This window comes from Streptomyces zingiberis (assembly GCF_012034935.1).
Classification (GTDB): domain Bacteria; phylum Actinomycetota; class Actinomycetes; order Streptomycetales; family Streptomycetaceae; genus Streptomyces; species Streptomyces zingiberis.
In genome coordinates, this window is the sequence record NZ_JAATEN010000015.1 from 115343 (window position 1) to 156856 (window position 41514).

Annotated in this window: 29 protein-coding genes (1 of these 29 running past the window's edge); 17 read left to right on the forward strand and 12 right to left on the reverse strand. The window is 76.5% G+C overall.

Annotated elements, in window-relative coordinates:
* On the forward strand, positions 1 to 129 hold the final stretch of the coding sequence (locus tag HCK00_RS18930; protein WP_168103184.1) for a serine protease. 1395 nt of this gene lie to the left of the window's left edge; the window shows 129 of its 1524 coding nt (coding positions 1396-1524); its start codon lies off the left edge, out of view; it ends in the stop codon at positions 127 to 129.
* A 250-nt stretch (positions 130 to 379) separates the two neighbouring features.
* Here the strand turns inward: HCK00_RS18930 and HCK00_RS27770 are convergent, their stop codons facing one another.
* Both HCK00_RS27770 and HCK00_RS18940 read right to left on the reverse strand, forming a co-directional pair.
* A complete protein-coding gene (locus tag HCK00_RS27770) occupies positions 380 to 778 on the reverse strand; it encodes a hypothetical protein (protein ID WP_240965679.1) in 399 nt (132 codons plus the stop codon).
* A 524-nt stretch (positions 779 to 1302) separates the two neighbouring features.
* Entirely contained in the window at positions 1303 to 3225 is a 1923-nt protein-coding gene (locus HCK00_RS18940) for a glycoside hydrolase family 3 protein (RefSeq protein ID WP_168103185.1), read from the reverse strand.
* 699 nt (positions 3226 to 3924) lie between these two features.
* Here HCK00_RS18940 and HCK00_RS18945 point away from each other — a divergent pair.
* Positions 3925 to 5283 carry an MFS transporter gene (locus HCK00_RS18945; RefSeq protein ID WP_168103186.1) on the forward strand — a complete coding sequence of 453 codons (1359 nt, stop codon included), beginning with the start codon at positions 3925 to 3927 and terminating at the stop codon, positions 5281 to 5283.
* 133 nt (positions 5284 to 5416) lie between these two features.
* Here HCK00_RS18945 and HCK00_RS18950 read toward each other — a convergent pair whose 3' ends face one another.
* Both HCK00_RS18950 and HCK00_RS18955 read right to left on the reverse strand, forming a co-directional pair.
* Complete coding sequence (locus HCK00_RS18950; RefSeq protein WP_168103187.1) at positions 5417 to 6241, reverse strand: sugar phosphate isomerase/epimerase family protein; 825 nt, start codon at positions 6239 to 6241, stop codon at positions 5417 to 5419.
* A gap of 588 nt (positions 6242 to 6829) precedes the next feature.
* A complete protein-coding gene (locus tag HCK00_RS18955; protein WP_168103188.1) occupies positions 6830 to 7924 on the reverse strand; it encodes a LacI family DNA-binding transcriptional regulator in 1095 nt (364 codons plus the stop codon).
* 224 nt (positions 7925 to 8148) lie between these two features.
* Between HCK00_RS18955 and HCK00_RS18960 the strand changes: the two genes are divergently transcribed.
* The 5 genes from HCK00_RS18960 (at position 8149) to HCK00_RS18980 (ending at position 13827) form a co-directional block, all read left to right on the forward strand.
* On the forward strand, positions 8149 to 9084 hold the full coding sequence (locus tag HCK00_RS18960) for a DUF6807 domain-containing protein (protein ID WP_168103189.1): 936 nt from the start codon (positions 8149 to 8151) through the stop codon (positions 9082 to 9084).
* Between the two features lie 352 nt (positions 9085 to 9436).
* On the forward strand, positions 9437 to 10588 hold the full coding sequence (locus tag HCK00_RS18965) for a Gfo/Idh/MocA family protein (RefSeq protein ID WP_168103190.1): 1152 nt from the start codon (positions 9437 to 9439) through the stop codon (positions 10586 to 10588).
* Positions 10585 to 11772, forward strand: a complete 1188-nt coding sequence (locus tag HCK00_RS18970) for a dihydrodipicolinate synthase family protein (RefSeq protein ID WP_168103191.1) — start codon at positions 10585 to 10587, stop codon at positions 11770 to 11772. The genes HCK00_RS18965 and HCK00_RS18970 overlap by 4 nt, the downstream gene beginning before the upstream one ends.
* A 119-nt stretch (positions 11773 to 11891) precedes the next feature.
* Positions 11892 to 12722 carry a sugar phosphate isomerase/epimerase family protein gene (locus HCK00_RS18975; RefSeq protein ID WP_168103192.1) on the forward strand — a complete coding sequence of 277 codons (831 nt, stop codon included), beginning with the start codon at positions 11892 to 11894 and terminating at the stop codon, positions 12720 to 12722.
* A gap of 436 nt (positions 12723 to 13158) precedes the next feature.
* Positions 13159 to 13827, forward strand: a complete 669-nt coding sequence (locus HCK00_RS18980) for an ATP-binding protein (protein WP_168103193.1) — start codon at positions 13159 to 13161, stop codon at positions 13825 to 13827.
* Positions 13828 to 13848: 21 nt separating this feature from the next.
* On the opposite strand, the gene HCK00_RS18985 is transcribed toward HCK00_RS18980, so the two are convergent.
* Together HCK00_RS18985 and HCK00_RS18990 are read right to left on the reverse strand one after the other, a co-directional pair.
* Complete coding sequence (locus HCK00_RS18985; RefSeq protein ID WP_168103194.1) at positions 13849 to 13998, reverse strand: hypothetical protein; 150 nt, start codon at positions 13996 to 13998, stop codon at positions 13849 to 13851.
* 677 nt (positions 13999 to 14675) lie between these two features.
* The gene (locus tag HCK00_RS18990) at positions 14676 to 15596 is read right to left on the reverse strand and encodes a ribokinase (RefSeq protein WP_168103195.1); all 921 of its coding nucleotides are present in this window, start codon (positions 15594 to 15596) and stop codon (positions 14676 to 14678) included.
* A gap of 353 nt (positions 15597 to 15949) precedes the next feature.
* On the opposite strand from HCK00_RS18990, the gene recD2 reads away from it, so the two are divergent.
* Positions 15950 to 18166: an SF1B family DNA helicase RecD2 gene (gene recD2 / locus HCK00_RS18995; RefSeq protein WP_168103196.1), complete on the forward strand. Its 2217-nt coding sequence runs from the start codon at positions 15950 to 15952 to the stop codon at positions 18164 to 18166.
* Positions 18167 to 18494: 328 nt separating this feature from the next.
* On the forward strand, positions 18495 to 19784 hold the full coding sequence (locus tag HCK00_RS19000; RefSeq protein ID WP_168103197.1) for a citrate synthase: 1290 nt from the start codon (positions 18495 to 18497) through the stop codon (positions 19782 to 19784).
* A 648-nt stretch (positions 19785 to 20432) separates the two neighbouring features.
* Here the strand turns inward: HCK00_RS19000 and HCK00_RS19005 are convergent.
* From HCK00_RS19005 to HCK00_RS19020, 4 genes are all read right to left on the reverse strand, one after another.
* A complete protein-coding gene (locus HCK00_RS19005; RefSeq protein WP_168103198.1) occupies positions 20433 to 22931 on the reverse strand; it encodes a heavy metal translocating P-type ATPase in 2499 nt (832 codons plus the stop codon).
* 83 nt (positions 22932 to 23014) lie between these two features.
* The gene (locus HCK00_RS19010) at positions 23015 to 23230 is read right to left on the reverse strand and encodes a heavy-metal-associated domain-containing protein (RefSeq protein WP_168103199.1); all 216 of its coding nucleotides are present in this window, start codon (positions 23228 to 23230) and stop codon (positions 23015 to 23017) included.
* Positions 23231 to 23789: 559 nt separating this feature from the next.
* Entirely contained in the window at positions 23790 to 24887 is a 1098-nt protein-coding gene (locus HCK00_RS19015; RefSeq protein WP_168103200.1) for a Gfo/Idh/MocA family protein, read from the reverse strand.
* A 188-nt stretch (positions 24888 to 25075) separates the two neighbouring features.
* Entirely contained in the window at positions 25076 to 26044 is a 969-nt protein-coding gene (locus tag HCK00_RS19020) for a sugar phosphate isomerase/epimerase family protein (protein ID WP_168103201.1), read from the reverse strand.
* Between the two features lie 541 nt (positions 26045 to 26585).
* Between HCK00_RS19020 and HCK00_RS19025 the strand changes: the two genes are divergently transcribed.
* The 6 genes from HCK00_RS19025 (at position 26586) to HCK00_RS27775 (ending at position 35030) form a co-directional block, all read left to right on the forward strand.
* Entirely contained in the window at positions 26586 to 27824 is a 1239-nt protein-coding gene (locus HCK00_RS19025) for a PfkB family carbohydrate kinase (RefSeq protein ID WP_168103220.1), read from the forward strand.
* 250 nt (positions 27825 to 28074) lie between these two features.
* Complete coding sequence (locus HCK00_RS19030; RefSeq protein WP_168103202.1) at positions 28075 to 29019, forward strand: Cgl0159 family (beta/alpha)8-fold protein; 945 nt, start codon at positions 28075 to 28077, stop codon at positions 29017 to 29019.
* 14 nt (positions 29020 to 29033) lie between these two features.
* Positions 29034 to 30395: a 5-deoxy-glucuronate isomerase gene (gene iolB / locus HCK00_RS19040; RefSeq protein WP_375781981.1), complete on the forward strand. Its 1362-nt coding sequence runs from the start codon at positions 29034 to 29036 to the stop codon at positions 30393 to 30395.
* Positions 30392 to 32371, forward strand: coding sequence for a 3D-(3,5/4)-trihydroxycyclohexane-1,2-dione acylhydrolase (decyclizing) (gene iolD, locus HCK00_RS19045; protein WP_168103203.1), 1980 nt, complete (start codon positions 30392 to 30394; stop codon positions 32369 to 32371). Before iolB ends, iolD begins: the two co-directional genes overlap by 4 nt.
* 276 nt (positions 32372 to 32647) lie before the next feature.
* Entirely contained in the window at positions 32648 to 34147 is a 1500-nt protein-coding gene (locus tag HCK00_RS19050; protein WP_168103204.1) for a CoA-acylating methylmalonate-semialdehyde dehydrogenase, read from the forward strand.
* 307 nt (positions 34148 to 34454) lie between these two features.
* A complete protein-coding gene (locus HCK00_RS27775; RefSeq protein ID WP_240965680.1) occupies positions 34455 to 35030 on the forward strand; it encodes a helix-turn-helix domain-containing protein in 576 nt (191 codons plus the stop codon).
* Here the strand turns inward: HCK00_RS27775 and HCK00_RS19060 are convergent.
* On the reverse strand, positions 34992 to 35981 hold the full coding sequence (locus HCK00_RS19060; RefSeq protein WP_168103205.1) for a hypothetical protein: 990 nt from the start codon (positions 35979 to 35981) through the stop codon (positions 34992 to 34994). The genes HCK00_RS27775 and HCK00_RS19060 overlap by 39 nt on opposite strands.
* Positions 35982 to 36446: 465 nt before the next feature.
* Here HCK00_RS19060 and HCK00_RS19065 point away from each other — a divergent pair, with 465 nt between their 5' ends.
* Together HCK00_RS19065 and HCK00_RS19070 are read left to right on the forward strand one after the other, a co-directional pair.
* The gene (locus HCK00_RS19065; RefSeq protein WP_168103206.1) at positions 36447 to 39431 is read left to right on the forward strand and encodes an alpha/beta fold hydrolase; all 2985 of its coding nucleotides are present in this window, start codon (positions 36447 to 36449) and stop codon (positions 39429 to 39431) included.
* 329 nt (positions 39432 to 39760) lie between these two features.
* Positions 39761 to 40558, forward strand: a complete 798-nt coding sequence (locus HCK00_RS19070; RefSeq protein ID WP_311765385.1) for an ABC transporter permease — start codon at positions 39761 to 39763, stop codon at positions 40556 to 40558.
* A gap of 346 nt (positions 40559 to 40904) precedes the next feature.
* On the opposite strand, the gene HCK00_RS19075 is transcribed toward HCK00_RS19070, so the two are convergent.
* Positions 40905 to 41327, reverse strand: coding sequence for an arsenate reductase ArsC (locus tag HCK00_RS19075; protein ID WP_168103207.1), 423 nt, complete (start codon positions 41325 to 41327; stop codon positions 40905 to 40907).
* Positions 41328 to 41514 lie beyond the last annotated feature (187 nt).

The window sequence follows — 41514 nt, forward strand, 5'->3', positions numbered from 1 at the left end:
CTGAGGTGGGCGGACGTCGCCCCCGCCGCCGTACGGGAGGGCGCGGCGGCGGCCGGGCCCCTGGCCCGGCGCGACGCGCTGCTGGACGGGCGCGCCGAGGCCGAACGGCTGCGCGCCCCGCGCCGGTGACGAGCCCCGCCCGGGGGCGCCGGCCGGTACCCCCGGACCGGGGACGGAGGCATCGCCCGGCCCCGGGGCGGGGCACCGGGAGCGCGCCGTCGCCCGCTTGACCCCACCCCGCCTGATCCCGCCCCGCCTGACCCCGCCCCGCCGTCCGGCCGGTCGTCCCGGCGCGACGCGTGGCGGCGGTGCGGGCGCGTGGCGGCGCGGGCGCGCGGCGGCCCGCCGTTCCGCCCGCCGCCGGCGCTCCCGGCGGTGATCAGAGGCGGCGGGCGCAGCCGACGGGCTTCCCGCCGCCCAGTTCGACGTAGAGATCGGTGCCGGCGGGGCAGTCGTCACGGTCGCGTACCGCCTTCACCACCGTGAACTCCGGGGCCGGGTCGGCCGAGGGCTCGCAGGAGGTCTCCCGTACCTCGTTCGCGCGGGTCAGGTGGACGCAGTCGCCGGTGATCACGCGCGGGCCGCCCCCGCCGCCCGGGTCGCCGGGGTGCGGCGGCTCCAGGTTGCGCAGGCAGGCGTAGCCCCGCCGGCGGTCCGGACCGTCACCGGCCCCGTCACCGGGGCCCCCGGTGCCGGGAACCGTGGTGGCGCCGGCGGTCCCGGAGCCGTCGGCGGGTTCGGTGACGTGCAGCAGGACGTCGGTGCGGGCCGGGCACACCGGGCCGGTGGGTGGCGGTGCCGCCCCGGTAGCGGAGCAGCACCCGGGCGACGGCCCGCTCGCTCGTGCAGGACACCTCCTCGAAGGACGCGCGCCCGCGGGCAGCGCACTCGCCCTCGGCGAGGAACACCCCGCCGGAATCCGCGGGGCCGGGGCCCTGGCCGGGCCCGGAAGCCGGAGGGCCGGACTCCGGCGGCCCGTCGTCGCGGGCTCCGGAGGTGCCCGGGCCCGGGCCGCCGGTACCGCCGGAGTCCTCGGAGCCACCGGTTCCGCAGCCGGCGCCCAGCAGCAGCAGAACGGTGAGCAGCCCGGCCGGCACGGCGCGGCGGGCCCGGCGGGCGGGGTGGTCCGCGGCGGCCGTCCCGCGTTCCCCGCGCGCACGGCGGTGGGGGTGTCTCGGTGCGCACATGGCGCTCATCATCCCCCCTCCGCCCGGTGCGGCCCGCCGGGGCGGGCGCGCACCGGGCGGCGACGAGGGCCCACGGCCCGTTCCGTCCGGTGCCCCTGAAGCCGGGGAGCGGGGCTCAGTACGACAGGCCGTGGCCGATCGGGTACAGCACCTGCGCCGGGTCGTCCGCGCGGGGCACGGGCACGGGCAGGCGGCCGGTGGGGTCGGTCCGGCCCGCGACGACCCGGGCGGCGGCGCGGATGTCGGTGTCGGTCCAGGAGTAGCCGGCCAGTGAGGCCGCCACCCCCTCCAGCCGGGCGATGTCGTACGGGTTGCGGAGCGCGAGCTGGACGACGGGCACGCCGGTGGCGGCCAGCTCGGCGACGAGGGTGATCTGCGGGGAGCCGGCCGCCACGTTGTAGGTGGTGACGACCACCGCGTCCTGCCCGGCGGCCCCGGCCACGGCCCGGTCGATCGCCTCCCGGGTGGGGGAGGTGCCGGTGGACACCGCGGAGGCGGCGAAGCCCAGCTCGGTGAGGGCGCGGGCGAGCACGGCGGTCGGCGGGCCACCGGTGCCGGAGGGCGCCGCCGGATCGGCGCCGGTCACGAGCACCCGGGGCTGCCGGCGCGGGTGGAGGGGCAGCGCCCGCCGCCCTCCGGCTCCGGAGCGCCGGTTGACGAGCAGGGTGACGGCCCGGTCCGCGATCCGGTCGGCGGCCCTCAGGTGACGGCGGACGCCGACGGTGCGGTCCACGTCCGCGCGGGTCACCAGCGGCTCGTCGAACAGGCCGCGCCGCGCTTTGAGTTCGAGGATGCGCAGCAGCGAGGCGTCGACGCGCTCCTCGCCGATCTCGCCGTCCTCCACGGCCCGTTTGACGGCGTTCCAGGCCAGCGGCAGGTCCGGGGCGTTGAGCAGCTGGTCCACCCCGGCCTTGAGCGCCAGTACCGGCACCCGTTCGTCGCCGTACTTCTGCCGGACGCCGGCCATGTCCAGCGCGTCCGTGACGATGACACCCTCGAACCCGAGTTCCTCCCGGAGGACGCCGGTGAGGATGGGCTTCGAGAGGGTCGCCGGGTCCTCGTTCGGGTCGAGCGCGGGGAAGAGCAGGTGCGCCGTCATGATCGAGTCGATGCCGGCGGCGATGGCCGCGCGGAAGGGGGGCGCGTCCAGCCGCTCCCACTCCTCGCGGGTGTGGGTGATGACCGGCAGGCCCGTGTGGCTGTCGGTGGAGGTGTCGCCGTGGCCGGGGAAGTGCTTGGCGGTGGCCGCGACCCCCACGCCCTGGTACCCCGCCACCTGCGCGGTGACCAGCCGGGCGGCGGCCGCCGGGTCCGCCCCGAAGGAGCGGACGCCGATGACCGGGTTGGCCGGGTTGACGTTGACGTCGGCGACCGGCGCGTAGTCCTGCCGGATGCCCATGGCGGCCAGCTCCGCGCCGGCGACCCGGGCGGCGGTCCGGGCGTCCGCGCGGGAGCCGCCGGCGCCGAGCGCCATCGCACCGGGCAGCAGCGTGGCCGGGGCCCCGATCCGGGCGACCACGCCGTGCTCCTGGTCGGTGGAGACCAGCAGCGGCACGGGTACCGGCTGCGCGAGCCCGGCGCGCTGGATCCCGTTCGAGAGGTCCGCGATCTGGTGCGGGTCGCGGACGTTGTGCGCCCAGGCGAAGTAGATGATGCCGCCGACGTGGTACTCCGCGATCAGCTCGGCGGCGGTGGAGACCCCGAACTCCTTGCGGTTGGTCTCGGCGTCGGCCGGGTCCGGGTCGGTCGCGGAGTGCCCGTACACGCGGGTGACGAAGAGCTGGCCGACCTTCTCCTCCAGGCTCATCCGGGAGATGAGCCGGCGCAGTGCCGCCGGGCCGGGCCGGCGCGCCGGGGGAGCGGCGAGGGCGGCCCCCGGCCCGGTGGCGGCGAGGGCGGCGGCACCGGCGACGGTGGCCGTCACGGTCAGCAGACCGCGGCGGGAGGGGGCCGGGGCCGCCCGGTGCGTGGGGGCGGGCCGGGCGCGGTCGGGTGAGGGTCCGGGTGAGCGGTCCGGTGACGGGTCCGGGTGGTGCACGGTGCGCTCCTTCCGTACGGAGGTGCCGGGCGCCGGGCCGGCCCCGGCCGGGGCACCCGCCCCGCCGGTGCCGGGCCCCGCGCGGCGGCCGGGGGCACGGCGGGCGGTGACCGCCCCGGCCGGCGGGGGCCGGGACGGCGGGGCCGGCGGCCGGTGCCGGCCGGTGCCGAGCGGGGACGGGCCGGGAGGGCGCGGTGGGGGCGGGCCCCTTCGGCGCGGTGCGAAGGGGCGGGAACGGCGGGGACGAGTGAGCCGGCGGGCGGGTGCGGACTGCTGCGGATATGAAGAAAATTTCCAGCGCTCAACGGATATCCGGAAAGTTTCCGCCAGTCAATGGGGGGCGCGCGCGTCCGCCGCGCCCGGCGGAGACGGAGCGGCGGGCTCCGCGGCGGGCGCCGGCCGGGGGGTGTGGCCGCGGGGTCCCGTCGTGGCGTTCCGGGCCGGCCGCCGGTTCAGCCGTCGGGGGCGGGGCTTCCCTGGGGCGCCGTTGGTCCGGGTGGGGGGGGCCGGCGGGCCGGCCGGAGGGGCGGTCGGCGTCGGCCGGCGGGTCAGGGGCCGCCGGGTACGGGGCCGGGCGGCGGGCCCGTCAGGAGCGGTGCGGGATGGCGTGGCCCGAATTTTAGGTGTAGAAACCACTGATATATTGGATGCCTTCGGCAACCATCTGACCACCGCTCCGGAGGGAGCCGAGAACGCTGTATGTCCCACACCCCCGCCTCACCGTCCCCCTCGCCCGGCTCGTCGGTGTCCCCGCCGTCCCCGCCGTCGCCGTCCCCGCAGTCCTCGCCGTCCCCGGCCTCCCGGGAGGTCGCCCGGGCCGCCGCGGCCGTCGCGGGCCCGGTTCCGGAGGGCGCCCCCGCGGCAGTCGCGGGTCCCGTGCCCGCCGGGCCGCCGGCGAGCCCCTTCCGCCAGCCCAGGGCGGTCTGGGCCGTCGCCTTCGCGTGCGTGATCTCGTTCATGGGCATCGGGCTCGTCGACCCGATCCTCCCCGCGATCGCGGGTGACCTCGACGCCTCGCCGAGCCAGGTGACCCTCCTCTTCACCAGCTACCTGGTGATGACGGCGGTCGCCATGCTGATCACCGGCTGGGTCTCCAGCCGGCTCGGCGCGAAGCGCACCCTGATCCTCGGCCTGGCCCTGATCGTCGTCTTCGCGGCGCTCGCCGGTACGAGCGACAGCGTCGGGGGCGTCATCGGCTTCCGCGCCGGCTGGGGCCTGGGCAACGCCCTCTTCATCGCCACCTCGCTGGCCGTGATCGTCGGCTCCGCCAGCGGGGGCTTCGCGGGCGCCATCGTGCTCTACGAGTCGGCGCTCGGCGTGGGCATCGCCACCGGGCCGCTGCTCGGCGGGGTGCTCGGGGACATCAGCTGGCGCGGCCCGTTCCTCGGGGTCTCGGTGCTGATGCTGATCGCCCTGGTGGCCACGGCCGTCCTGCTGCCGCCCGCCCCGCGGAGCGAGCGCCCCGAACGGCTGCGCGAACCCTTGCTGGCGCTCCGTCACCGGGCCCTGGCCGCGACGAGCGTCACCGGGCTCCTCTACAACTGGGGCTTCTTCACGATGCTCGGCTACGCGCCGTTCCTCATGGACCTGGAGGCCATGGAGCTCGGCTGGGTCTTCTTCGGCTGGGGGCTGCTCGTGGCGGTCTTCGCCGTGTTCGGCGCGCCGCTGCTGCGCCGCGCCCTGGGCACGCCCCGCACGCTGTACGGCAACCTCGTGCTGATGGGGGCGGACCTCGCCGTCATCGGGTTCTTCCACGACCGGCCCGCGGTGGTCGCCGGCGCCGTGATCGTCTCCGGTGTCTTCATCGGCGTCAGCAACACCCTGGTGACCACGGCGGTGATGAGCGTCGCCCCGGTGCCGCGGCCGGTCGCCTCCGCGACCTACGGCTTCGTGCGCTTCATCGGCGGCGGGCTCGCCCCGTTCGCGGCCGGCAAGCTCGCGGAACACAGCGGCGCCCGGCTGCCGTTCCTGCTGGGCGCGGTGGCCGTCGCGGCCGGCGCGGTGGTGCTGTCCACGGTGCACCGCACGCTGTCGGAGGCCGACACCGGCCACGGCTGAGGCGCCCACGGGGGCCGGGCCGGCGGCCCCGGGGAGGGGTTGCCGGCCTGCCCGGGGCCCGCGCGGCCCGGCCGCCGGGCCGCGCGGGCCCCGGGCGGTCGCCGGGCCGCGCGAGGCCGGGGCAGCGGCGGGCTCAGGCCGACTGCGTCAGCAGCCCCATCAGGTGGTCGTGGCCGGGACGCAGCACCTCCGGCAGCTCCGGGACCTCCGGGTACCAGCGCTTCTCGTACTCCCAGCACAGCCACTCCGTGCCCGCCGCCGGACGGGTCTGGGCCGGGTCCTGCCGGGTGAGCAGGTCCACGCACTCGGTGAGCGGCAGCACGCCCGCGCCGAGCGGCAGCGGAGTGGTGTCCTCCACCGAGGTGATGTCCTTGACCTGGACGTACGCGAGGTAGGGGGCGAGTACGGCGTACGAGGTCTCCGGGTCCTCACCGGCCAGCCAGGGGTGCATCACATCCCAGATCGCGCCGACGGAAGGGTGGCCCACCAGACCGAGCACCCGGGCGGTGTCGGTGCCCGTGCGGTGCGAGTCGTGGGTCTCCAGGCAGAGGGTGACACCCAGGTCGGCGGCGTACGGCGCGGCGGCGGCCAGCCGGCGGGCGGCGGCCGCGTCGGCGTCCTCGGTGGCCGGCTGGTCCACACCGCCGGGGAAGACCCGCACGTAGGGGGCGTTGAGATCACTCGCGAGGGTGAGCAGCTCATGCAACTCGTCGACGACCGTCTCGTCGGCGCCCGGGGCGGCCACCCGGGTGTAACCGGCGGCGCTGAGGACGCGCAGTCCGGCGTCCTGGAAGCGGCGCGCGGTCTCCTTGCGCACCTCGCCGCCGACCCCGGGGTGCACCGGCTCGTCCCCGTGCACGCGCAGCTCCACGCCGTGGAAACCGCCCTCCGTCGCGAGCCGCACCACCTCGGGAATCTCCATGCCGGGGACGCCGAGGGTCGAGAAGGCGAGTTGCACGGTTGCTCCTGGTGGTCGGGCCGGAAGGGTGGGGGTCCGGCGGGAGGGCCGGCGGTCCGCCGGGGCGGGGCCGGGACCGGTCGCGTCCGCCCCTCCCGGCGTCCGGGCGGACACAGGCCGGGTTCCCGCAGCGGGCACGGACATGCCGGACGCGGCCCGGACGGCGGACGCGGCGGGCGGCGCGGGGAGGGGGTCGTGGGGCGAACGGGGCGGGGCGGACGGGGGCGGGCGGCGCGGGACGGAGGGGACGGGCCGGGCCGGGCGAGGGGACCGGACCGGGACGGAAGGCGGACGGGGCGAGCCCCCGGCCCCCGGGCCTGGGAGAGCCGGGGGCCGGGAAGACCCCGAACCGCGGAGAGCCCCTGTCCCCGGGAGGCCGGGGACTTCGGGGGCGGCGCTTCCGGTGCGGCGGTACCGGGCGGCGGAGAGCCCGACGTCCGCCGGTCCGCCGGGCGGCTCCCGTCGCCGGGGAGGCCGGGACTCCGGGGGCAGGGAGCCCGGAGGGCGGGGCGCCCCGAGGGAACCCCGAGCGCCCCGGCTGCCGCCCCCGTCGGGCTCTGCTGCCCCCGTCGGCCCCCGTCGCCCCTGTCAGCCCCGGTCGCGGGGTGGCGCCGTCGACGCCCGGACCATCAGCTCGGCCCGGATCGTGGCCACCCCGCCGGGCGGGGCCGGCTCCCGGTTCGTGGCGAGCCGGCCCGCGCGGGCCCCGGCCTCGTGCAGCGGCAGCCGGACGGTGGTCAGGGCGGGCACGGCGTCGGCGCTGAACGGCAGGTCGTCGAAGCCGGCCACGGAGACGTCCGCCGGGATGCGCAGCCCCTGGTCGCGCAGGGCGGCGCAGGCGCCGAGGGCGATGGTGTCGTTGGCCGCGACCACCGCCGTCAGCTCCGGTTCCCTGCGCAGCAGTTCGAGGGTGGCGTCGTAGCCGGAGGCGCGGTCGAAGCGGCCGTGCACGGTCAGCCGTTCGGCCGCGGAGGTACCGGCCGCCGCCGGCGCCCCGGCGCCGGGGACGCCCGCGGCGGCCAGGGCGGCCCGGTGCCCCTCCAGCCGGTGACGGGTGGTGGTGCGGTCCGGAGGCCCGGTGACGTAACCGATGCGGCGGTGGCCCAGCGTGAGCAGGTGCTCGGTGAGCCGCCGCGCGCCGCCGCGGTTGTCGAACGCCAGGGTGGTGACGGCCGGTTCGCCGTCGCCCCGCGGGGGCAGCGGCGGGCGGCCGCACAGGACGACGCGGGTGCCGGCGTCGGTGAGCCGGCCCAGCTTGGCGGCGACGGCGGCCGCGTGGTCGGCGCCCTCGGCGGCCCCGCCGGTGACGACCACGGCCGCGGCCCGCTGCCGCTGGAGCAGGGTGAGGTAGGTGAGTTCCCGCTCGGGGGAGCCGCCGGTGTTGCAGACGACGGCGAGCTTCGCACCCGTGCCGTGCAGTTCGGCGATCTCCGACTGCACGGCCCCGGCCATGATGCCGAAGAACGGGTCGGCGATGTCGTTGACGAGGATGCCGACCAGGTCGGAGGTGGCCGCGGCGAGCGCGCTGGCCGGCCCGTTGACGACGTAGTCCAGCTCGCCGACCGCGCGCAGCACCCGCGCCCGGGTCGCCTCGGAGACCGGGTAGTTGCCGCTGAGGACCCGGGAGACCGTGGCCGAGGAGACCTGGGCGTGGGCCGCCACATCCGCCAGGGTCACTGCCATGTGTACCTCCGTGTGCGCGCCGGCCGGGGCCGCCCCTCCGGTCCCCGGGGAGTGCATCGTCTCACCCCGCCGTGGGCGGGACGGGCCGGGCGGAGGGGTACGTCTTGTCCCCGGCGGCGCCCTCTGCCTAGGGTCCGGGGGGAAAGCGCTTTCCCGCGCCGCCGTCCCGGGCCGGGACGGCCCGCCCCCGCGGCCACCCCCGGCCCCCGCACCCCCGGAGAGCCATGAGCGCGCCCGTCACCCTCACCCACGTCCACGGCGAACGGATCTCCGTCACCTCCGGTGGCGTCGAACTGATGGCCTACGTCTACCGGCCGGATCCCGAGCCGTACGAGGCGCCCAAGCCCTACGCCCACCCGCTGCGCACCCTCGCCGGGCACACCGTCACCGGCTACCGGCCCAACGACCACCGCCACCACAAGGGGCTCCAGATGACCGCCAGTCATCTCTCCGGCCAGAATCTGTGGGGCGGCAACTCCTATCTCCACGGCCAGGGGTACCGGCGCGTCCCCGAACGGGTCGGCTCGATGCGCCACGACGGTTTCGGCCACGTCACGGCGGAGCGCGACCGTGTCTCGTTCACCGAGCGGCTGACCTGGCGGGCGCACTCGGGCGAGGAGTGGGCCCACGAGCGGCGCGACCTCGCGGTCCACTCCGCCGACGCCGGCGCGGGCTGCTGGACCCTGGAGTGGGCCACCGAGCTGACCAACCTCCGCGCCGAACCCCTGAGGTTCGGTTCCCCCACCACGGCCGGCCGGGAGATGGCCGGCTACACGGGGCTGCACTGGCGCGGCCCGCGCGACCTCACCGGCGGGGACGTGCTCGGCCCCGAGGGGCGCGGCGGGGACGGGGAGGCGGGGGCCGTGGCCATGATGGGCACCCACGCGCCCTGGCTGGCCTTCACCGGCGTCCACGACGAGGTGGACGCGCGCTCCACGCTCGTCTTCCTGCACGATCCGGCCAACGAGCGGGCGATCCACGCCTCCCACTGGTTCGTCCGCTCCGAGCCGGCGCCCAGCGTCGCCTTCTCCTGGGCGTTCTTCGAGGAGTTCGCGCTGGCCCCGGGGGAGAGCTTCGCCTACCGCTACCGGGTGCTGATCGCCGACGGCGCGTGGGACCGGGAGCGGATCGCGGAGCGGGTCGCGGCGCAGCGCTGGTGAGCTGACCGCCCCGTCCGCGAGGTGGTGGCGGGTGGCACCGGGCCCGGCGGGCGATCGCGGGGACGGGCGCCCTCCGGGCGGCGCGGAGCTGTGCGGGGGGTGCGACGCGGCGCGCGGAGACGCCACGAGGCGCGCGGAGACGCGGAGGGCGCCCCGGGTCGGTGGCCGGCGGCGCCTTGTGGTGACGGGCGTGGGGGGATAGCGTCGTAGAAAGCGCTTGCTCCGCCCGCGCCCACCTTCCCCCACCCCGCCGTGCTCCGGTCTGTCCGGAGGCGGCGCGGCAGGCGACGGCGGCGCGGAGAGGGCCGAAGGGGCCGGGAAGGCGCGGCAGAGCGGGAGAAGGGACGGCCGAGTGACACGCACGACGCTACGCATCGCCATGAACGGGGTGACCGGCCGCATGGGCTACCGGCAGCACCTGCTGCGCTCCCTGCTCGCCATCCGCGAGCAGGGCGGCGTGGACGCGGGGGACGGCACGGTGCTCTGGCCCGAGCCGGTGCTCGTCGGCCGCCGCGAGCACGCCCTGCGGGCCATCGCGGACCGGCACGGCCTGGAACACTGGACCACCGACCTCGACGCGGTGCTCGCCGACCCGGCCACCGACATCTACTTCGACGCCCAGATCACCTCGGCCCGCGAACCCGCGCTGCGCAAGGCGATCGCCGCCGGCAAGCACATCTACTGCGAGAAGCCCACCGCCTCCGGGCTCGCCGGCGCGCTGGAGCTGGCCCGGCTCGCCGAGCGGGCCGGTGTCCGCCACGGCGTGGTGCAGGACAAGCTCTTCCTGCCGGGGCTGCGCAAGCTCAAGCGGCTGATCGACGGCGGCTTCTTCGGCGAGATCCTCTCCGTGCGCGGCGAGTTCGGCTACTGGGTCTTCGAGGGTGACTGGCAGCCCGCGCAGCGGCCGTCCTGGAACTACCGCGCGCAGGACGGCGGCGGCATCGTCGCGGACATGTTCCCGCACTGGGAGTACGTGCTGCACGGCCTGTTCGGCCGGGTGCGCAGCGTGCAGGCCGAGGTCGTCACGCACGTCCCGCGCCGCTGGGACGAGCGCGGCAAGCCGTACGAGGCGACGGCCGACGACGCCGCCTACGGCGTCTTCCGCCTGGAGGGCGGCGCGGTGGCGCAGATCAACTCCTCCTGGGCGGTCCGCGTCCACCGCGACGAGCTGGTGGAGTTCCAGGTGGACGGCGTCGAGGGCTCGGCCGTCGCCGGGCTCCGCCGCTGCCGCGTCCAGCACCGCTCGGCCACCCCCAAGCCGGTGTGGAACCCGGACCTGCCGCTCACCGAGTCCTTCCGCGACCAGTGGCAGGAGGTCCCGGACAACGAGGAGTTCGACAACGGCTTCAAGGCGCAGTGGGAGCTGTTCCTGCGCCATGTGGCGCTGGGTGAGCCCTGGGGCTGGGACCTGCTGGCCGGGGCGCGCGGGGTGCAACTCGCCGAGCTGGGGCTGCGGTCGGCGGCGGAGGGCCGCCGGCTGGACGTGCCGGAGCTGACGCTGTGACGCTCCGGCTGCCCACCCCCGGGGGAGGGCTGCGCGGGTACGAGCCGCGCCGCGAGCCCGCCCCCGCCGTCCTCGCGCCGGCGGGGGGAGGTGCGGCCGGGGCGCCGCGCTCCCGTACCGTCCACGCCGCCGCGCACGTCGTCGTCGACCCGTTCGCCGACACCACGCCGGACGGCCCGGCGGCCGTCGACTGGGAGGCGACCCTCGCCTTCCGGCGCCACCTCTGGTCCCACGGCCTGGGCGTCGCCGAGGCCATGGACACCGCGCAGCGCGGCATGGGGCTGGACTGGAAGGGCGCCGCCGAGCTGATCCGCCGCTCGGCCGCCGAGGCGCGCGCCGAGGGCGGTCTCCTCGTCTGCGGCGCCGGCACCGACCAGCTCGCCGCGGACCCGGCGCGCCCCGCGTCCCTCGCCGAGGTGCGCTCCGCCTACGAGGAGCAGCTCGCCCTGGTCGAGGACGCGGGCGCGCGGGCCGTGCTGATGGCGTCCCGGGCCCTCGCGGCCGCCGCCCGGGGACCGGAGGACTACCTGGAGGTCTACGGTCATCTGCTGCGCCAGGCCCGGGAGCCGGTGATCCTCCACTGGCTCGGCCCCATGTTCGACCCCGCGCTGGAGGGCTACTGGGGCGGCGCCGACCTCGACCGGGCGACGGAGACCTTCCTGGAGGTGATCGCCGCCCACCCGGACAAGGTGGACGGCGTGAAGGTCTCCCTGCTGGACGCCGGCCGGGAGACGGACCTGCGCCGCCGGCTGCCGGACGGCGTGCGCTGCTACACCGGCGACGACTTCCACTACCCGGAACTGATCGCGGGCGACGGCCGCCACTTCAGCCACGCCCTGCTCGGGATCTTCGACCCGCTGGCCCCGCTCGCCGCCGAGGCCGTGCGGGTGCTCGACACCGGCGACGAGGCGGGCTTCCGCGCCGTCCTCGACCCCACGGTGGCGCTCTCCCGCCATCTCTTCGCCCCGCCCACCCGCTACTACAAGACCGGGGTGGTGCTGCTGGCCTGGCTCGCCGGGCACCAGGAGCACTTCACGATGGCCGGCGGCCTCCAGTCGGCCCGTTCCCTGCCCCATCTGGCCCGCGCCTACGAACTGGCCGACGGGCTCGGCCTGTTCCCCGACCCCGGGCTCGCGGAGGACCGCATGCGCCACCTGCTCGCCGTCCACGGGGTCGCCCCGTGAACGAGCCGGTGAACAGCGGCCCGGTGGGCGGGGACCCCGTGAACGGAAACCCGGTGGGCGGGGGTCCGGTGGGCGCGGGCCAGGTGAACGGCTGTCTCGTGGACGGGGAAGGGGATGTCATGGCCGGACTCGACCGCTTCAGCCTCAACCAGGAGACGATCCGGCAGTGGTCCCTCCCGGAGCTGGCGGACGGATGCGTGGCGGCGGGCGTGCGCCACGTCGGCCTGTGGCGCGCGCCGGTGCAGGAGTACGGGGTGGAGCGCGCGGCGAAACTGATGCGCTCCGCGGGGCTGTCCGTCAGCAGCCTCTGCCGGGGCGGCTTCCTCACCGCCGCCGCCCCGGCGGAGCGGGCCGCCGCCCTCGACGACAACCGGGCCGCGCTGGACGAGGCCGCCGCGCTGGGCACCGGCACCCTCGTCCTGGTCTGCGGCGGGCTGCCGGAGGGCGACCGTGACCCGGCCGGCGCGCGCGAACGGATCGCCGACGCCGTGGCCGAACTCCTCCCGCACGCCGAGGAGCGCGGGGTACGGATGGCCGTCGAGCCGCTGCACCCGATGTTCGCCTCGGACCGCTGCGTCGTCTCCACCCTCGGGCAGGCGCTCGGCATCGCCGAGCGGTTCCCCGCCGAACGGGTCGGCGTGGTCGTGGACACGTACCACCTGTGGTGGGACGACACCGTGCCCGCGCTGATCGACCGCGCGGGCGCCGCCGGGCGGATCGCCGCCTTCCAGCTCGCCGACTGGATCACCCCGCTCCCCGAGGGCGTGCTGCTCGGCCGCGGACAGCTCGGCGACGGCTGCGTCGACCTGCGTGGCTTCCGGGAGCGGGTGGACGCCGCGGGTTACCGGGGCCCGGTGGAGGTGGAGATCTTCAACCCCGCGCTGTGGTCCCGGGACGGCGCCGAGGTGCTGGCGGAGACCCGGGAGCGCTACCGGCGGCTGGTGCTCTGAGGCCCCGGCGGGCGCGCCCGTGGCCCGGGGCCGGTTCCGCGGCCCCGCCCGGGGCCCGGAACACCGCCGCGCCGGTGCCCGCGCCACCCGGGCCCCGCCTGACCACCGCCCGCGCCGGGCACCACCCTCCACGAGGGCGGTGCCCGGCGCGGCGTCCGTCCGACGCGGGCACCGCCACCCTCCACCGGGAAGCCGGGAAGCCGGGAAGCCGGGGCCCGCGAGCGGGCCCACGTGACCGGGCGTCGGCGGTGGCCGGTCACGTGGTGGCGGCCGTTGACGGGACGGGCCTTCCGGAGAACCCGCCACCCTGTGACGTTTCGTCAACCAGAAGGACGGCGGACCCCATCAACGGGAGGGATCTTCCGGCGCGTGAATGGGTACAGCAGGTAGCGAAACGATCGCACAGCGCGACGGAGTTCCGAAAGGTGCCACCTCGATGACGGAGACAAGCGACCGGACGGGCGGGCCGGAGAGCCGTTTCCCACGTCACCCCCGCAGCGTCGGCCGGGCCCGCGCGGCCCTGCGGGCCCAGCTCTCGGCCTGGGGGGTGGCGGGTGACGCGGCGGACAACGCCGAACTGCTGATCTCCGAGCTGATGACGAACGCCGTCCGGCACGCCCAGGCGCCGCCGGGCCGGGAGATCGCGGCCCGCTTCGCGCTGACGGAGGGGCGGCTGCTGCTGGAGGTGTCGGACGCGGGGGAGCGGCTGCCGGTGCCGACGCAGGCGCCGCCGGACGCGGAGAACGGGCGCGGGCTGGCCCTCGTCGCGGCGCTCGCCCACGACTGGGGCGTGCGGCCGCGGGACGGCGTGGGCAAGTGCGTCTGGGCGCTGCTCGACCTGGCACCCGGCCTCGTCCCGGTGCCGCCCGCCGGTCCCGCGCCGGACGCGGGCGGCTGTCCGGGGCCGGTGCCCCCGGGCGGGGCGGGGATCGCGGGGCCGGGCGCGGGCGCGACCGGCCCCGTGGCGTGTGAGCCGGTGCCGTCCGGCGTCACCGTGGTGGCACGCTCCGCGCCTCCGCCCCCGCCTGTGTCATCCCCTTCGCGTTCCGCGGCCCCGTGTGCCGTACCGGCCGCGGAGGGCGGCGTGGGCGAGCGGAGCGGCTGACCGGCCCGGCCGCGGGGCGCGTCAGCGCTTCTTCCCCCGGCGCTTGGCGAGGGCGGCGGCCGCGATCGGAAGGCCGGCGTTGAGCACGCGGGTGACCTTGGCGACGGGCAGGCCGGTCCGCCGTGACACGGTCCGGGCGAGCGGGTCGACGATCTTGTTGAGGAACATCATGCCTTCACCGTACGTCCGTTCCGGGGGGAATGGCCGGGACCGGTTCGCGGCGGGTTCCGGGGGCGGGGCGCCGGCGGAAGCGGTCCGGCCCCGCCGGGAGGGCGGTCCGGGCGGGGTTCCGGAAGCGGTCCGAAGCTGCCTGAGGCCGTCCGGAGCTGCGCGATGCCACCCCGAAGTCACTCGAAGTCACTCGAAATCACTCGAAGTCACCCGGAGCGGTCCACCGCCGGTGCCCGAAGCGGCTGGTCCCGGGGCCGGTGACGGCGGGCGCGGACGTCCGGTGAAGAAAACCCGGAATATCTATGAGCATCCGTGCAACCGTTTCCGGGGCAGGCGAGTCGTACTGGGTGTCGGACTTCCCGGGGAAAATCTGGGGGGATTTCAGGGGGGCCGATCGTTTGGGGGGATCCGAGGGCGCCCGGCCGGTCAGGCAGGGCGCCCTCGGTGGTTTCCGCCCGGATCGCGGCGACCGGGCCCGTGGTGCCGTCGTCGGGCACGGTCAGGAGGCCCTCCGCCCGGCCTGGGGCCCGTGGCTTCCTTCGGTGCCCGCCGGGGCCCTCGTCCGCACGCACCTCGGGCCCCCGGGGCTCCGGCGGTCCACCGGCTGCCGCCCGCCACCCCGAGGTCGGCCGGTCCGGCCCCGTGGCCCACCGCCGTCCACGGCCGCCCACTTCCGTCTACGGCCCTTCACCGAGCCCTTCGGCGTCCCCCGCGCGCGGAAAGGAACTCTGCGCCCCCGCCCCGGCGCAGGCAGCCGCGCCCACGCGTACCGCGTACCGCACCGCCGCCTCCAGCCCGTCCCCGGTGCTCAGCCGCCAGGCCAGGGCGCCGGTGAAGGCGTCGCCGGCGCCGGTGGTGTCCACCACCGTCACCCGGGGGGCGGGCACCGTGAACGTCCCGTGCCGGCCGGCGGCCAGCGCGCCGGCGGCCCCGAGGGTGACCACGACCGACCGCGGCCCCCGGGAGAGCAGCGCCGAGGCCCAGGTCCCGGGGTCGGTGGAGTCCCCGGCCGGGTGGCCGCCGAGCAGGGCCAGCGCCTCGTGCTCGTTGACCACGAGCGGGTCGCAGGCGGCGAGGACCTCGGGCGCGAGGGCGGCGGGCGGTGAGGCGTTGAGCACCAGCCGGGCGCCCGGCGCCAGCGACCGGGTGACCTCCGCGACCGTCTCCGCCGGGATCTCCAGCTGCACCGAGACGACCCGCGCGGCGGCCAGCAGGCTCCCGGCGGCCCTGATGTCCTGCGGGGCGAGGCGGGCGTTGGCGCCGGGGGAGACGACGATGCTGTTGTCACCGGCCCCGTCCACGGTGATGACGGCCACCCCGGTGGGCCCGTCGCCGACGAGGACCCCGACGGTGTCCACCCCGGCCGCGCGCTGCGACTCCAGCAGCAGCTCCCCGTGGGCGTCGGCGCCGACCCGGGCCAGCAGCGCGACGCGCGCCCCGAGGCGGGCCGCCGCGACGGCCTGGTTCGCGCCCTTGCCGCCGGGATGGACGGACAGGCCGGAGCCGAGCACGGTCTCACCGGCCCCGGGGCGCCGATCGACCCCGATGACGAGGTCGGCGTTGGCCGAGCCCACGACCAGCAGGTCGTAGCCGTGCATGTGCGGTCTCCCTTCGTCCGGGACATCCCGGGGTCTCCCGGACGCTCCCGAGCGGAACGCGCGTCCGCCCGGGCGGTGGACGGCGCTGTCCCGGTGCTGTCGCCGGGCCCAGCTTGACCCATCGCGGGGCCCGTTGGGGGCGGGTCACCGCCGATCGGCCGTTCCGGGACGCCCCCGGAACCCCAGGGGGACCACACGGGGACGACTCCACGCGGCTTCGTGGGCGGTCCGGGTACGGATCCGGCCGCGTCCGCCGCCGGGCCGAACCCGCCGCCACGCGCCCCGCCTGCCCCCGCCCTCCTGCCCCGGCCCGGCGCGGGAGGGCTGTCCGCGCCTGCGGGTACCGTCCCCCCATGGCACAACTGGCGGTTGTCGAGGGAGTCCTGGAGCGGATCACCTACGCGAACGAGGACAACGGCTACACGGTGGCCCGGGTCGACACCGGCCGCGGCGCGGGCGATCTGCTGACGGTCGTGGGCTCGCTGCTCGGCGCCCAGCCGGGCGAGTCGCTGCGGATGGAGGGCCGCTGGGGCTCCCACCCGCAGTACGGCCGGCAGTTCACGGTCGAGAACTACACCACCGTGCTCCCCGCCACCGTCCAGGGCATCCGCCGCTATCTGGGCTCCGGGCTGATCAAGGGCATCGGCCCGCGGATCGCGGAGCGGATCGTCGACCACTTCGGCACGGACACCCTCGATGTCATCGAGGGGAGCCCGGAGCGGCTGATCGAGGTCCCCGGGCTGGGGCCGAAGCGGACCAGGCTGATCGGCGCCGCCTGGGAGGAGCAGAAGGCGATCAAGGAGGTGATGATCTTCCTCCAGGGGGTCGGGGTCTCCACCTCCATCGCCGTGCGCATCTACAAGAAGTACGGTGACGCCTCCATCTCCGTCGTCCGGAACGAGCCCTACCGGCTGGCGGCGGACGTCTGGGGCATCGGCTTCCTCACCGCCGACCGCATCGCGCAGTCCGTCGGGATACCGCACGACAGCCCCGAGCGCGTCAAGGCCGGGCTGCGGTACGCGCTGTCGCAATCCTCCGACCAGGGGCACTGCTACCTCCCCGAGGAGCGGCTGATCTCCGACGCGGTGAAGCTGCTCCAGGTGGACACCGGCCTGGTCATCGACTGCCTGGGGGAGCTGGCGGCGGACGAGGAGGCCGGGGGCGTCGTCCGGCAGTCCGTGCCCGGCGAGGAGGACGGCAGCCCGGTCTCCGCGGTCTACCTGCTGCCGTTCCACCGGGCCGAGATCTCCCTCGCCGGGCAGGTGCTGCGGCTGCTCCGCACGGAGGAGGACCGGATGCCCGCCTTCGCCTCGGTGGACTGGGCCAAGGCGCTCGGCTGGCTGGGCCGGCGCACGGGCGCGGAGCTGGCGCCGGAGCAGGAGCAGGCGGTGCGGCTGGCGCTCACGGAGAAGGTCGCCGTGCTCACCGGCGGTCCCGGCTGCGGCAAGTCCTTCACCGTCCGGTCCGTGGTGGAGCTGGCCCGGGCCAAGCGGGCCAAGGTGGTGCTCGCGGCGCCGACCGGCCGGGCCGCCAAGCGGCTGGCGGAGCTGACGGGCGCCGAGGCGTCCACGGTCCACCGGCTGCTGGAGCTCAGGCCCGGCGGGGACGCGGCATACGACCGGGAGCGCCCCCTGGACGCCGATCTGGTGGTGGTCGACGAGGCGTCGATGCTCGATCTGCTGCTCGCGAACAAGCTGGTCAAGGCCGTGCCACCGGGCGCGCACCTGCTGCTGGTGGGGGATGTGGACCAGCTCCCCTCGGTCGGGGCGGGGGAGGTGCTGCGCGATCTGCTCGCCCCCGGCTCCCCGGTGCCGGCCGTCCGGCTCACCCGGATCTTCCGCCAGGCCCAGCAGTCGGGGGTGGTCACCAACGCCCACCGCATCAACTCCGGCGTCCCCCCGATCACCCACGGCCTGCCCGATTTCTTCCTCTTCCCGGAGGAGGACACCGAGGAGGCCGGGCGGCTCACCGTGGACGTGGTGGCGCGCCGCATCCCCGCCCGGTTCGGGCTGGACCCCCGGCGGGACGTGCAGGTACTGGCCCCCATGCACCGCGGCCCGGCCGGGGCCGGCGCGCTCAACGGACTGCTCCAGCAGGCGGTCACCCCGGCCCGCCCCGACCTGCCGGAGCGGCGCTTCGGCGGCCGGGTCTTCCGCGTCGGCGACAAGGTCACCCAGATCCGCAACAACTACGAGAAGGGCGCCAACGGCGTCTTCAACGGCACGGTCGGCGTGGTCACCGCGCTCAGCCCGGACGACCAGCGGCTCACCGTCCGCACCGACGAGGACGAGGAGGTCCCCTACGACTTCGACGAGCTGGACGAGCTGGCGCACGCCTACGCGGTGACGATCCACCGTTCCCAGGGCAGCGAGTACCCGGCCGTGGTGGTGCCCGTCACCACCGGCGCCTGGATGATGCTCCAGCGGAATCTGCTCTACACGGCGGTCACCCGGGCCCGGAAGCTGGTGGTGCTGGTCGGCTCCCGCCGGGCGCTCGGGCAGGCGGTCCGCACCGTCTCGGCGGGGCGGCGGTGCACCGCGCTGGACCACCGGCTGCGCGGTGCGATCTGAGCCGGCGGCGCCCGCCCCGCCCCGCCGGCCCGCCGTCTCTCCCGGCCCCGCCGCAGCCCCGTCCCGGCCCGGGCACTGCCCTGTCACCGCCCGGTCACTGCTCCGGCGGCGCCGTTTCCTGCCGGTTTCCGGCGTTTTCCGTCCGCCGGTGACCGGCGTCGCCTTTCACGATCGCGCGACGTGCAGCAGGATGGACGGACAAGCGGCACGCCGTGCCATCCATAGACCTCTCGGCCGACCCCGAGTGCACTGCTGCACGCCATATGGGGGAAGGTAGAGGCAGTCAGGGCACCTCGAAGAAGAGGCACAACCGTCGGTGAGGGACCACGTGAGCGACAACTCAGTAGTACTGCGGTACGGGGACGGCGAGTACACCTTCCCCATCGTCGACAGCACGGTCGGCGACAAGGGCTTCGACGTCTCGAAGCTGCGTAACCAGACCGGTCTGGTGACCCTGGACAGCGGTTACGGCAACACCGCGGCGTACAAATCGGCGATCACCTATCTCGACGGTGAGGAGGGCATCCTCCGCTACCGCGGCTACCCCATCGAGCAGCTCGCCGAGGGCAGCAGCTTCCTCGAGACCGCCTACCTGCTGATCAACGGCGAGCTCCCCACCGGCGACGAGCTCTCCGCCTTCCAGAACGAGATCACCCAGCACACCCTGCTGCACGAGGACGTCAAGCGCTTCTACGACGGCTTCCCGCGTGACGCGCACCCGATGGCGATGCTGTCCTCGGTGGTCAGCGCGCTGTCCACGTTCTACCAGGACAGCCACAACCCGTTCCACGAGAACCAGCGCCACCTCTCGACGATCCGGCTGCTCGCCAAGGTGCCGACGATCGCCGCGTACGCGTACAAGAAGTCCATCGGCCACCCGGTGGTCTACCCGCGCAACGACCTCGGGTACGTCGAGAACTTCCTGCGGATGACCTTCTCGGTGCCCGCCGCCGAGTACGAGCTGAACCCGGTCGTCGTCGACGCGCTGGACAAGCTGCTGATCCTCCACGCCGACCACGAGCAGAACTGCTCCACCTCCACGGTGCGCCTGGTCGGCTCCTCGCAGGCGAACATGTTCGCCTCCATCTCGGCCGGGATCAGCGCCCTGTGGGGCCCGCTGCACGGCGGCGCCAACCAGTCGGTGCTGGAGATGCTGGAGGGCATCCGCAACTCCGGCGGCGACGTCGACACCTTCATCCGCAAGGTGAAGAACAAGGAAGACGGCGTGAAGCTCATGGGCTTCGGGCACCGCGTCTACAAGAACTTCGACCCCCGGGCGAAGATCATCAAGGCGCACGCGCACGAGGTGCTGGCGGCCCTGGGCAAGTCCGACGAGCTGCTCGACATCGCGCTCAAGCTGGAGGAGCACGCGCTGGCCGACGACTACTTCGTCGAGCGCAAGCTCTACCCCAACGTGGACTTCTACACCGGTCTGATCTACCGGGCGATGGGCTTCCCCACCGAGATGTTCACCGTGCTCTTCGCCCTCGGCCGGCTCCCCGGCTGGATCGCCCAGTGGCACGAGATGATCAAGGAGCCCGGTTCCCGTATCGGCCGCCCGCGCCAGATCTACACGGGCGTGGTCCAGCGCGACTTCGTGGAGCTGGAGAAGCGCTGACGCTCCGCACCACCGCCGGGGCCTGACCGCCCCGGCGCGCGCCGCCCACTCCGAGAGGCCGCCCCCACCGCCCGGTGACACCACCGGCCGCACGGGCGGCCTTTCGCACGCCCCGGCCGCCCGGCTTCTGTGCCGCGGGGCCGCGACGGTTCGTGAGTAGCCGGGTGGCCGATTCGTTGAAGTGGCCGCGCGGAGGGGCCGGGGCGGAAAAGGTGGAGAGCGCTTCCCGCGGTCGATCCCCCCACGGGTCGACCGGTGAAGCGCTCTCCAATCCCGGATCGGATTCCCCCCACGGGATCCGGCCGGGGGCCTTTCGTCCGCCGCGGAGGTCCGCGGGCGGGAAACGGTGAAGCCCACTGCTGTTCGGTTGTCCGGGCGTGCCGGGTGCTGTCTGCCGGGACGGCGCGTACGGGAGGGCCGCTCAAAGCTCCCCGGGCACGCGCCCCGGCCGCGCCGGCCGGGATCCGTCCCCCAAGACGGTCCGTCCGGCGGATGCCGCACCCCGCCGGAGGTGTTGCATCGCAGGGTTAGACACACGACCACCCCGGATGGTTACCCCCCGATGAGTGTGACCTGCGTCTCATGCCATACGGGGGCAGGCCGGGGCAAGGGGCCCGAAGGGGAGGTCCGGCCGCCGGGGTGAGGGTGTCATGGGGTGTCCGGTGACGGTGTGAAGGACCGCAGCCGGAGGCTGTTGGTGACCACGAAGACGGACGAGAACGCCATCGCGGCCCCGGCGAGCATCGGGCTGAGCAGTCCGGCCGCGGCGAGCGGCAGCGCCGCCACGTTGTAGCCGAACGCCCAGAACAGATTGCCCTTGATGATGCGGAGGGTCCGGCGGGAGAGCCGGATCGCGTCCGCCGCCACCCGCGGGTCACCGCGGACCAGGGTCAGGTCGGCGGCCTCGATGGCCGCGTCCGTGCCGGTCCCCATCGCCAGGCCCAGGTCCGCCGCGGCCAGCGCCGCCGCGTCGTTGACCCCGTCGCCGACCATGGCGACCGTCCGGCCCTCCGCGTGGAGCCGGCGGACGACCGCCACCTTCTCCTCGGGGAGCACCCCGGCGATCACCTCGTCGATCCCCACGGCGCGGGCCACCGACCCGGCCACGGCCTGGTGGTCACCGGTGAGCAGGACGGGGGTGAGGCCCAGCTCCCGCAGCGCCGCCACGGCCGCCGCGCTCGTTTCCTTCACGGTGTCCGCCACCGTCAGCAGGCCCAGCGGCCGGCCGTCCACGACGACCGTCATCGCCGTGCGGCCGGCGGCCTCGGCGGCCTCCTTGGCGGTGGCGAGACGCGCGGGGAGGTCACCGGGGCCCACCGCGTCCCGGGCTCCGTCCCGGCCGGCGGCGCCCCGCCGGCTGTCCGGACCCTCCGGACCCCCCGGACGGTCCGGACCCCCCGGACGGTCCGGGCCGTCCGGGCCGGTCCGGCCGGCCGCCTGCCGTTCGCCGCCGGAGGGTGTCTCCCGGCCGACGAAGACCTCGCGGCCGTCCACCCGGCCCCGCACGCCCCGGCCCGGGACGTTCTCGAAGCGCTCCACGGCGGGCGGCGTGCCCGTGCGCTCCGCGGCCCCCGCGGCCACCGCGCGGGCGATCGGGTGTTCGGAGGCGTTCTCCACGGCCCCGGCCAGCCGGAGCAGCTCGTCCTCCGTCACCCCGTCCGCCGGGACCACCTCGTGCAGGGTCATCCGCCCCGTGGTGACGGTGCCGGTCTTGTCCAGGACGACGGTGTCCACCCGGCGGGTCGACTCCAGCACCTCCGGGCCCTTGATCAGGATGCCGAGCTGGGCGCCGCGGCCCGTGCCGACCAGCAGCGCGGTGGGGGTCGCCAGGCCGAGGGCGCACGGGCAGGCGATGATCAGCACCGCCACGGCGGCGGTGAAGGCGGCGGTGGCGCCCGCGCCGGAGACCAGCCAGCCGGCCAGCGTCGCCAGGGCGAGCACGATCACCACGGGAACGAAGATCCCGGAGATCCGGTCGGCGAGCCGCTGCACCGCGGCCTTGCCGCTCTGGGCCTCCTCGACGAGCGTGGCCATCCGCGCGAGCTGGGTGTCGGCGCCGACCCGGGTGGCCTCCACCACCAGCCGGCCGCTGACGTTGACCGTCGCGCCGGTCACGGTGTCCCCGGCCGCCACGTCCACCGGGACGGACTCGCCGGTCAGCATCGCGGCGTCGACCGCCGAACCGCCCTCCACCACCCGCCCGTCGGTGGCGATCTTCTCGCCGGGGCGGACGACGAAGCGGTCGCCCACCGCCAGCCGGTCCACCGGGACGCGCTCCTCCCGGCCGTCCGGCCCGAGGACGGTCACGTCCCGGGCGCCGAGCTCCAGCAGCGCCCGCAGCGCCGCGCCCGCGCGCCGCTTCGCACGCGCCTCCAGCCAGCGGCCGAGCAGGATGAACGTGGTGACCCCGGCCGCGACCTCCAGGTAGATCGCGGAGGAGGCGGCCTCGCGGGAGAGGGTGAGGCTGAACCCGTGGCGCATGCCGGGCATCCCGGCGTGGCCGAGGAAGAGCGCCCACAGCGACCAGCCGAAGGCGGCCAGGGTGCCCATGGAGATCAGCGTGTCCATGGTGGCGGCGCCGTGCCGGAGGTTGGTCCAGGTGGCGCGGTGGAAGGGGAGGCCGCCCCAGACGACGACGGGCGCGGCCAGGGTCAGCGAGAGCCACTGCCAGTTGTCGAACTGGAGGACGGGCACCATCGCGAGCAGCACCACGGGGACGGAGAGGGCGAGCGAGACGAGGAACCGCTGCCGCAGGGCGGCCAGTTCCGCGCCCTGGCCGGTGGAGCGGCCGGTATCGCGTTCCGCACCGGGGCCGGTGCCTGGGCCGTCCCCGCCGGCCGGGGGCGCGTCCCCGCCGGGGACGGCGGGGGTGGCGGGGGGCTGCGGGCGTGGCGCGGGCGGGAGTTCGGCGGTGTAGCCGGTCCGTTCCACGGTCGCCACGAGGTCGTCGACGCGGACGCCGTCCGCCGCCTCGATCCGCGCCTTGCCGGTGGCGAAGTTCACCGCGGCCGAGACGCCCTCCATCCGGTTGAGTTTCCTCTCGACGCGGGCCGCGCAGGACGCGCAGGTCATACCGCCGATGGCGAGGTCGACCCGGTGCCGGCCGGAGGAGTCCGGCGGGGTCCCGGGTGTCGTGCCGATGCTCATGGGGCCTCTCCTGGGAGGGCCGCGCCGCGCGGGCCGCCGTGCGGGACGGCCGGTCGGCAACGGCGCGGCGTGCGGGGCGCGGGTCAGGCCCGGCCGGCCAGCTCGTATCCGGCCTCGTCGACGGCGGCGCGGACGTCCTCGTCGGACAGCGGGGCCGCGGAGGTGACGGTCACCAGGCCGCTGTCCGCGGTGGCCCGCACGGAGTCGACGCCGTCCAGCGCGGACAGTTCCTCGGTGACCGCCTTCTCGCAGTGGCCGCAGGTCATTCCGGTCACCCGGTAGGTGGCGGTGGCGCTCATGCTCTCTCCTCGGTCCTCGGTTTCCGGTGCGTGCGGAGCGCACGACGGCGGATCGCCGGGCGGGCGCCCCGGGGAGGGGCGCCGGACGCTCCCACACGGGGACTGTACCCCATACCCCTAGGGGGTAAGAACGTGTGGGTGTGGGCACGGAGGAGTGCCGGAGTGTTGCGGTGCGGGTGTGGGAGGGATGGTGGGGCGCCTTGCACACCGCCGCGCGTGATGTGCGCAGGTGTGGGGCGCGGTGGTGCGCCGGGTCGGCGGGGCGCCCTCGTGCGGGAGAGCCAGGTCCTGCATGGCGGAGTCCGGGCCTGCGCGGCGGAGCCCGGGCCTGTGCGGGGGAGCCCGGGTCCTCGTCGTGGCGCCGGTGCCGGCCGGTGCCGGCGCCGGTGAGCCGGTGAGGGGGGCCGCGCCCGCGCTTCCACCCCCGGCTACTCCGGCGGGAACGGAGGTGCCCCGGGGGCCGGCCCGGCCGAGCCGGGCCGCGAGTGCCGCCCGGCGGGCCGGTTCGGCCGGGGCGGGACGATGCCGGGACGGCCCGGCAGGGATCACGCGCGGGGGATCAGCCGTACAGTTCCGGCCGCCCGATCAGGGGAACCGGCACCCGCTCGCCGGTCGCCTGGGCGCGTACCCCGGCCTCGCAGACCGCGGCGGCGGCGTAACCGTCCCACACGTCCGGGCCCGTCACCTCGTCACGCCGGGCGGCCTCCACCCACTCCCGCACCTCGCGGTCGTAGGCGTCCTCGAACCGGGCGGACCAGTCCTGGACGATCTCCCCGCCCCAGCGGCCCGCGCTGTGGGTGACCATCGCGTGCCCGTCGCCGATCCGCGCGCTGCCGGTGGCGCACACGGCCTCGCACTGCACCTGGTAGCCGAAGCCGCAGTTGACGAAGATCTCCACGTCGACGACGGCACCGCCGTCCGTCTCGAAGAGCACGAGCTGTGGTTCGTCCACCCCGCCGGTGCCGGGGCGGAGCACCGTCACCGCCGTGATCTCCTGGCGCAGCAGCCAGCGGACGGTGTCCACCTCGTGGGCCACCGAGTCGGTGATCATCATGGCCTCGGTGAAGCCCGGCGCCGGGGTGACGTTGCGGTGGCGGCAGTGGAGCAGCCGCGGGCGCCCCAGCTCGCCCTCGTCCAGCAGCCGCTTGAGGCGTCGGAACTCGGCGTCGTAACGGCGCATGAAGCCGACCTGCACCCGCCGCCGGCCGAGCGCGCTCTCGGCGCGCAGCACGCGCAGCGCGGAGGCGGTGTCCGGGGTCAGCGGCTTCTCGCAGAGCACCGGCAGCCCGCGTTCCAGCGCCGCCAGGATCTGCTCCTCGTGGACGGGCCCGGGGGAGGCGATCAGCACCGCGTCGACCCCGGCGGAGGACAGCGCCGCCTCCGGGTCGGAGTGGGCGGCGCAACCGGGGACGGTGTCGGCGAGCCGCTTGGCGCGCTCGGCGTCCACATCGGCCACGGCGGCCACCCGGGCGCCGCGGATGGTCCGGTGCAGCCGCCGGACGTGGTCGGCGCCCATCCGGCCCGCGCCGATGACGGCGACGCCGAGGACGTCCGTGAGGGGGGCGGCGGCCGCGGGGGAGGCCGGGGTGGTGGCCGGGCTGCCCGCGGGGGTGTCCGCGGTGGCTGCCGGGAGGACGAGGGGGGCCTGGTCGGTCATCGTCGTGCCTTTCGCCTCTGATGTCGCCTCTGGTGTCGCCTCTGCTGTCACCGCTGCGGCTGTTCTGTTCTGCTCTGTGGCGTGTGGCGTGTGGCGCGGTCCCGGCCGGGGCGGTGTGACGCCGGTGCGCCGGGCGGCCGGTGGGGACGGGGCCGGTGCGCGGCCGGGGGACGGGACCGGTGGGCGCGTCAGGCGCCGCAGCCGCGCAGATACCGCCGGGTCCGCCGGGCGACGGGGAGGGGCCGGTCCGGGTCGCAGGGGTACATGTCCTGCTCGACGATGGCGAAGAGGTCCACCCCCAGGCCCTGGGCGGAGTGCAGCACGGGCTCCAGCGCCGGCAGGCCGCCGGGAGGTTCGCGCATCACCCCGCGGGCCACGGCCGGCCCGAACGGCAGGCCCTCGGCGACCACGCCGGCCAGGACCTCCGGGTCCACCTGCTTGAGGTGGAGGTAGCCGATCCGCTCGCCGTAGGTTTCGATCAGCCGCACGCTGTCGCCACCGCAGTAGGCGTAGTGGCCGGTGTCCAGGCAGAGTCCCACCAGGGCGGGGTCGGTGGCGTCGAGGAAGCGGGCGACGTTCTCCTCGCCGTCGATGTGGGTGTCGGCGTGCGGATGGACGGCGATCTCCAGCCCGTACCGCTCGCGCACCTCCCGGGCCAGCCGCTCCGTGCCGGTGGTGAGGTGGCGCCACTGCTCCGGCGTGAGGACCGGGTCCTCGATGATCTCGGCCGTCCTGTCGTCGCGCCAGAACGACGGGATGACGACGAGGTGGCGGGCGCCCATGGCCCGGGTGAGCCCGGCCACCCGTGAGACCTGCGCCCAGGTCTCGTCCCAGACCGCCGGGCCGCGGTGGAGCGCGGTGAAGACGGTGCCCGCCGAGACCCGCAGGCCGCGCCGGCCGGTCTCGTCCCGGAGGCGCGCGGGGTCGGTGGGGAGATAGCCGTAGGGGCCGAGTTCGATCCAGTCGTAGCCCGCGTCCGCGACCTCGTCGAGGAAGCGCCGCCAGGGCACCTGCCGTTCGTCGTCGGGGAACCACACGCCCCAGGAATCGGGGGCGGAGCCGATCCGGAGCCGGTCGAGCACGGCGTTTCCGGTGGGGACGGCCTGAACGGTGCGGTCGGGGGAGCCGGGGGCCGGGGCGGAGGGTCCTGCGGTCATCGGTCGGGCTCTCCTCTCGTCGGTCGCCGGCGCCGGAGGGGTGTTCCGGGGACCGGCCGGTACGGGTTCCGGGAGAAGGCGGTGACCGCCGTGTCGGCGGGACGGTGACGGGGGAGGGATTGCCGGTAGCTTCCTGCGCCGCACGGGAGGGTGTCAAGGGAACGTCCGGACATTCGGACGTCAGCTCAACTCGCCTGTCCGTGGATGCTGATGTCAGGACATGCCGTTGACAGTGCCCGCCGTACGCGGCTAGACCTGGGAGGGCAGCCACGACCGGATCTGACGGACACGAGGAGCCGACGGGGCCTCAGGGACCCGACGGAGCGCCGCACGCCGCGCCGAGCCGAGGGGATGCGAGGCCATGCCGGAGAGCGCACAGCCACCCGACGGAGCGGCGCCCCGCCCTCCGCACGTCCCGGCCGTTCCCTCCGGCCCCGCCGTCCCGCCCGGAGCGGCCCTTCCCGCGGCCCGCGGCAGGCCCGAAGACACGGCCGCCCGTGACGGAACGGGCGGGCCCGACGTGCCCTTCGAGGTCATCACCATGGGGCGGATCGGCGTGGATCTCTATCCGCTGCGGACGGGCGTGGGGCTGGCCGAGGTGGAGACCTTCGGCAAGTTCCTCGGTGGTTCGGCGGCCAACGTCGCCGTCGCCGCCGCGCGGCTGGGACGGCGCACGGCGCTGCTCACCCGCACCGGGCGCGACCCCTTCGGGGAGTATCTCCGGGGCGCGCTGCGGGGGTTCGGGGTGGACGACCGCTGGGTGACGGAGGTCCCCGGGCTGCCCACCCCGGTGACGTTCTGTGAGGTCTTCCCGCCCGACCACTTCCCGCTCTACTTCTACCGGCGGCCCTCCGCCCCCGATCTCCAGATCACCGCCGGTGAACTGGACCTCGACGCGATCCGGGCCGCACAGGTGTTCTGGGTGACCGGGACCGGACTGTGCGAGGAACCGAGCCGTTCGGCGACCCTGGCGGCCCTGGAGGCCCGCGCGGCGGGGCCACCGCCTGCCACCCGGGCGGGCACGGCGGCGGGAACGGGGGCCGGGGCGGGAACGGGGGCGGGGACCGGGGCGGACGAAGGTGTGGCGGGCGCCGGCGGGGCGGAGCCGCCGGGGACCGGTTCCGGCCGTGGCCGTGACGGTGCGCCGGTGGCGGGCGCCTCCCCGGCCCGTGACCGGGTGACCGTCTTCGACCTGGACTGGCGCCCCATGTTCTGGCCCGAGCCCGGCGGCTCGCCGAACCCCGGCGGCACTGCCGGTCCTGAAGGCCCCGGCGGCCCCGGCGGCCCCGTCGCCCCCGGGACTTCGTCCGCCGCCCCGGGCGCAGCTTCGGGCGCAGCCGCGGGCGGTGGGGACGTGGCGCGCGCCGCCGCGGCCCGGCCGTATTACGTGCGGGCCCTGGCGCACGCCACCGTCGCCGTGGGCAACCTGGAGGAGTGCGAGGTCGCCACCGGGCGCCGCGAGCCGGTGGGGTGCGCCCGCGCTCTCCTCGACGCGGGCGTGGAACTCGCCGTCGTCAAACTGGGCCCGCGCGGGGTGCTGGCGATGCACCGTGACGGCACCACGGCCGAGGTGCCCCCGCTGCCGGTCGAGGTGGTCAACGGGCTCGGCGCCGGGGATGCCTTCGGCGGCGCCCTCTGCCACGGTCTCCTCGCCGGCTGGGACCTGGAACGCACCATGCGCCACGCCAACGCCGCGGGCGCGCTCGTCGCCGCCCGGCTGGCCTGTTCCGCCGCGATGCCGACCGCCGCGGAGGTCGAAGCGGCCCTGGCCGGCTCATGACGGCCGCCACGGCGCGGGCCGTGCCGGGCGCCCGCGGGACGGCGGGCGCGGCCTCTCGCGCCCGTCCCACGGGGATGGGGGCCGCCCCGGGCGCGGTCGCCGATACGGCGGCGGGTCCCGCCCGGCCACCGGCGGGCCCGGGGCGCCGGGGGCACGCGCGCCGATCGCGGCGACGGCGGGGGCGGACCGGGCGCGGCCGGTGCCACGGACGCCGCGCCGTCACCGCTCCGAGCCGCCCGGAGGCCGCCCCGTGAACCTCTCCCTCGCCGAACTCGCCCGGGTGCGGGCCCGCCACCCCGAGGCCGTCGCCGAGGCCGCCGCCCGGCGCCCGCGCCGCCCGCTGCTGGGGCGGAGCGGCCGGCTGCTGATCGTCGCCGCCGACCACCCGGCGCGGGGCGCGCTCGCCGCGGGCGGACGTCCGTTCGCCATGGCCGACCGCCACGACCTGCTGCGCCGGCTCTGTGTGGCGCTTTCCCGGCCCGGGGTGGACGGGGTGCTCGCCGGCGCCGACGTCCTCGACGACCTGCTGCTGCTCGGCGCCCTCGACGCCAAGGTGGCCGTCGGCTCGATGAACCGGGGCGGGCTGGAGGGCGCCGTCTTCGAACTGGACGACCGCTTCACCGGGTTCCGGCCCGCGGACCTGGAGCGGCGCCGTTTCGACGCGGGCAAGCTGCTGCTCCGTATCGACCACGCCGACCCCGGCTCGCTGACCACGCTGTACTCCGCCGCGCGGGCGGTGGACGCCATGGCCGAGCGCCGGCTGCCCGTGTTCGTCGAGCCGTTCCTCAGCCGCCGCACCCCCGGCGGGGTCCGCAACGACCTCGGCGCGGAGGCCGTCACCCGGGCCGTCGCCATCGCCTCCGGGCTCGCCTCCACCTCCGCGTACACCTGGCTGAAAGTGCCCGTCACCGAGGACCCCGGCCGGATGGCCGCGGTGCTGGAGACGTCCTCGCTGCCCACCGTCCTGCTCGGCGGCGACGCCCGCGACCAGGACGCCCTGTTCGAGCGGTGGCGGGAGGCGCTGCGGCTGCCGACCGTGCACGGCCTGGTCGCCGGGCGCTCGCTGCTCTACCCGGCGGACGGGGACGTGGCCGCCGCCGTGGACACCGCCGCCGCCCTGCTCCGGCCGCGCACCGGGGCGGCCCCCGGCTCCGGGGCGCCCGGTGGCCCGGCCCCCGAATCGACCGCCCCGTGAGGAGACGCACCGCCGTGACCACCGAACACCGTGCGACGAACCCGGACCGGCCACCGGACCGGCGGCGGGACCGGCCACCGGACCGGTCCCCGGAACAGGTCCCCGGGCCCCGGCCGGACGGGAGTACCGCCCGGCTGCACCTGCCGGCGGGTTCCACGGCCGCGGGTCCCTACAGCACGGTGGTGGAGCCGGACTCCGCCGGCTGGGAGTTCACCTCCCTGCGCGTCCTCGAACTGCCGCCGGGTGGATCGCACGCCTTCGGCACCGGGGAGAGCGAGTGGATCGTGCTGCCGCTGGCGGGCGCCTGCACGGTCACCGTCACCCCCGGGCCGCCACCGCTCACCCCGGTGGGTGACGGCGGCGCGGGGCCCGGCGAGGGCCGTGGCGACGGCGGGCCCGGCGGCGGGAGCGGGGGCACCGCCGACGGCGGAGGGCCCGGCGGCGAGGCCGCGGCCCCCGGAGACCGCGGAAGCGGGGACGCCGGGGACGCCGGGGACTGCGGAACCCGCGCGGCTCCGGCGACACCGGCCCCACCGCCCGGAACCGACCACACCACCCGCGCCTTCTCCCCGGCCTCCCCGGCCGGGACGGTTCCCGCCCCCGACGCCGGTGACGACGGCGCCGGGACGCCCACCGCCGTCTTCCAGTTGCGGGGCCGTACCGGTGTGTTCGACGCCGTCACCGACTTCGTCTACCTCCCCCGGGACGCCCACGCCGTCGTCACGACGGAGCGCGGCGGCCGTTTCGCGCTCCCCGGGGCGCGCTGCACGCGCCGGCTGCCCGCCCGCCGCGGGCCGGCCGAGGAGGTGGGCGTCGAGCTGCGCGGCAGCGGGACCTGCTCCCGGCAGGTCAACAACTTCGCCGCGGCGGGGGCGTTCGAGGCCGACCGGCTGATCGCCGTGGAGGTCCTCACCCCCGGCGGCAACTGGTCCTCGTATCCGCCGCACAAGCACGACGAGGAGCGCCCCGGCCGGGAGTCGCGGCTGGAGGAGATCTACCACTTCGAGATCGCGGACGCGCCGGACGGCACCCCCGGTCTCGGCTACCACCGCGTCAGCCCCTCCGGCCCGGGGCGGCGGAGCGACCTGCTCGCCGAGGTGCGCGACGGGGACACGGTGCTCGTCCCGGACGGCTGGCACGGGCCGTCCGTCGCCGCGCCCGGGCACGACCTGTACTACCTCAACGTCATGGCCGGGCCCGGAGAGGAACGCGCCTGGCTGATCCAGGACCACCCGGACCACGCCTGGATCCGCACGACCTGGCCGGACCAGCCGGCCGACCCGCGGCTGCCGCTGTACCACGCGCCACCGGCGGCCGGGGCCAGGGCCGGGGACGGGGACGTCCCGGAGCGCCCGGTGGAAGGAGACCGCCCATGACCTCCGCCCCCACCCGCCGCCTGACGGTCGCCCAGGCCCTCGTCACCTTCCTGTCCCGGCAGTACACCGAGCGGGACGGCCGGCGTCACCGCCTGGTCCGCGCCTGCTGGGGCATCTTCGGCCACGGCAACGTCGCCGGGATCGGCCAGGCGCTGCTGGAGGCCGGGCCGGCGCGGATGCCCTTCCTCCAGGGCCGCAACGAGCAGGCGATGGTGCACGCGGCCGTGGCGCACGCCCGGCACACCGCCCGGCTCTCCACCCAGGCCGTCACCACCTCCATCGGCCCCGGCGCCACCAACCTCGTCACCGGTGCCGCGCTGGCCACGATCAGCCGGCTGCCCGTGCTGCTGCTCCCGGGCGACACCTTCGCCACCCGCCCGGCCGACCCGGTGCTCCAGCAGCTGGAGACGGTGTACGCGGGGGACGTGTCGGTCAACGACTGCCTGCGGCCGGTCTCCCGCTGGTTCGACCGGGTGACGCGCCCCGAGGCGCTGGTCCCCGCCGCGCTGGGCGCGGTGCGGGCGCTCACCGACCCGGCCGCCGCCGGGGCCGTCACCCTCGCCCTGCCGCAGGACGTGCAGGCCGAGGCGGGCGACTGGCCGGAGGAGTTCTTCGCCGAGCGGGTCTGGCGCGTGCCCCGCCCCGCCCCGGACGCCACCGCGCTCGCCGAGGCCGCCCGGCTGCTGCGGGGCGCGCGCCGCCCGCTGATCGTCGCGGGTGGCGGCGTCCACCACAGCGAGGCGGAGGAGGCGCTGCGGGCGCTCGCCGGCGCCACCGGTGTCCCCGTGGCCACCACCCAGTCCGGCAAGGGCGCGCTCCGCCACGACCACCCGGCCGAGGTGGGCGGCATCGGCCACACCGGTACCGCCACCGCCGCCGCGCTCGCCCGGGAGGCGGACGTGGTGCTCGGCGTCGGCACCCGCTGGACCGACTTCACCACCGCCTCCGCCACCCTCTTCGCCCACCCCGGCGTCCGCTTCGTCACCCTGGACGTGAGCGCCGCCGACGCCCACAAGATGGGCGGCCTCGCGCTGGTCGCCGACGCGCGTGCCGGGCTGGAGGCGCTGGCCGGCGCGCTCGCCGGGTACCGCGTGGACGCGGCGTACGAGGCCGCGTACCGGGAGGCGAAGGCCCGCTGGGAGGAGCGCGTCGACCGGGCGTTCGCCGCCGGGCCGGCGGAGCCTGCCGACGGCCCGGCGGGCGGCTCTCCGGCCACCGGCGCGCGCGCCGGGGCGGACGGCAGGGGTGGCGCCGCGCCGGTCCGGCCCACGCAGGCGCAGGTCGTCGGCGCCCTGGACGCGGTCGTCGGCGACGAGGACGTGGTGATCAACGCGGCCGGCTCCCTCCCCGGCGATCTGCACAAGCTGTGGCGCGCCCGCTCCCCGCGCCAGTACCACGTCGAGTACGGCTACTCCTGCATGGGCTACGAGATCCCGGCGGCCCTCGGGGTCTGCCTCGCCGAGCCCGGCCGGCCCGTCTGGGCGCTCGTCGGCGACGGCACCTATCTGATGGGCCCCACGGAGATCGTCACGGCCGTTCAGGAAAGGCTGCCGGTCAAGCTGGTGATCCTCCAGAACCACGGTTACGCCTCGATCGGCGGGCTCTCCGAGGCCACCGGCGGCGAGCGGTTCGGCACCGCCTACCGCTTCCGGGACGCCGACGGCGGCTGCACCGGCGACCCGCTGCCGGTGGACCTCGCCGCCAACGCCGCCAGCCTCGGCATGACCGTGCTCCGCGCCGGCACCGCGGACGAGCTGCGGACGGCGCTGGCCGAGGCGCGCGGTCACGACCGGCCGGTCTGCGTGTACGTCGAGACGGCGAGCGGCGCGGACGGGCCGGAGGGCACCGAGTCGGGGGCGCCCGGAGCGCAGGCCTGGTGGGACGTCCCCGTCGCGGCGGCGGCCACCCGGCCGGCCGCCGTCGCCGCGCGCGCGGAGTACGAGCGGCGGGCGGCGGAGCGGCGGCGCCATCTGTAGCGGGTCCGCCCGGCGCGGTGCGGCGCCCGCCCGGTCCCGTCCGGCGCCCGCCCGGTCCCGTCCGGCGTCCGCCCGGTCTCGCCCGGTCCCGTCCGGCGTCCGCCCGGCCCCGTCCGGTGATCTCCGTTCCCGTCCGGTGTTCACCTGGCGGCACGACGGGCCACCGGTGATCCCCCCTGCTTGACGGGGCGGGGAGAGACGGGGGAGACGCGGGAACGGGGAGACCGGGACCGGGACCTCGGCCGCTCCCTCCACCACCACGCGAAAGGTGACCGTATGAAGACCCTGCACCACTGGATCGGCGGCACCGCCGTCCCCGGCGCCTCGGGCGCGTTCGGGCCGGTGACCGACCCCGCCACCGGGGAGCGGACCGCCCGGGTGCCGCTGGCGTCCGCCGCCGAGGCCGGCGAGGCGGTCGCCGCCGCCCGCGCCGCGTACCCGGCGTGGAGCGCCACCTCGCTCGCCACCCGCACCGCCGTCCTCTTCCGCTACCGCGAACTGCTCGACGCCCACCGGGAGGAGCTGGCCCGGGCGATCACCGCCGAGCACGGCAAGGTTCACGCGGACGCGCTGGGGGAGGTGGCCCGGGGTCTGGAGATCGTCGAACTGGCGTGCGGCATCCCGGCGTTGCTCCGCGGCGAGCTGTCCACGCAGGTCTCGGCCGGGGTGGACGTGGCCTCGATCCGGCAGCCGCTGGGGGTGGTCGCGGGGATCACCCCGTTCAACTTCCCCGCGATGGTGCCGCTGTGGATGTTCCCGCTGGCCGTCGCCTGCGGGAACACCGTCGTGCTCAAACCCAGCGAGAAGGCCCCCTCGGCGCCGCTCCTGCTGGCGGAGCTGGCGGCCCGGGCCGGATTCCCGCCCGGGGTGCTGAACGTCCTGGGCGGCGACCGCACCGCCGCCGAACGGCTGGTCGAGCATCCGGGGGTGGCGGCCGTCAGCTTCGTCGGGTCCACACCCGCCGCCCGCGCGGTGTACGGGGCGGCCACCGCGCACGGCAAGCGGGCCCAGGCGCTCGGCGGCGCCAAGAACCATCTGCTGGTGCTGCCCGACGCCGACCTGGACGCGGCAGCCGACGCCGCCGTCTCCGCCGCCTACGGCTCGGCCGGCGAGCGCTGCATGGCGATCTCGGCCGTGGTGGCCGTGGGCGGCACCGGCGACCCCCTGGTGGCGCGCATCCGCGACCGGGCGGCGCGGATCCGGCTCGGCCCCGGTGACCACCCGGAGTCCGCGATGGGCCCGCTCATCACCCGCGAGCACCGCGACCGCGTCGCCGCGTACGTCACGGGCGCCCCCGCCCAGGGCGCCGAGGTGGTCCTCGACGGCACCGGCCGCACGGTGACGGGGTACGAGGACGGCCACTGGCTCGGCCCCACCCTGCTCGACCACGTCCGCCCCGGCTCCGACGCCTACCGCGACGAGATCTTCGGCCCCGTGCTGTGCGTGCTGCGCGCCGAGACGTACGAGGAGGCCATGGCGCTGATCAACGCCTCCCCGTACGGCAACGGCGCGGCGGTCTTCACCCGCGACGGGGGCGCGGCCCGCCGCTTCCAGCTGGAGGTGGAGGCGGGGATGGTGGGCGTCAACGTGCCGATCCCGGTACCCGTCGGCCACCACTCCTTCGGCGGCTGGAAGGACTCCCTCTTCGGCGACCACCACGTCTACGGCCCCGACGGGGTGCGCTTCCACACCCGCGGCAAGGTCGTCACCACCCGCTGGCCGGACCCGGCGACGGCCCCCTCCGGTGTGGACCTCGGCTTCCCGCGCCACGACTGAGGGTGCGCCACCCGCGCGGCGGACCTCACGCGGGACGCGCGCCCGGCCGGCCGCCCGGCCGCCCGGTCACGGCTCCGCGTGCTGTCCGCCGCCCGGGGCCCGCGTCCGTGCGCCGGGGTGAAGCGCCGTCCCCCGGCCGGCGCTTCACCCCTGAGAACGTTCCCCCAGCTCAGGCCGTGTTCGGGCGGTGCACCCGGCGGAGCGGCACGGCCTGCCGGGGTACGGAGTCCCGCGCTCCGCTGTTTAGGTGGAGCTAAAGGTGGCATTCTGGGGCAGTACCCCGGAAGACCTCGCCGTACCAAGGACCATGCCGATCTGGGGGGTTGAGGAGACCATGCCGTTCATGGCGCGGGGCGGGAGCGGTACCGGTACCGGTACCGGAACCGATGCCGCCGCCGCCCGGCTGGCCCGGCAGGCCGCGGCCGCCCTCGCCGGTGAGCTGTCCGCGCGCGGGCTCAGCCGCGCCGAGCTGGCGGCGCTCATGGGCGTCAGCCCCGGCCGGGTCAGCCAGATACTGTCCGGGGACGCCAATCTGACGGTGCGGTCCCTCGCGTCCGCCGCCGCGGCGATGGGTGCCACGGTGGAGATCCGCTTCCACGAGCCGGAACGGCCGTGCCCGTCGCCCGGCCCCGCCGGTCCCGCCCATGCCGCCGGCCCGGCGGCGGACCGCCCCGCCGTCCGCGACCTGCCGGTGGCCCCTGACCCGGCAGCCGACGCCGCCTCGCCGATCGCCCCGGTGGCCCCGGCCGCCCCGGCTCCCCCGGGGTCCACCGCGCCGCCGGGCTTCCCCGGCGGGCCGGAGGGGCCCGGCGGGCCCGATCCCTCCACCCCGCGGGACGGCCGTTCAGGTCTGCGCGGCGGCGTCGTCCGCTCGCGGTTCTGACCGCGCGTCCGCCGCCGTGCCGGGCGCTCCGGCCGTGCGGGCGGGCGACGCCCCGTCAGGCGCGGTGTCCGGCGCGGCGGCGGGCCGCGCCCGGCCCTCGACCGGGCGCCCGCGCCCGTCCCGGTGCCACCCGAACCACCGCAGGTGGAGGTGGAGATGCGGCCGGCGCTGGGCGGGCAGCGGGGCCCCGGGGCGCCCGCCGCCGGGGGCGGTGCCGTCCCGCAGGGCGAGCAGCGCCCACCGGTCGGAGCGCCGGCCCAGCAGATACGCCACCCGCAGCAGCAGCGCGCAGTGGTGCCGCGCCTCGCCCCAGGCGCGCAGAGCCGCCACCCGCTCCTCCTCCGTGCGGTCGCGGCGCGGCCCGGGCCGGCCGTCGAAACCGGGCATCCGGCGTGCCGCCTCGATCCGTTCCTCCGTCTCCAGGGCGCGCCGGATCGCCTCCTCCGCCTCGGCGAAGCGTTCCTCCACCGCCTTGCGGCTCGTCTTGTCCTGGTGCCGGGCGACGAGGTGGAGCCGCAGGGCGTGCACGAAGACCTGGGCCCGGCGCAGGTCCCGGAGCCCGTCGGCGAGGTCGTCACACCAGTCCGCGCAGTCCAGCGCCATCCGCTCCTCCAGCCGTTCGAGGAGGTGGGCGGTGCCGAGGGTGAGGAAGGTGAGGAACGGCTTGGCCGTGTCCGACTGCACCCGCCCGCGGCGCAGCACCCCGGCTCCCGTCGCCACGCCCACGGCCGCGGCCGGCACCTGGGCGAGCAACGGCAGCAGGGAGACGGCCAGCAGGGCGATCCCGGCCATGGCCGTCACCACGGCCGCGGACAGCAGCGCGGCGCGGGCGCTGCCCAGCAGCCGCCCTTTGCCGTGGTACTGGCGGACCAGGCAGATCCAGGCCACCAGTCCGCTCAGGCCCGCGGGAGCCCCCCAGTTCAGGAAGAACGGTGACTGAAACCAGCTCATGGCGGCCCCAGGGTAGGGGTGGACGACGCGGAACCGGCGTCGTGGACGGCGGTCCGGGCCGCTCGGGCGAGGCGTCCCGCGGCGGGTGACCCGCGCCGTCCGCCGGGCCGGTCACGGCGGGGAGGGTTCGGACGGCCCCCCGTGACCGCTCGGGGACGCTCTTCCGGCTCGCGGGACGCCGGTACCGTTTCGACCGTTTCGTGAAAGTCTCCCCATGATGCACCCCGACCGCCCGCCCCGCTGTGCGCCGCTCTCGTGAATCGGCCGCCGGAGGTACGGTGAGGACGGGACGTCATCCGAACGGCTGTTCCCGCCGCGTCTCACGGAGTGGTCATCGGCGGGGGCGGACGCGTCCTCGTACCACGACTGCCGTACGCCGCGCCGTCCCCTCTCCGACCTGAGGAGGGGGCGGCCTCCTGCCCCGGGGCGGGTGTGAGGGCGGCGCGGCTGCGTAGGCTCGGGTGCATGGATGTGCGAAACCTGCGGTCGTTCCGGCCGCTCAGAGGGCCACTCCGGGCCGTCCGGACGGCCCCGCGACGGACCCGGCTGGCCGCCGCCGCGCTCGCGGCCGCCCTCGTCGCCGGAGCGGGCACCTGGACCGCCGTCGCCGACGACCCGGCGCCGGTCAAGCGCGAGGACCGGTTCCTCCCGATGGCCGCCCCGGGCGGTGACGCGGACGGCGGCGGTGAGGAAGCCGGCCCGCGGCCCGCGCGCATCGACACCTCGTTCTACACCTCCGGACCGGCCGGTGAGCGCCGCCCGGCGGTGCTCCTGGCGCACGGCTTCGGCGGTTCCAAGAAGGACCTGCACCAGCAGGCCGAGGAACTGGCCCGGGACGGCTACGCGGTGCTGACCTGGTCGGCCCGCGGCTTCGGCAAGTCCACCGGGCGGATCGGGCTCAACGACCGGGAGAACGAGGTCGCCGACGTCCGGCGGCTGGTCGACTGGCTCGCGGACCGCCCCGAGGTGCGGCTCGACGCCGAGGGCGATCCGCGCGTCGGCATCGCGGGCGCCTCCTACGGTGGCGCGGTCTCGCTGCTCACCGCCGGGAACGACCCGCGGATCGACGCCGTCGCCGCGCAGAACACCTACTGGGACCTCTCCGAGGCGCTCTTCCCCGACGGCGTCTTCAAGAAGCTGTGGGCCGGCATCTTCTTCACCACCGGCTCCACGCCCTTCCCCACGGACATGGGGCCGGGCGCCGAGGAGGCCCCGGAGGGCGGGGCAGGCCAGGGCGGCGCCGGTGGTGAGGGCGGCGCGGGCGGTACCGGCCAGGGCGGTACCGGCCAGGACGGCGCAGGCCAGGACGGTGCAGGCCAGGACGGCGCAGGCCAGGACGGCGCGCAGGGCGGCACGGGCGCCGGGGGCGCGGGTGCCGACGCGCCCGGCGGTACCGCCGATGGCACGGCCGCCGAGGGCGGCCTCGCCTGCGGCCGGTTCGAGAAGGCGCTCTGCGAGATGTACGAGCGCGTCGCCACCGCCGGGAAGCCGGACGCGGAGGCCGAGAAGCTGCTGAAGGAGCGGAGCCCGGCGGCGGTCGGCGACCGCATCACGGCGCCCACCCTCGTCCTCGGCGGGCAGACCGACTCCCTCTTCCCGCTGAGCCACGCCGACGCGATGGCCCGTCAGATCAAGGCCAACGGCGCGCCCGTCTCCGTCGACTGGCTCGCGGGTGGCCACGACGGCGGCGACCAGGAGACCGAACGCGTCCGGCAGCGGATGAACTCCTGGTTCGACCGCCACCTCAAGGGCGACGAGGAGGCGGCCACCGGCCCCGCCTTCCGCGTCACCCGCACCGGCGGCTTCGACTCCGCCGACGCCCGCGTCCGGCTCAACGGCGCCTCCACCGGGCGCTACCCCGGCCTGGAGGGCACCGACAACCGGAGCGTCCGCCTCCAGGGGCGCGAGCAGACCGTCCGCAACCCCGCGGGCGGTACCCCGGCGGCCGTCTCCTCCGTCCCCGGTCTCGCCGGGGCCGCCGCCCAGCTCACCTCGTTCGGCGCCGGCCTGGCGCTGGACTTCCCCGGCCAGGCGGCGGCGTTCGACTCCGCGCCGCTGGACTCGGCCGTCCAGGTCACCGGCCGGCCCACGGCGAAGGTGCGCGTCTCCTCCGACGCGGAGGACGCGGTGTTCTTCGCCAAGGTGTACGACGTCGGGCCGAACGGCAGCCAGCTCCTCCCCTCCCAGCTCGTCGCCCCGATCCGGGTCGAGGGCACCGACGCGGAGGGGGGCCGCACCACCGAGATCCGGCTCCCTGTCATCGACCACAAGTTCGAGGCCGGGCACCGGATGCGGCTCGTCCTGTCCGCCACCGACATGGGCTACGCCTCGCCGGTGGAGCCCGCCGACCACCGCGTCGCGCTGGCCGATGACACCCTGTCCGTGCCCACGACGCCCGCCCTCGCCGCCGGCGAGGGCACCCTGCCCACCTGGGTCTGGGCCCTGCCGCTCACCGGCGTGGCGCTCGCCGCCGCGCTGCTGCTGCTCGGCCGCCGCCGCACCGCCACCCCCGCGCCCGACCCGGCGCGGTCCGCCGTGCCGCTGGAGATCACCGGGCTCGGCAAGCGCTACGCCGGCTCCACCGACCGGTACGCCGTCCGGGACCTCTCGTTCCGGGTCGAACGCGGCCAGGTGCTCGGCCTGCTGGGCCCCAACGGCGCCGGCAAGACCACCACGCTGCGGATGCTGATGGGGCTCATCACCCCCGACGCGGGCGAGATCCGCGTCTTCGGCCACGCGATCCGCCCGGGCGCGCCTGTCCTCTCCCGCGTCGGCGCGTTCGTCGAGGGCCCCGGCTTCCTGCCGCACCTCTCCGGCCGCGCCAACCTGGAGCTGTACTGGCAGGCCACCGGCCGCCCCGCCGAGGAGGCGCATCTGGACGAGGCGCTGGAGATCGCCGGGCTCGGCGACGCCCTGGAACGCGCCGTGCGGACGTACTCCCAGGGGATGCGGCAGCGCCTGGCCATCGCCCAGGCCATGCTCGGCCTCCCGGACCTGCTGATCCTCGACGAGCCGACCAACGGGCTGGACCCGCCACAGATCCGGGAGATGCGGAACGTCATGGTCCGCTACGCGGAAGGCGGCCGTACGGTGATCGTCTCCAGCCATCTGCTGGCCGAGGTCGAGCAGACCTGCACGCATCTGGTCGTCATGGACCGGGGCCGGCTGGTCACCGCCGGACCCGTCGCGGAGATCACCGGTTCCGGCGACACCCTGCTGGTGGGTGTCTCGGGCGACCAGGTGTCCGCGGCCCTGGCCGACCAGGTGACGGCGCTCGACGGCGTCGGCTCGGCCGTCCCCACGGAGGACGGGCTGCTCGTCCGGCTGGACGGCATGACCTCCGCGCAACTCCTCGCCGAACTCGTCAGACTCGGCATCCCCGTCGACCGGGTCGGCCCGCACCGCCGCCTGGAGGACGCGTTCCTCACCCTGATCGGAGGCGCCCCGTGACCGGACCGACCGACCGGCCCGCCCGCAACGGGCGGGTGTCCCGGACGGGCCCGAACGGCCCCGACGGCCCCGGCGGCACAGCCCGCCCGGCGGAACCCGCCCGCGCGAACGGCGCGGCGGACACCACGGTGAACGGCGCGCCCGGCGGCGCGGCGAACGACGCGGCCGGCGGCGGGACCGGTGCGCCCGGCACCGCCTCCGCCGGCGCCGCCACGGCCACCGCCGCCACCGGGACGGCCACGGCCACGGCCACCGGGCCCGGCCCGGAGAGGGCGCCCGGCCCCGCGACGGCCCCCGGCTACCGCCCCCGCCACACCCTCCCGTTCCGGGTGGAGGCGGTCCGGCAGCTCCGCCGCCGCCGCACCCTCGTCATCTACGGGATCCTGGCCGCGCTGCCCTTCATCCTGATCGCCGCCTTCGCCATCGGCGGCGACCCGGACGAGCGCGGCAGCAGCCGCGTCTCGCTGATCGACACGGCCACGGCGTCCGGCCCCAGCTTCGCCCTGGCCTGCGTCTTCGTCTCGGCGGGTTTCCTGCTGGTGGTGCCGGTGGCGCTGTTCGCCGGTGACACGGTGGCCTCCGAGGCGAGCTGGTCCTCGCTGCGGTACCTGCTCGCCTCACCCGTGCCGCGCTCCCGGCTGCTGTTCAGCAAGCTGCTGGTGGCGCTGGTGTTCAGCGCGGCGGCGATGGTGCTGCTGCCGGTGGTCGGCCTGGTGGCCGGCACGGTCGCCTACGGCTGGGACGGCCTGCACCTGCCCACCGGCGGCTCCCTGGACGGCGGCACGGCCCTCACCCGCCTGGCGATCGTCGTCGCGTACGTCTTCGTCAGCCAGCTGGTCACCGCCGGACTGGCGTTCTGGCTCTCCACGGTGACGGACGCCCCGCTGGGCGCGGTCGGCGGCGCGGTGGGCCTGACGATCGTCGGCAACGTCCTGGACGCCGTCACCGCGCTCGGCGACTGGCGCCAGTTCCTCCCCGCGCACTGGCAGTTCGCCTGGGCGGACGCCATCCAGCCGCAACTGGAGTGGGGCGCCATGGCCCGCGGCGCGGCGGTCTCCGTCACCTACGCCGTCGTCCTCTTCGCCCTGGCCTTCCGCCACTTCCGCACCAAGGACGTGGTGTCCTGAGCCGCCGGGCGGTGACGTGAGGTGAGGTGACGACGGAGGGGCGGGCGCCGTGCCCGCCCCTCCACGCGTGTCCTGCGCGCCCAGCCCTCGGAGTCCTCGGAGTCCGCGCAGCTCTCGCAACCGTCGCCGCCCACGGCCGTGCGCCGCCCACGACGGGCCGCGTGCGGCTCGCGGCGTCGGGGAAGCGGAGGTGGTGACGCGCCGGAACCTCCCGCGACGGGCCGGCCGGCGCTCCCCTGGCCCTGGCCCGGCGTTGCCCTTGCGGCGGGCCCCGGCGGGTGGCGCGGAAGACGCCTCCGGCCGGAACGCGCACCGCCCGGGGGCGGCCCCAGGGCGCGCTCGGCCGTCAGGTGGTTCCCTGCCGGCCCTCGATCTCCGCGACGAGGGCCTCCACCCGCGCCCTGATCGCGTCGCGGATCGGCCGTACCGCCGCCACGTCCCGGCCGGCGGGGTCCTCCAGCGTCCAGTCCAGGTACGTCCTGCCGGGGAAGACGGGGCACGCGTCGCCGCAGCCCATCGTGATCACGTAGTCGGACGCCCGTACGGCGTCGGGGGTCAGCACGCGGGGCTCGGCACCGGCGAGGTCGACACCGACCTCGCGCATCGCCTCGACGGCGGCCGGGTTGACGTGCTCGGCTGGGAGGGAGCCGGCGGAGCGGACCTCGATCCGGTCCCCGGCGAGATGGCTGAGGAAGCCGGCGGCCATCTGCGAGCGGCCGGCGTTGTGGACGCAGACGAAGAGGACGGAGGCGAGCGGGGCGTCAGGCATGGGGGGTGGTCCTTCGCGGGGAGGGGGCCGGGTCCGGCGGCGGAAGGGCTTTCCGCCGGGGCCGGGGCGCGGGCCTCGCGGCGCCGCGGCGGGTGGGGCGGACCGGGGTGGGCCGGGGCGGGGGGGGGGGGGGGGGGGGGGGGGGGGGCGGGGGCGGGCGGGGGGGCGGCCGGGGGGGGGGCGGGGG

Coding starts and splice junctions, on each gene's coding strand:
- HCK00_RS19005 (WP_168103198.1), bottom strand. CDS start 22,931: ATGAGCATCGGCACGACACCCGGGACCCCGCCGGACTCCTCCGGCCGG.
- HCK00_RS18955 (WP_168103188.1), bottom strand. CDS start 7,924: ATGGCAGTGACCCTGGCGGATGTGGCGGCCCACGCCCAGGTCTCCTCG.
- HCK00_RS18990 (WP_168103195.1), bottom strand. CDS start 15,596: ATGCACGGCTACGACCTGCTGGTCGTGGGCTCGGCCAACGCCGACCTC.
- HCK00_RS19020 (WP_168103201.1), bottom strand. CDS start 26,044: ATGACCGCAGGACCCTCCGCCCCGGCCCCCGGCTCCCCCGACCGCACC.
- iolD (WP_168103203.1), top strand. CDS start 30,392: ATGACCTCCGCCCCCACCCGCCGCCTGACGGTCGCCCAGGCCCTCGTC.
- HCK00_RS19060 (WP_168103205.1), bottom strand. CDS start 35,981: ATGAGCTGGTTTCAGTCACCGTTCTTCCTGAACTGGGGGGCTCCCGCG.
- HCK00_RS19015 (WP_168103200.1), bottom strand. CDS start 24,887: ATGACCGACCAGGCCCCCCTCGTCCTCCCGGCAGCCACCGCGGACACC.
- HCK00_RS18945 (WP_168103186.1), top strand. CDS start 3,925: ATGTCCCACACCCCCGCCTCACCGTCCCCCTCGCCCGGCTCGTCGGTG.
- HCK00_RS19075 (WP_168103207.1), bottom strand. CDS start 41,327: ATGCCTGACGCCCCGCTCGCCTCCGTCCTCTTCGTCTGCGTCCACAAC.
- HCK00_RS27775 (WP_240965680.1), top strand. CDS start 34,455: ATGCCGATCTGGGGGGTTGAGGAGACCATGCCGTTCATGGCGCGGGGC.
- HCK00_RS19050 (WP_168103204.1), top strand. CDS start 32,648: ATGAAGACCCTGCACCACTGGATCGGCGGCACCGCCGTCCCCGGCGCC.
- HCK00_RS18960 (WP_168103189.1), top strand. CDS start 8,149: ATGAGCGCGCCCGTCACCCTCACCCACGTCCACGGCGAACGGATCTCC.
- HCK00_RS18980 (WP_168103193.1), top strand. CDS start 13,159: ATGACGGAGACAAGCGACCGGACGGGCGGGCCGGAGAGCCGTTTCCCA.
- HCK00_RS19065 (WP_168103206.1), top strand. CDS start 36,447: ATGGATGTGCGAAACCTGCGGTCGTTCCGGCCGCTCAGAGGGCCACTC.
- HCK00_RS19025 (WP_168103220.1), top strand. CDS start 26,586: ATGGGGCGGATCGGCGTGGATCTCTATCCGCTGCGGACGGGCGTGGGG.
- HCK00_RS18985 (WP_168103194.1), bottom strand. CDS start 13,998: ATGATGTTCCTCAACAAGATCGTCGACCCGCTCGCCCGGACCGTGTCA.
- recD2 (WP_168103196.1), top strand. CDS start 15,950: ATGGCACAACTGGCGGTTGTCGAGGGAGTCCTGGAGCGGATCACCTAC.
- HCK00_RS18975 (WP_168103192.1), top strand. CDS start 11,892: ATGGCCGGACTCGACCGCTTCAGCCTCAACCAGGAGACGATCCGGCAG.
- HCK00_RS19010 (WP_168103199.1), bottom strand. CDS start 23,230: ATGAGCGCCACCGCCACCTACCGGGTGACCGGAATGACCTGCGGCCAC.